Source organism: Salinisphaera shabanensis E1L3A, assembly GCF_000215955.2.
Classification (GTDB): Bacteria; Pseudomonadota; Gammaproteobacteria; order Nevskiales; family Salinisphaeraceae; genus Salinisphaera; species Salinisphaera shabanensis.
In genome coordinates this window covers 17501-73772 of record NZ_AFNV02000017.1, presented here as the reverse complement: position 1 = coordinate 73772, position 56272 = coordinate 17501, and the positions used below count along the sequence as shown (strand labels likewise).

Genomic DNA, 56272 nt, shown 5'->3' with positions numbered 1-56272 from the left:
ACGGCCTTGACCGGCAGCACGCCCACGCCCATGTCGTGGGCGATCATGCGGCAGATGCCCTCGAAGCTGCGCACCTGAATTCGCATGCGCAGCGGTGTGCCGCTCTCCCGCGCGGCCTTGGCCACCAGCCCGTACAGCGAGGCATCGTGCTGCAGGCCGATGAAATCGTAGTCCAGCGCCTCGATCAGCGATACACGTTCGCGTGCGGCGAGCGCGTGATCGTTGGGCACGACCAGCACCAGCCGGTCCTCGCGGTAGTCGAAGACTTGCAGCCCCTCGACGGTCGGCGTATTGGCGAAAATGCCGATATCCGTGAGGCCTTCGCGCACCGCGTGGATGGCCTCGGTGCTGACATGCTCTTGCAGGTCGATCTTGATTTCCGGGTGTTCGCGCGCGAACAGCGCCAGGTCCTCGGGCAGGAATTCGATGATGGCGGACGTGTTGGCATGGATACGCACATGACCGCGCACCCCGCGGCTGTACTCGCTGAGTTCGGCCTGCAGACTCTCCATGTCGGCCAGCACCGTTCGGGCATGGTGCAGCAGGGCGTCGCCGGCCGGCGTGAGCTCCACGCCGCGCGGGCGTCGGTAGAGCAACGCCGTGTCCAGCTGTGCTTCGAGATCGCGCACGCGCTTGCTCACCGCGGCCAGTGCCATGTGCTCGCGCGTTGCCGCGCCGGTGAGGCTGGCCGCGTCGGCGATGGACACGAACAGCCGCAGGCTGACCAGATCGAGACGCTTCATCGACACCGTGCGGCGCCCGAGGTTTCGTGTTTCACGAAGTCACCCTTTCAGATTGCTTGATTGTCGCCCGGCGTCGGCGCCGGTCATGCTGCGCACGCGGGGCGACGGCACAAGCATGACAGCGCGACCGATGCAACAGGTCAAGCCGCACCCGCATGGCGCGCCGCGGGCACGAGCGCGCCGTGCCGACGTCGAAGCAGGAGGAGCAACGTGAAACGCAAGTCGAAAGAGCCGGTGAAAAGCCCGCTCGTCTGGATCGTTTTCGTCGTGGTGTTTGCCGCGATCAATCCCTGGTATTTCCCGGCCGGTTCGTTCGAGCCGCTGATCTGGGGCGTGCCGTACTGGGCCTGGATCATTCTCGCCGCGTCGCTCGCGCTGTCGGTGTTCGTGACCTGGGTCGTGTGCTGCCAGTGGGACATGGGCGCCGATGACGACATCGGTGACGACCGTGGCCAATACCATGGCCAAGATCGCGGCCAAGACCATGGGGAGGGCTGATCGATGGAGTCTGTAGAACTCGCATTCGGCGGCACTTCCGGCATCGTGGTCCTGCTGGCCTACGGCGGGCTCATGCTCGCGGTCGGCCTGATCACGTTCCTGCGCAACCGCAATATCCACGAAAGCCTGGACGAGTATTATCTCGGTGGCCGCGGGTTGGGCGTGATGGTGCTGTTCTTCACCTTCTTCGCGACCCAGTATTCCGGCAATACCGTGGTCGGTTATCCGCCCACGGCGTATCGCATCGGCTATCAGTATCTGGTGTCGGTGCCGTTCTTCATCATGATCATCGCGGTGTATCTGTTCTTTGCGCCGCGGCTGTACGCCATGGGGCGGCGTTTTTCGCTGCTCACGCCGGTGGACTGGATCGATATCCGCTTCAAGTCCAAGGCGGTCACGATTCTAGCCGCCACGCTCATGCTCTATGCCCTGGGCAACTACCTGCTCGAACAGTTCGTGGCTATCGGCCAGGGTGTATCGGGGCTGACTGGCGGTACCATCCCGTATCAGGTCGGAGTCGTGTTTTTTATCGTGATCATGGTCGCCTACAGCTGGCTGGGCGGTATGCGTTCGGTGGCCTATACCGACACGATCCAGGGTATCGCCTTGTTGTTCGGCGTATTCATGCTGCTGATCGGTTCGCTGATCTATTTCGGCGGCCCGTCCGCTGCGGCCGAAGTGATGCGCAGCGAGGCACCCGAGAAACTCGGCGCGCCGGATGCCGGCGGCATCGCGAACTGGTTCAGCCTGCTGGCAATCGTGGGTATCGGTGCCGCGGTCTATCCGCATGCGGTGCAACGTATCTTCTCGGCCCGCAGCGAGGCCACGCTCAAGCGCTCATTCATTCGCATGGCCTATATGCCATTCATTACCGCGGGTGTGGTGTTTCTGGTCGGCATTATCGGTATTGCAGCCTTCCCGGGGCTGACCACGGGTGAGTCCGAACAGCTGGTTGGGCGTATCGCCAATGCGCTCGCGCTCGAACATCCGGTGTTCTACTGGGCCATGATCCTGCTGTTCGGCGGCGTGATCGCCGCGATCGTATCCACAGCGGATTCGGTGCTGCTGACGTTTTCCTCGATCGTGTCGAATGATCTGTACGGGCGCTATGTCGATCCGCAGGCCGACGAGCACCGCAAGATCCTCATCGGCAAGCTCGTGGGGCTGGTCGCTGTCGTCGTGCTGGTGATTCTTGCCTGGTATCCGCCGTCCACGCTCTATCAAATCTTCGTGCTCAAGTTCGAGCTGCTCATCCAGGCGGCACCGGCGCTGATGCTGGGTTTGTACTGGACGCGATTGAATACGCGCGCGGTGTTCATCGGCATGCTCGCCGGTACGCTGTTGGCATCGGCCATGACCTTTTCCGGCCTGCGGCCCTTTGGCGTGTTCAGCGGACTCTGGGGGCTATTGCTCAATACCGCTGTATGCGTGATCGGAAGTCTGCTCTTCGGTGTCAGCCGCGCCGAGCGCAAACACGCCGAGACAGTGATCGGCGAATATTAGTAACCCGGCGCCCTGGCCGGGTTGGTAGCCTGCTTATAGGGGTCTATCGATCCGGCCCTCGGTACTGGATTTTACCGCAACGTCTGCCAAAACGACGCGATTCCGGCCGCCTTGCTTGGCCTCGTAGAGCGCGTGATCCGAGGCTTGCATAAGCTCATTGGGAGAATGAATGCCTTGGCCCGGGAAGGTTGCGATGCCGGCTGATAGCGTCACCGTTAGCGTGTTGCCATCCTCCAGTTTGTGTTCCAGAGCCGAGATACCGTCGCAGATGCGTACCAGTATCTTTTGGGCACCGGTCGTGTCGATGCCGGGCAGCAGCAGCACGAACTCTTCACCGCCATAGCGCGCGAACAGATCGTCCGCACGCAACTGGTCATGGATCCTCTTGGCAATCGCGGCCAGGATTTTGTCGCCGATCGGGTGACCGTAGCGATCGTTGATCTCCTTGAAATGATCGAGATCGAGATAGGCCAGGCTCAACGGATAGGCTTCGGCCCTGGCCTGAGCGAAAAGCTTGCTGAAGGCTTCGTCGAAATGGCGTCGGTTGAAGATGCCGGTGAGTGCGTCCTGACGGGCGATATAGTCGAGTCGGTGGGCCTGCTGGCGAAACTCCTGTTCGCGTTCCTGTAATTCGGTGGCCGATCGCAACAACTGAAGATTGCGCGTGGCCAGCAGTTCGCGGGCCTGATCGGTCAGGCCCAGCGCCTGCGGCGGTGACAGAACGGTCATCTCGAACAGCGATTCGACCTCGGGCAGGGTTTCGGCCATGCGGGTGAGCACGTCGCTGAGCGCATCGGGACCCATATTCAAACAGGACCGTGCGGTCTGGACGGCCGCTGCGGTCGCGGATTGGGTGTCTTCGACGAGATAGATTTCGGCAATACGGCCGGATACGGCCACACAGCCGACGAAGCTTTCCAGGCCTTCAGGCACCTCGATACGGGAAAGATCGTCGCTGCCGCGCGTAGCCAGCACGAGATAATCCGGCAGCCCCCATTCCTCCATCAGCCAAGCGCCGGCTTCGCAATGATCGGTGCCCACCAGTTCGCGCTCGTAAACCGGCAACGGGTCGTGGTTGTGCACGATATGCTTGAGCTGGCCGTACGTTTCAGGCATCGCAGCGTCGAGCGCGAGCATGCCGAGATCCTGCAAGAGGCCGGCGAGGAACAGCTCTTCGGGTACATGAATATCCTGATGCTCGCCCAGAAGGCGTGCAGCCAGCGCCGACAGCAGCGCACGGCGCCAGTAGCGATCGAGATCGATGCCGTGGGCGGGCGCATCGCGTAGCCATGTACTCAGCGAGAAGCTTAGCGCCACGCTCACCGTGGCGTTCAAGCCGAGCACGGTGATTGCCTGGTGTAGATTGCGAGCCTGACGGCCGCGCATGTAGAGCGGCGAATTGGCCATGCGCAGCGTTTTGGTCGCGAGCGCCGGGTCCTTGGATAGAAGCCGCGCGACTTCGGCCAGGTCGATATCCGGATTCCGCCCGATCTGGATAATACGCAGTGCCACGCTCGAAATAGTCGGCAGCGTTGGACACAGGCGCAGCTGGTTTTCGATTGTCTTGTTCATATGCGTTTAACGCGAACCCGGTTATTCGATATCGGCGGCTCAACGAGATACTTTATTCGCCGCTCCCACGCGTAGGCGCGAGTGCGCGAACGCGTTCGACCAGTGTTCTGTTGACGGTCATATCCAGGCCAAGGCGCGTGCCTTGTTCGACCAGCCAGCCGTTGATGGCATCGATTTCGGTCACGGCGCCATGCTGCATATCGGCACGCATTGATGAGGTATTAGCGGCGGTCGCTTGGACCACTGTTTCGACCGCGGCCAGCGAGCTCGCCTTCCAGTCTTCGTCGAGCGCTGCGAGTACCTGATCGGTCTCGGCGACGATGGCGCGCATCTGTGCATACAGCTGTGCATCGTCGAGCAGGGCACCGTTGGGCACATCGTGGAGAGCGGTGAGGGCGTTGATCGCAGCGTTAGCGACGAGCTTGCGCCATTGCGCGGTCCGGATATCACGTTCCCAGACGAGGCCGGGCCAGCATCGCGCGAGTTCGTCGAACCATGCCGGCTTCGTATTGCCATCGCCCATCCAGGTCTGATTTTCGGCGACGACACGATGTACGTTTCGCGTTCCGTTGACTGCGTTCGTGGTGACCGTTTCGATCAATCGCGCGCCATCCGGTAACAAGCCGTCGAGACTTCCGATCCCGTTTTGCAGACGTAGAACCGTCGCATTGGGTCCAAGGTCGAGCCGGGTCAGCGCGGCCGGCGTGTACGGCGTCTTGCAGGCCACGATCAGGTATTCAATAGGCCTATCGCAGGTCGACGGCGTACGCACAGGCAGCGTTAAACGTCGTGTGCTGGCGTCGCTTGCGAATTGCAGCGTGGCGTCGATCGCTGCGCCGGCCTCGTTGCGCAGCACCGACACGTCATGCCCGGCGCGGGTCAGGTAGTAGGCCGCGAGGGTACCGATATGCCCGGCGCCGGTTAGAAACCAGTGGGGCATCGTTTGCGTGCTTGTCGTCACTACAAGGCGATGAGAAGAGCGATAAAACGATTGTGAAAGCGTTATGCCGTCGGATGAAAGCCACGGGCGCGTAAAACGCGACTCGACGCATATACGTGTCGCCGGGTGCAAAACACTTGTGCTGTGAATGCGATAATTGCTCGCAGGTACCTTGCAACGATACATCGGTCTGTCCCGCTTTTGCGCTGGGGGCACGGAAATTCGTTTCGTGCAGCGCTTCCAGCGGGTGCAGAACCAACTTCTTGTATCTTTTTGGGGACCCAAACATGAAAAACACCTGGCCTCGTACGGCCGGCCGTTGGTGCGGCTTGTGCGCGCTCGTATTGCTGCTTGGATTGACCGGTTGTAACGATTCTTCCGACGACGATAGCGTTACCGATTCGCCCAGCGCTGACCGCACCACGCCCGATCCCGTTTCTACCGAGGTGGCAGCCGATCCGTCCGAACCGGGCGCGTTCGAAGTCGTCGAGAACGAGTACAACTTCGGTCGCATGAACGTCATGGACTGGAAAAACGGCGATTCCTACGGCTCGGATATCCACGGCTATATTCAGTATCCGCAGGATGCGGCCGGGCCGTTTCCGGTGCTTTTGTTCCTGCACGGCCGTCACGGCACCTGCTACGACGGCTGGGGCATCGATGACGATGACTGCCAGAACCCGATTCCGAGCTTTCGTGGTTATGAATACATTTCCCGCAATCTCGCTTCCCACGGCTATGCGGTGATTTCGATCGACGCCAACGACATCAACGACAACGACTCCGGTCCCAGCAATGGTGATTCCGGCAGTCTGGCGCGTGCTCAGCTGGTGGTGCGGCATCTCGACGAGTTCCGCAATATCAATCAAATGGGCGGGCAAGGGCTATCCGATCTGATGGGCAAGCTCGACATGAGCGAAATCGGCATCATGGGCCATTCGCGCGGCGGTGAAGGCGTGAACATGACCGTGCGTTACAACCGCGAACAGCTCAATCCGCACAACATCACGGCGGTCTATCGCTCGCGCCCACCGACTACAACACCCAGGGCGTGAACAACGTCACGCTTGCCTCGGTAGCCGGCTATTGCGACGGCGACGTCGAAGACATGATGGGCAATTTTGCTTACGACACCAGTCGCTACGCCTTGGCCAGCGATCCCTATCCGAAGTTTCAGCTCATTCCGATGGGCGCGAATCACAATTACTTCAATACGGTCTGGGCCACCGACACGCGGCCGGACGACTGGACCATTATCGACCGCGCAAGCGACGACTCGTGGTGTGGTGAGAACGCCGAAGGCAACGGCCGCGATACGCCGGAACTGCAGCAGGCACACGGCCTGTTCTTCATTGCCTCGTTCTTTCGCTACTTTATCGGCCATGAACAGGAATTCGGTGCACTCTGGTCCGGCCAGGCGCCAGTGCCTTCGAGCATTTGCCCGGAGGGCGAGGAGTCCTGTGACGATCGCTACCTGCTCAGCGTCATGGCACCGGCCAGCGATCGACTGGTCATTGACGACACGCTCGATCCGGCCAGCCTGACCATCAACAACCTCGGCGGTTCGAGCTATTTCTATAACTTCTCGAGCTTCGGCAGCTGTCAGACCAATGGCCGACCCGGCGAAGGCTGTGCGGTTGCCGTGCCGACGTTCAACATCGCCGAAATGCTGTACATGTCGTGGGATATCGCCGCGACCTATCGCACCCAGCTCCTGGATACGGATGTTACCCCGTATCAGGTGGTGTCCATGCGTGTGGGCATTTCACACGGTGACGCGGACAACGAAGACGGTCAGGACTTCGATATCGTGCTCGAAGACATGGAGGGCAATCGTGCGAGTGTGACCGCCAGTGAGTACAGCGACGCGCTGTTCTACCCGCCGGGTGGCGACTTCTATGACGACACGAACCGCGGCTCGCAGAAGACCACGCTCAACGCGGTCGATATTCCGTTGACCGCCTTTGAAGGCATCGACTTCCAGCATCTCAAGGCGTTAGAGATCGATTTCAATCGGTCCCAGGCGGGCGCGATCCAGCTCACCGATCTGGTCTTTCAGCGCGTCGACGCATAGAGGGCATATCGGCCGTGACGACGGCTCCTCTTTGGAGCCCTCGTCTTTTGGGTGGCGCGAACCGCAACCCGACATCTTTTGCGACAATGCTGCGCACTGGTTTGGTGTCGCAGAACGCATTCATGAGCGATCGTTACCCGGCCCTCGTCGCTGCCTTGCTCGAACGCCACGGAACGACTTTCGCCGACGAACTCGGCGTGAATATCGAACGCAACACACCTTCGCCGTTGTTTCGGCTGCTGTGTCTGGCCATGCTGACCAGCGCCCCGGTTCAGGCTGATGTCGCCATGCGTGCCGCGCGTGCGATGGCCGACGCGGGCTGGACGACGCCGAAAAAGCTGGCTGACAGCACATGGTCGCAGCGCGTGAAGGCGCTCAACGGCGCTGGCTATGCCCGTGTCGATGAAAAGACGTCAACCCAGCTCAAGGATTTCAACGATACACTGTTATCGGAATACGGCGGGGATCTGCGCCGGCTGCGCGAGGCCGCGGACGGCGATACCGATGCAGCAATCAAAAAGCTCATGGCCTTCAAGGGTATCGGCAAGGTCGGCGCCTCGATCTTCCTACGCGAAGTACAGGCGGCCTGGCCCGAGTTCTATCCGTTCGCGGACAAGGCCACTTTGAAAGCTGCCAGTACACTTGGCCTGGGCGAGGATGCCGAATCGCTGTCCAGACAGGTGTCGCAATCAGACTTCGTGCGCCTGATCGCCGCACTTGTGCGTACTCAGCTGGCGAACGATTTCCAGGCGATTCGGGAAGCGGCCGGGCACAACTGACGCGCTTTCACATCAGCGGCACGCTTGCGGCGGGGGCTTTACAGACGTGCGAGGAGTTCCTGTTTCTTGGCCGCGAATTCGTCCTCACTCAACAATCCCTTGGACTTCAGATCGCCCAGGCGCTCGATGGCGTCAAAGATGTGGGCATCGTCAGCCGCCCCGGCTTGCGTGCTGGCTTGCGGCGCACGAGATACGTGTTCGGGAGCGGCATTGCCCGATCCAAAACGCTGAACCACCGGCAAGCTGGCCAGCGCGACCGGGCCATGCTGGCTGGTGAAGCTCAGGCTCAACAGGCTGTTGCCCTGTTGCTGTGATACCCCGGTAATACGGTGGTCGCCGGTATCGTGAATGCTGATGCGATCGCCCATGCGTATCGCCAACCGTTGCGGGGCCGCGAAATACGCATAGTGCAGATCGTTCTGTTGCCCGGTCGCGTTCGGTTGGCCCAGCGCCTCGGGCCACCATGCGCCACTGCTCGGCGATCCGGCGTATTCGAACACGTTATCGTCGCCGTCAGCGCTGGACTGGGTCTGGGACTGGCGCTGGCGCGCAAACGCGGTAGGGCTGGCGCCGGGCTTGTCCACGCATTCGCCCAGGGCATGGCACAGCGCGTCCACCCGTGCCTTGAGCTCATGATTGAACGCGTCTTCGATCATCAACAGGCCACCGCGCATCCATTGGCCGGCGCCCCCGAGTTCCGGGTGGTTGAAGCTGGCCATGTTGCCATGCCCTTGTATAACCGCCTTGTTCAGAACATGCACCGCCTCGACGCTGAAACCGTAGCGCTGCGCCAGTGCTTCAAGCCGTGGTTCGCTCGTAGAGGTTGTACTCGCCATGACATTACTCCAACCGTTGGGCAATCGAGTCTATGCCGGCACTCCCAGAGCGCCTATCCGTAGCAGCGCGTAGCCTGAAAGGCGAAGGAACTATGGTCAGGCGCCTTTCATGTCGTGGTCATTCTGACCGACGAATTCTGCAATCAATGCGGCCACCTCGCGGGGGCGCTCTTCCTGGACGAAATGTGCCGCATCGAGCGTTTCGAGGCGGATATCGTCGAATACATCGTCGAGATGGCGGGTGAACGGCTCAATGATGACCGGGTCGTGCTGACCGTAGATATAAAGCCCTGGCATGGCGAAACGCGTGCCGGCGATCTCGGCCCAGCGGGCCGTATCGGGCTTGTAGCAGCGATAGTAGGCAGCGCCGGTTGCCGGCGTATGCGCAATGGCATAACAGCGGACATATTCCTCGAACGCGGCGGCAGGAAACGCTTCACGCGTCCAGGTTTTCAGGAAATGGCCCAGCCAGACCTCCTCGTTGCCCGGGATCATGGCCTCGGGAAGATGCGGCTCGGTCTGGAAGAACTGGTACCAGAACGAGCGCCCGCCCGAGTTGCGTAACTGTGCCTGGGCCGCGGCATTGCCCCGTGCGTTGGTGATGACATGAATATTGAGAATCACCAGTCGGTGTACCCGCTCGGGCGCGGCAAGCGCCATTTCCTGGGCGACGGCGCCGCCCCAGTCGTGGCCGACCAGATTGAATGTCTCCACACCGAGCGTATCGAGCAGGCCGAGCATGTCGGCGGCGAGTGCCTGTTTGGTGTACGCCGCGTCGTCGAGCGTGCGCTCGGAATCACCGAGGCCACGTAGGTCCGGCATGATCAATCGGTAGTGGTCGGGCAGGTGTGCGGCTACGCCTTGCCAGCAATAGCTGCTTTCCGGCCAGCCGTGCACCATAACGATCACCGGGCCGGTCTCGGCGCCGGCGAGGCGTACGTTAAAACGCCCGCGCTCGGTTTTGATCATCCGGGTTTCCGTCGCTGCCATGCAGGCTCCTTCTTGTAATGATTTGCCTGCGAGCTTACGCGAAGACGATTGCGTCGTTGTTGTGTCAGTCGTAGCGTTGGCCGCGATACTCGAGCCAGCCGCCGGCATGCCGGCCTTGCGGGTCATGGTGGGTCCAGTGCACGACGCCGCCTTTGGCGTTCCATTCGTATATGCCGTTAAAGCGCACGCGATCGCCACGGTCGAGTTGCGGCAGGCGCGGCGCGATATCGATGTTGTGGGCGATCAAGATCGTTTGGCCGCTCGAAAGCCGCAGAATGAAACGCTGGTGTTGGCTGCCACGAGTATCGTCGGCAAGGATCGATTGCACCTCGCCTTCGCCGGCGACTGCGACGTTGTCGGCCTGGTTGCGAAAGGCGCGGGCGATCGCATCCGGTGCGCGGCGCGACTGTTCGATCGCAGGGCCGGGTTGCGTATCGTCTAACAGACGTTCGCCGCCCACGATCAGTACGAGCGCAATGGCGATTGGAAGCAGGAAACGTTTCATATCGACTCGTGCGGCCGTCGCGTCGGTAAAGCACTGCGCCGGCCGGTCGATAGGAACAGTCACGACGCGTTGTAGCGCAGCATCCGGATTATGCACCGCGTCGTTTTCGTTCACCATGCGATGCGTATGCCATGCAGACCGAGTCCCGTTACAACCCTCGCACGCCCGGCCTGATGCGCCTGGCCCTGAAAGCCGTGGCTGCCAGCGTGCTGTGTCTGTGCATTACCGCGGCCAGCCATGCGGCGGAATACTATGTGGCGCCGCACGGCAACAACGACAACGCCGGTAGCCAGCGGGCGCCGTGGCGAAGTATCGAGTTTGCGCTGCGCCATGCTCATGCAGGCGATACGGTCTATCTGCGCGCAGGCCGCTATCGCGAAGCGGTACGCATGCCGCGCTCGGGGTCGCGCGAAAACGGCATGATCACCTTGCGCAACTATCCGTTTGAAACGGCGGTTATCGACGGCAGCGGCCTGCGTGTGGCCCACGGCGAGCAGGGGTTGATTACCGTTGCCGATCGCAGCTATGTACGCATACAGGGGCTGCAGATCGCCAATTTTCATTCCGATGACGAATCGGTGCCGATGGGCATCTTCGTGACCGGCGCGGGCGCGCATATCGAGTTGATCGACAACCACATCAGCGCGATCGAAACGCGCAAGAGTGGCTGCGACGGCAATGCCCTGGGTATCGCGGTCTATGGCCGGCGTTCAGACGCGCCGCTGCGCGATATTCGTATCGCGGGCAATGAAGTCACCCGGCTCAAGACCGGCTGCAGCGAGTCGATTTCGATCAACGGCAACGTGACTGACTTCGAAGTCGTCGGCAACGCCGTGCACGACAACAACAATATCGGTATCGACGTGATTGGCCATGAAGGCATGGCGCGCGATCCCGCCGTCGATATCGCGCGCAATGGCGTCATCGCCGACAACACCGTCTACAACATCACCTCCAGCGCCAACAGTGCCTACCCGGACGGCGAAATGGCGGCGGGCGGCATTTATGTCGACGGCGGCCGGGATATCGTGATCGAGCGCAATCGAGTGTTCGCCAACGACATCGGTATCGAGCTGGCCAGCGAGCATGGCGGGCATGCGACACGCGACGTGGTGGTGCGCAACAACCTCATCTACAACAATCGCAGCGTCGGTTTGTCGATCGGGGGTTATGCGCCGGACGTAGGCGGGACCGTGGATTGCCGGATCGTCCACAACACCTTTTACAAGAATGACACCGCCATGAGTTGGGGTGGCGAGGTGGTCATCCAATACAACGCACGCGACAACGTGTTCGAGAACAACATCGTCTATGCCAACGCCCAGGCCGTATTCATCAACTACTACGTCGACTCCACCACGCAGCCGCTGAGCAGCGATCGCAATCTTTTCTATACCGAAGCCGGCCGTTATGCCGGCCAGTGGCAATGGCGCGCCAAGCACTACGACGACATGGGTGGGTACGCGCGTGTATCGGGTAACGATCGCGAATCGCTGTTTGGCCATCCGCGCATCGCGTCGGCGCGCTATGTGCCGGATTTCGCCCTGCGCCAACAAACAGGTCCGCTCGTCGTGCCACGCGGGCGCAACGAACGTGCCCTGCGCGATACCGGCTATAACGGCAGGCGCGCCGATACGACCGACTTCGGCGCCTACGAATATTATTGACTGAGCTTTCGCTGCCGGGCGCCGGTATGCCGCAAGTGTCGCGCAGTTGATACGGCCTACGGCCGTGCCAGTGTGGACGGGATGAGCGAGGGTTTGGGCGCTGCGCGCAGGACGCCTTCTGGAATCTTGAAGCCGTTCGTGTTGATCGCGGCACTCGATTCCAGCGAACGCTCCCAGGTGCGCAAGAAATGTTCGGCCGAGTCGAACAGGTTGCGCATCTGTTCGGCGTTACCTTCCTGGCGAACTTCTTCGACCATGCCGCTGAGCATGCCGTAGTGGGCGCTGCCGTCGATATCCAGTGACCAGGTGCGGCCGTTGCCGTCCGGTGCGCGCGTTCGTGGCTGTTCGAACACCACGCCGGCAATATTGTCGAAATCGTCGATTTCGTCGAAGACCTTGCCGGAGAAGAGGGTATAGGGGTAGCGAACTTCCCGGCCGCTTTCGATCGTCGCGCGCGGCGCAGCCTGTTTGGACAGGCCGTTGGTATCGGTACCGAAACCGAAGCCATAGAGCGGTTTGTCGCTATCGGCCATGTCGGCGGTCGCCGCGTCATAGATCACGCGCAGTTCTTCCATCTTCGCGAGCATATCCTGGCCGTTGTCCATGCTCGGGTAGATGAAGCCGCCACCGCGCAGCACGCGTTCGGCCTGATCGTTGGTGATGCCGCCGAACGTACCGTGGGTAGAGACCAGCGGATACACCGGCGTCTGTGCTTCGGCCAGCTCGAGGAGCTGGTTTTTCATTTCCAGTTCCATATGGTCGAAGTCGAAGATCATGCCCGCTCTCATGATCTGTTCGAATGCGTATTGCCCGATGGGTGTGAGCCAGCGCGCGTTGCATTGGTAGGTGTCCGGGTAGAAGGGCACCGTGCCGCCCGGGCGTCCGCCCTGACCGGTAAAACTGGCCAGCGGACCGATGCCGGGAATGGTCTGCAATATGATCCCGCCGTGATCGCTGAACAGATAGCCTTTGAAGTCGGCCGTATTGGCGTCGTCGGGACAGTCGTAGGTCGTCCAGAACTCGCCGGTCGGTCGCTCGGGCGGGTTGGAAAACAGGCCAGTGAGGTAGTCGCCCAGCGACAGGCCGCCGAAGGGCTGGAGGTTGATCACGCCGTCCTGATTGTTGCTGGTCGGGTCCTGAAGCTGGCTGATCGCGCCGCTGTTGATGAACGCGGTAATAGCGGCCAGATCGTCAGACGGCAGGCCACCCGTGTTTTCGCGGTTGCCTACGTTGAGAAGCAGGTCGTTGAACAGGCCGTTGCCGCCGAAGGCGTTGTCGAATTCGTGCACGGTGATGATCTGGCGCACCCCCAGTTCCTTGATCTGGGAAAGCTGGGTGGAAATTTCGTTGTCGGCCCCTGTGTCGGTCATCGCGCAGTCGTAGCTGTTTTCGAGCCCGCCTTCGCCGGTTTCCTCGAACGGTTCCTGGGTGCGCAGCGGGCTGTAGTTGAGCTTGCAATCGAACAGGTTGGAGATTTCGATGCCGAGCACCACCGCCAGCTTGCCGTCTTCGATCACATCGCGGGCCTGCTGCGGATCCAGCACGATCTGGAACCAGCCCTCGCCACGCCCGCCATACTGGGCATCGATATAGTCCTGCATCGCATACATGGTGTTGATCTGGCGCTTGGCGCTGATCATGGAATTGCAGTTGCGTAGCGGGTTGGCGCCGTTGAGATTGCGCAGCAGCTCGCACAGGGTCTGATTTTCCACCAGATCGTTGACCGCGATACGCAGGCCGGCTTTCCAGGCGCGTTCCAGCCATTTCCAGTAGATCGCCTCGTGCGTCAGCGCCGTGGCGGATGGCCAGTCCTTGAAGGTGGGCCAGCCGACTGTGTCGTGGCCGTCGAAGTCGCCGACATAGAACGCGCCGAGCACGTCGAGGCTGCCGTTCGGGCCGTGACGTTCGGCGCCGTCGCCCATGGCGTCGGTTACACCGAAACGGCTGAACGGGGCGCCCCATTCGGCGCCGCCCAGGAACTCGGTGGCACTGATATGGACATGCACATCTGCCATGCCGAGCACGCGCCCGTCGGCGGTGGTGCCCTTGAACGTCTCGCCGATCGTGTTCGATTGGGCTTCCGGGAATTCGGCGCAGTCGCTGGCCTCGCGTTTGGCGAACGTGAAACTCTGCGCGGGCGCCGAGGGGCTCGCGGTAGCCGTGGTCAGACGCCCGTTCGTATCGACGGCAAGATTTGTTTCGTCGCTATCGGCTGTGAGCGTGAAGGCTTCGTAGCCTGCTTGCGGGTCGTCGAACTCGCGATACTGATTGAGTTCGGCAATCGCAGGTTCGCGCCACAGCGGCGGCGTCGCGGGGTAGATGACCGTATCGCCTACGCCGAGCACGGACCAGATATTGGCGTCGGTTGGGGTGTCGAGCGTATTGGCCCCGGCCGGTGCCGCTGCCGACAATAAGCGGCTTTCGCTATCGAATAACAGATATTGGCCCAATGTGGCCGGCTTCATGAAGAACGGTTCACCGGCCTGTGCCGTAGCGGCGGTGGCGTGATAACCGCCCTCGTCGTTGCGTACGAGGTACGCCTGGCGTTCGTTGGCGCGGATAGCAAAACACTGGTTATTCAGCGCATAGCGATTACGGGTTACCGGCGCGCCAACGACTTCTTCGTCCTTTTCATCGCTGCCGTCGCCCGAATCGCCGTCCCCGTCGGGGTTGCCCGCCGAGCCGCCGCCGGCGCTTCCTGGGAGGTTGACCGTGCCATCGTCCGAGCAGCCGGTGAACCCGACCAGTGCCGCGATCAATATTGAGACGAGCACGACATTCGTTCGCATGACCTTCTCCCCGACACATGGTGGCGCGCAGCCCGAATGGGTCTGTGCAGTGTTTGAGCCGCGCATAGGCCAGGTTGCGGGCTGAATTTACCTTGTCTCGAATCTAGCGCGCCGCTCGTCAGCCAGCTACGGTAAAAATCTACTGTTTCGCATTTTCGAACGACTCGAGGGCTATCGATGCGGCGTTCCGTGATTTTTCTTGCTGTGAATGTCGTCGTACTCGGCGCCTTGGCCTGGTGGCTTGTGCCGGAACCCACCGATCGGCCTGATACCGGGGCCGATAGGGTCCGTGCCGCCTTCGAAGTGCAGGATGGCCGACGTGTGACAGGCCCGCCCGTGCTATCGGCGCGCAAGGGCGCTGTACTCGAGATACAGATCGCAAGCGATCGCGACGACGAACTGCACATGCACGGCTACGATCGAACGTGGCCGCTACGTGGCGGCGAAACCCGGACGGTGACGCTCGTGCTCGATCAGGCAGGACGTTTCTCAGCCGAGTTGCATCACGCGGGTATCGAATTGACGGCACTGGAAGTTCGCCCGCAGTGACGCCGTGGCGAAAGCATGCGATTCACGTTGCCTCGTGTATCGCTGGCCTCGGCTCGATGCTGCCGCTGCCGGCAGTCGCCCACTCCTTCGGGCAGGTCTATCGCCTGCCGGTACCGGTATGGCTTTATCTCTATGGCGCCTGTGCTGCGCTCGCCTTGTCGTTCGTGGTCATGGTGTTTTGCCTGACGGCCGATAGCGGTCGTGCGGCCGCGACGCCTGCGCCGAGCGGGCATCGGTTGCGAAGCGTCCAACCGCCACTGGCGCGGGGGGCGATCGGCTGGGGTGGCGCAGTGCTGGGAATCGGCATGCTCGGGCTGTGTATCGCGAGCGGCCTGTTTGGCGTGGCCGGGCCTTACGCGAACTTCAGCATGACCGCGTTCTGGATCGTGTTTCTGTTGGGAATGACCTATAGCGTGGCATTGGTCGGCGATATTCAAGTGGGGCTCAATCCCTGGCTGGGTCTGGCCGAGACGATCGGGCGTTTTTGGCAGGGCTTTCTGGTCGGCCGGTATCGGTATCCCGCGCGGCTGGGTTATACGCCGGCGCTCGGGTTTTATATGGCGCTCGTATGGCTGGAGCTGTTCGGGCCGGGCACGCCGTTCGCACTGGCGATCGCCTTGTCGATCTATACCGGGCTCAATCTAGTCGGCGTGTGGCTGACGGGGGCGCGTGACTGGTTTCGCTACGCCGAGCTGTTTAGCGTGATGTTTCGTCTGCTGGCGCTCATGGCGCCGCTCGCCTGGTCGCATTCCGGCCCTGCGCATCGCCTGCGCCCAAGGTTGCGGTCGCCTTTCGCGGTACTGCGCGAGATCCGTTTTCAGCGCGTCAGCCTGTTGCTTTTCATCCTGTTCATGCTCTCCTCCACGGCTTTCGACGGGTTGCACGAAACCCAGGCCTGGCGGCGGCTGTTCTGGGTTGAGCTGTATCCGAACGTGCTGTCGGGCTGGGTCGGCACGAATCCGGTGGCTGCTTTTCCGGTGCTGCTTCGCTGGTACGGTTACTGGCAGATTCTATGGTTGTTGGCGTCGCCGTTTATCTATCTTGCGGTGTACGTGGTGTTCGTGGCGCTGATGCGTGGCCTGGTCGGCGGCCGCCGTTCGGTCATGGCGTTGGCCTGTCGATTTGCGCCGGCGCTGCTGCCGATTGCGCTGGCCTATCACCTGAGCCACTACTACACGCTCATCCAGACGCAGGCGATCAAGATCGTGCCGTTGGCGTCCGATCCGTTCGGGTTTGGCTGGAACCTGTTCGGCACGGCCGACTGGTGGCAGCGCACGAATGTGCCCGAGCCGAGCACCGTCTGGCATGTGCAAGTCGGCGTGATCGTGCTGGGCCACATCGCTGGCGTATATATCAGTCACCTGATCGCGCTGGATGTCTTTACCACGCGTCGACACGCGGCCATAAGCCAGCTGCCGATGTTGGTCTTGATGCTGGCGTTTACCGTGGCGGGTTTATGGATACTGGCCCAGCCAATCGGTGCAAGCTGATCGGCTGGGCTTGTCTGCGGCTTAGTCGAGCAGTTCGAAACTCACACCGGCACGTTCGTGCAGGCGTTCGATCAGGTCATCGCCGAGTAGGGTGGCCGGCGTCCAGAAGCCACCTTCGGTTTCACCGCGCTGGCTCAGACAGATTGCCGCCTCGCAAAGCATTTTCGAGGTCGATCCGTAGCCCGGATCGCGATCGCCCACGACCTTGGCCTTGAGTTTTTCGCCGGCTGCGGTGGTGCCGAACAGGCGCATGTCGTAAAAACCTTTTTCCTGCGCGCTCGGGCTCGGGCCTTCGCCCGGCTCGGGCAGGACGAAACGTTGCAGCAGCGCACGCGTGGGCTTGACGGCCACGCCCATGAGAAAGCCGCCCAGGCCCGCGGTTAGCCCGTAGGCGTTGAGCCGGCCCTTGGTGCCGCGCCCGGTCATCATCGCTTCGTCGTATTTGAACTCGGCGCCGTAGGCCTGGCCCGACAAGGCGTTGCTGCGCTGAACCACGCGGGTATTGCAGCTCGCCATGATGAAGGGCGCGATCCAGCTGTTGGCATCGGCGTCGAACGATGCGCCCTTGGGATTGGGCTGACGTACGTCCGGGCGATAGCCCTCGGGGCAGATCGAATACGGGTTGGCCAGCTGTTTGCGCAGCGCCGGATTGGCGCGCACTTCCTTGGCGAAATTCACCAGGCTGGCGACGGTGCCGCCGGAGAAGGTGCCGCGCATCGCCTTTACGCGCATTTTCACGCGGGTACACGGCGCGCCGAAGCGTTCGCGCGCGTGTTTCTGTAGAAAGTGCACGCCCAGGTCCGACGGCAGGGAGTCGAAGCCACAGCAGTTGACGATACGCGCGCCGCTGGCCTGGGCCCGCGCTTCGTATTTTTCCAGCATGGCAGCGATCCAGTGCACTTCGCCGGTCAGGTCGCAGTAGTCGGTGCCGCTATCGGCACAGGTAGCCACCAGTGCTTCGCCATAGAGCGCGTAAGGGCCGACCGTCGAGATGACCACGCGCGTCTGCTTGCACATCGCTGCGAGCGAATCCGCGTCGTTGGCGTCGGCCACGATCATGGCGACTTCGGGGTTGCCGATCTCGCTGCGTACCTTGCCGAGTTTGGACTTCGAGCGCCCGGCCATCGCCCAGCGCACATCGCTGTCGTCGCCATAACGTTCGGCCAGATAGCGACAGGTCAGCTGACCCACGAAGCTTGTTGCGCCAAAAACCACGATATCGAAAGCAGGCGTATCCATAGATGAAAGCACCGATTGAACAGATCGGATTAATCTACTAGACAACTGGGATTACCCGTCATTGCCGGCGTTGCTTGGCCGCCTGCCGCGCCTCGCGTAAGCTTGCCCCAGCCTCAATTCAGGGTCCGCCATGGTCTCTCAAGACGACTCCTATGATCGCGCTGCGCGCAGCGCGGAAAATGCCCCGTCCGGCGACGATACGATCGATTTCGGCTACGAACGCGTCGCCCGCGGCGAAAAGCAGCGCCGCGTGGGCGCGGTGTTCGATTCCGTCGCCGACAACTACGATGTGATGAACGATCTGATGTCCATGGGTATCCATCGGGCATGGAAGCGTTTCACCCTTGAGCTGGCGGCTGTGCGCGAAGGCGAACAGGTGCTGGATCTGGCCGGCGGTACGGGTGATCTGGCCGCGGGCTTCGCGCGTCGGGTGGGCCCGAGTGGCCGCGTGCTGCTATCCGATATCAACGGCGCGATGCTCGCCAACGGTCGCGAACGCATGCTCGACCGCGGTGTGGCGGGAAATATCGATTACTGCCTGGCCAATGCCGAGAAACTGCCGTTTGCCGATAACAGCTTCGACTGCGTGTCGATCGGTTTCGGTCTGCGCAACGTCACCGACAAGCCGGCCGCACTCGCGGAAATGCAGCGGGTCACCCGCCCTGGTGGGCGCGCCATCGTGCTGGAGTTCTCCAAGCCGGCCGTGCCGGGGCTGGACAAGCTCTACGATATCTATTCGTTTTCGGTGCTGCCGTGGTTGGGCAAGACCGTCGCCAAGGATGAAGCCTCCTATCGCTATCTGGCTGAATCGATTCGTATGCATCCGGACCAGGCCACGCTCCAGTCGATGATGGAAACGGCGGGGCTTACTCGTTGCGGCTATCACAATCTCACCGGCGGTATCGTCGCCGTGCATCGCGGCTACGCGGCTTAGGGCCTGTTGATGGTTCGTATGAGCGCCGCGTTGGAGACCGCAAATCGTGTTCTGCAAGGCGCGAGTCGAAGTATCGTGGCCAGCCACGATCAAGACTTGCAACGCCGCAGAGCGCGATTTGCGGCCCAACCCTCCGGGACAAGCGCTGTTTTACGGCAATCCAGTGTTCTAGCACGCTTGCGCAGAATGACTGCGCGTCGCGTACTACGCCTCGTCTTGCCGAAAAACAGCGCTTGGCGCGGACTCTTACGAAACACCAACAGGCCCTAGGTTCGCCATGACGGATTCTTCTCTACGCAGCCTGCCCACACCGGCGCTGGGCGCAGCCGAAATTGCGCTCAATCGCTATCTGGGCAATGACCCGCGTGCACTAGCCCGCTGCGAGGATCTGGCCGGCCGTTCGCTCGAGCTGCGCTTTTCGGATCTTCAGCTACGGCTGGTGTTCATTGCCGAACGCCACGGCATGCAGCTGCGCGGCGCGTCCGACACCGAAGCGGATGTGTGTCTGACCGGCACATCGACCGCATTCGGTCGCATTCTGTTTTCCGGCGGCCGGGAAGGCATTACCGGCGGCGGCCTACGTATTGAAGGCGATGTGGGCGTGGCCCAGCGGTTTTCCGATCTGTTCGCCAGCGTCGATTTCGACCTCGTGGATATCATTGATGCGCGCCTGGGGCCGGTGCCGGCTTATTTCATTGGTCAGGGCATCAAGCAGGCGCGTGCGTTGTTTTCGCGTGCCGCCCGAGAGTTCCCGGAGCAAACCGCAGAATATCTTCGCGAGGAAACACGCGACGTGATCGGCCCTTGGGAGCACGAAAAATTCGTGACTGAAATCGAAACCCTGCGTGACGACGCCGAACGCCTGGCCGCGCGTGTTACTCGTCTCGATAGCGGGAGTCGCTGATGTTCGATCGCAGCCGGCGCATGTTGGAAATTCTGCGCACCGCGCGCCGTTACGGTCTGGGCGAAATTGCGGGTGATGCCGCACCCACCTGGTTGCTTGGCAAACCCCGGAGTTTCGACGAGCCGTTGAATGTTCGCCTGCGCCTTGCGCTCGAAGAGCTCGGCCCGGTGTTCGTCAAGTTCGGCCAGACGCTATCCACGCGGCGCGATCTATTGCCCGAGGGCATGGCCGAGGAGCTGTCGAAACTCCAGGACGAGGTGCCGCCGTTCGAGGGCGCCGAAGCACGCCGCTTGATCGAAGCGGCTTATGGGCATTCGCTCGATAAGTTCTTCGAATATTTCGAGACCGAGCCTATGGCCGCGGCCTCGATCGCCCAGGTCCATCGCGCGCGCCTGCATGCACGCGCTGGCGAAGCGCAGGGCCGCGAGGTGGTCGTCAAGGTGCTGCGCCCGGATGTGCACGAACGCATCGAGCGCGACGTAGCCGTGCTCTATCGGCTGGCCGGCCTCGCCGCGCGTTTCCATCCGGAAGCCAAGCGCCTGCGCCCGGTCGAGATCGTGGCCGAATACGACCGCATCATTACCGACGAGCTGGATCTCATGCGCGAGGGCGCCAATGCCAGTCAGCTCGGGCGCAACTGGGCCGGCTCGGATCTGATCGTGCATCCGGAAATCCATTTCGATTACAGCACCGAAACCGTGCTGGTCATGGAGCATATGTACGGCGTGCCGATCGACGATGTCGACACGCTCAAGGCCGCCGGCGTGGACTTCAAAGTGCTTGCCGAGCGCGGCGTGGAGATCTTTTTCAAGCAGGTCTTTCGCGACAACTTCTTTCATGCCGACATGCACCCGGGCAATATCCTCGTACAGCCGGAGGTGCCGCACCGGCCGCGCTATGTGGGGCTGGACTTCGGCATCGTCGGCTCGCTGACCGCAGACGATCAGCGCTATCTGGCCGAAAACTTCCTGGCGTTCTTCAACCAGGACTATCGCAAGATCGCCGAACTGCACGTCGAATCCGGCTGGATGCCGGCAGATACCAGCATCGAAGAGTTCGAAGGCGCGATTCGGACCGTGTCCGAGCCGATCATGAACAAGCCGCTGGCCGAGATTTCGTTCGGCTTGTTCCTGGTGCGGCTGTTCAAGATCGCACGCCGGTATCGCTATCAGGTACAGCCGCAGCTGGTCTTGTTGCAAAAGACCGTGCTCAACGTCGAAGGGCTGGGCCGCGACCTTTATCCGCAGCTCGATCTGTGGGCGACCGCCAAGCCGGTGCTGGAAGAATGGATGCGCCATCGTGCCAGCCCACGGGTCGCCGCCGAACGCATGCGCAATCAACTGCCGCAGATCATGGACGGGTTGCCCGGTATGGCGACCAAGCTGATGAAGCGCGTCGACGAAGGCACGAACCCCGCTGCGCGCGAACTGGAACGCGCGCTCACCGATATCACCCACGAGCTGCGCAGCGCCCGCCGGGCCATGCGCTGGACGGTGGTGGGCACGGGTATGGTCGTTTCCGGCGTATTACTGGTGATCTATCCGCCGGCGCCGATCTGGGTCGGCATCGTCGGTGGTCTGGCCGGCCTGGGCTGCTGGGTGCAGGCCTCGCGCGGCTAGCGGCGTTGCCTGGATGCGTGAGTCGGCGCTTTCTGCCGGGGCGGTCGGTGACCGACTCTGGCTACGGGTGGCCGATGCAATCGACAAACCGATTCTGTTTCGCTGGCAGGTGGATGCCTACCGCGCGCATATCGAGGCGCTGTGGGGCTGGGATGCGCGCTGGCAAGAGCGCGATTTCAACAAGCTCTTTGCCGCGCTGCCGCCGCTGGTGATCATGCAGCGTGGCGCAGACGCGGTTGGCTATATCCAGAGCCAGCGTCGCGCGCAATCCTTGCATCTGGCCAATATCGTGTTGCGTGCCGAAATGCGAGGGCAGGGGATTGGCACACGGATGCTGGGCCATCTGCAATCGCGCGCGAGCGCCGACGGGATTGCGGTCACGCTCAAGGTGTTTCGCAGCAACAAACGCGCGCTTGCGTTCTATCGTGGACTCGGGTTTGAAGAAACCAGCCGCTCGAACACCCATTTCGAGTTGCGTTGGTTGCCGGGATCGTTGGCAAAGAGGTTGTGATGGGCTGGCTGAAGACAACGAAACTGGGTGGCACGCATGTCACGCTCGAGCCGCTGCAGCACGACCACGTGGCGGCGTTGTGTGAAGCAGTGCGCGACGGCGAGGCCTGGCGACTGTGGGTTGCCGACGTACCGAGTCCGCAGCGAATGAAAGGCTATGTGGAAACGGCGCTCGCGGCGTCCGATCAACGCGCGTTTGTCGTACGAGAAAACGATTCCAATGGGTCGATCGTCGGCACGACGCGCTTTTACGGCGTGGATACCGACAACCGTCGGGCGCTGATCGGCTTTACCTGGTATGCGGCGCGCGTGCGGCGAACCGCGGTCAATAGCGAGGCCAAGTATCTGTTGTTGTCGTATCTGTTCGATGACAACAATGCCATTGCGGTCGAGTTCCGAACGCACAGCTTGAACACGGCATCTCGGCACGCGATCGAACGCCTCGGTGCGAAACAAGACGGGCTGCTGCGCAGCCACCGGATTCGCGCCGACGGCACGCTACGCGATACCGCGGTCTATTCGATCATCGCGGCCGAATGGCCGGCGATACATGCGAACCTGCAGGCCAGACTCGCCGCCTACGACTGAGCGCAGGCAGCACGACTCGCGATTCGTTAATGCGCGAGGCGCTCGGCTCAGCGATCGCGCAGGATATGAAGCCCCTTGAGCAGGTTCAGCGCTTCGTAGAGCGGATAGTCCGACTGGGCGAGATCGCCGCTGCTGGTGGCATTGTCCGACGGGCCGGGCACGCGGCCGGTGTCGGTGGTGTCGTTGGAGAGCGCACCGGCGAGATCGGCCTCGGAGAAGGGCGTTACACCGTTGGACTCGGCCGCAGTGACATTGACGTTCTGAATGCCCACGTCCGGCTCGATGCCTTCGGCCTGAATCGAACGCCCGCTCGGCGTGTAATAGCGCGCGGTGGTGAGCTTGAGCGCGGCACCATTGGCCAGCGGCACGATGGTCTGCACCGAGCCCTTGCCGAAGGTGCGCGTGCCCATGATCACCGCGCGATTGTCGTCCTGTAGTGCACCGGCCACGATTTCGGACGCCGACGCCGAGCCTTCGTTGACCAGCACCACGATCGGGGCGCCGTCGAGCATGTCGCCCGGCGTGGCCGTGAACTGTTGATCGGTATTCGGCGCTCGGCCGCGAATCGAGACAATATCGCCGCTGTTGATGAAGGTGTCGGCCACATCAACTGCGGAGCTGAGCACGCCGCCGGGGTTGTTGCGCAGGTCGAGCACGATGCCGCGCAGCGGATCTTCGGCCTCATCCTTGAGGTCGGCGAGTTCGTGTTTCAGGCTGTCGCCGGTCTGGCTGGAGAACTGGGTGATACGCACATAGCCGTAGCCGCGGTCGAGCATGCGGGATTTGACGCTTTCGACGCGGATCACGGCGCGTTTGAGCGTGACCTTGAACGGCTCGTCGCGCTCTTCACGCAGAATGGTGAGCGTGACTTCGCTGCCGGCATCGCCGCGCATGGCCTTGACCGCGTCCATCAGGCTCATGCCTTTCACGGCCGTATCGTCGATACGGATGATCAGATCGCCGGCCTGGATATTGGCCTTGCTTGCGGGGGTGTCATCGATGGGGGCCACGACTTTCACGAAGCCGTTGGCCATCTGCACTTCGATACCGAGCCCGCCGAACTTGCCGGAAGTGGAGATCGAAATCTCCTTGAACTCTTCCTTGTTCAGATAGGCCGAATGCGGGTCCAGGCCGTCGAGCATGCCGCGGATGGAATTCTCGAGTAGCGTCTGTCAGAGACATCCTCGACATAGCCTTGTTTCACCCGATTGAGGATTTCGACGAACGTGCGCAGTTCGTCGAGCGGCAGGCCATGGGCCTCGACACTGTCATCGGTATTGGCGCTGCCGCGATCGGCCAGACCGCCCTGGGCGACGCTCACGATCACGCCGATGACCACGCCCAGCGCAATCAGCAGCGAGCTGCGGGTTTTCGATCGCATGAATCCTGACTCCCCTGGGACGACCCCACCCGCACGCGCGCAACTGCGCGCTCATAATCAACGACTAATGCGGGAATAATGCAGTCGAAAAGATAGCATATCGTGCGCCTGCTTCGGTTGGCTCAGCCTGCCAGCCAGCTGTCCGGATTGATCGGCGTACGCCCGCGTCGCAGCTCGAAATAAGCGCCGTCCTGTGTATGACCACCGCTATGGCCGGCCTTGGCGACCGCCTGGCCTTGTTCCACGCGATCGCCGACTTCGACATAGGTGCTCTCGGCGTGGCCGTACAGCGTGTAGTAGTCGTTGCCGTGATCGACCACCACGATCAATCCGTAGCGGTGCATATAGCCGACATAGACTACTCGTCCGCCCGCGACTGCGCGCACCGGCGTGCCCGCATCCGCGCCGAGCCATTCGCCTTGCCATTTGAGCGGGCCACCGGCCTTGGTGCTGCCAAAGCGCGCCAGCACCGGCCCGCTGACCGGCGGCTGCATACGGCCCTTGAGCTGACCGAATGGTGTGTCGTCGGCGGGTTCGGCTGGCAGATCGGACAACTGGGTGCGCAGCCGGCCCATGAGACTGCGCAGGCGTTGTTCGTCGGCCTTCATCTCCGAAAGGGTCGCCTGCTTGTTCGAAAGCTGACTGTCGAGCGCCGTGATCGCTTGTTCGCGTTGCGTCTGGTTGGCCTTGAGGCTGGCGAGTGTGGATTCGCGCGCGCGGCGCTGGCGCGTCAGTTCCGCCTGCTCGTTTTCCAGCGCATTCTGGCGCACGGCCAGGTCGGCGAGCGCGCTGCGTAACGTTGTGACCTGTTCGGTGCGGGCGTTGGCGAAATATTCGTAGTAGACGAGCATGCGGCCGAGTTTTTCCGGGGATTGGCCCGATAGCAGCAGGCGCATCTTGTCCATCTGACCGCTGGCATGCGCTGCCCGAACCTGCTCGCGCAGCGCGTCGAGCTGGCCGCTGAGCTTTTCACGTTCGCGATCGCGGCGCTGGGTGAGATCGGTTACGCGAGTTCGGGCGTCGGCGACCTTGTCGTCGAGTCCGCGCAGGCGCTTCGACGCCGCGCTGATATCGGCTTCGGCCTGGCTCAGTCGTTGTGACAGGTCGCTGCGCTGGCTTTTGTCCTGAGCGATCTGCTGGCGCACGTTGTCGATACGGTCGCGCAATGCATCGAGCTCGGCGCGCGCGCTTTGCGAGCGCGCGTCGCCGCTTTGGGCCAGCCCGGGGCTGGCCACGCCGAAAGCGAGCAGGCAGACGCCGGCGAAAACAACGAAGCGCATGGGCGCTAGTGTATGGCTCAACGGCAAAACCGTCATGCCCGGCGTACGCTTTGCGCGCAACATCGCCGGGCCGCGTTTCTGTTCGGCCCAATGCGCGCCGTTTGGCGGCGTGTCGGTACGCGTTGTCGGCGAGTAGCCCGCGCGGTATGCAATAATCGCGGCGCGACGCGCAGTCTGCGCATCTCTCGATCGTGAATTCACCGGCCCGCTGTGGCCGATTTGGACCGTACACGCCATGAATCTGGAGCAGATACAGGACTTCATCACCAACCACCCCTATTTGTGGAGTGCGCTGGTACTGGCGCTGATCGCACTGGCGGTCAACGAAGCGCTACGGACCGTCAAGGGCCAGAAGCCGATTCCCGCCAATGAGGCAGTCCGGCTGATGAATACAGAAGATGCGATTGTGGTGGATACGCGCTCGGCCGCGGATTTCAAGAAAAGCCATATCCTCAATGCCAAGCATGTGCCCATGGCCGGCATCGAGGAACGGGCCAAGGAAATCAGCAAGAACACCGATCGCACGATCATCTGCTACTGCGGGATCGGCAATGTCGCGCCGCAGGCAGCAGCGAAGCTGCGCAAGCTTGGTTACACGCGTGCCTACGCGCTCAAGGGCGGTATCAACGCCTGGCAGGGCGACGGCATGCCGGTGACCAGCAAGTAGCGCCAATCAGCGCGACAGCAATTCAAGGCAACGAGGAGGCGAGATGGCAGACGAGAACGGCCAGGGGGCCAGCGAAAACGACCAGGCCCAGCGGCAGGTCGCGCTGCAGAAGATTTATATCCGCGATGCGTCCATCGAGGTGCCGAACGGCCCGCGCGTGTTCACCGAGCAGTACCAGCCGGAAGTCAACGTCGACCTGAACACGCGGATCGAGAATCTCAGCCGCGAAACGCATCAGGTTACTTTGACCGTGACCGTTACCGCCAAGCAGGGCGAACGCACGGCGTATATCGTCGAAGTGCAGCAGGCGGGCGTTTTCCAGATCGAAGGCTTCGATGACGACGGCGAGCGCGGGCATTTGCTCGGCGCTTACTGCCCGTCGATTCTGTTTCCCTACATCCGCGAAAGCGTGGGCGACATGGTTCAGCGCGCAGGCTTCCCGCATTTTCTGCTGCAGCCGGTGAATTTCGACCGTCTCTATGCGCAGCATCAGAGCAACGATGGCGGGCCGACCGATGTCGGCGACGCGACGCACTAGCGCATCATGAGCGCTGCGGACGAGGCGACTGATCGCTGTATTGCTGTGCTGGGGGCAGGCTCCTGGGGCACCGCGCTCGCGATTCAGCTCGCACGCAACGGCAATGCGGTGCAGCTTTGGGCGCGCGACGCGGATGCTGTCGCCGCGCTTGCGGCCGATCGCGAGAACAAACGCTATCTGCCGGGCTGCGCCCTGCCTGAGTCGCTGACGCCTGAAGCCGACATGGGCACGGCGGTCGAGGCCGCCGACGATGTGTTGGTTGTCGTACCCAGCCACGCGCTGCGCGAAACGCTGGAACGGCTGGCCCCGTTGTTGGGTGAGCACCGACGCGTGATCTGGGCGACGAAGGGTCTCGAGCCCGAATCCGCCAAGTTGCCGGATCAGGTCGCGGCCGAAACGCTCGGCGCGGATCGCGTTACGGCCGTGCTGTCGGGCCCGAGCTTCGCCGGCGAAGTCGGCCAGGGCATGCCCACCGCGGTGACTATCGCTTCGGGTGATGAGGCCTTCGCGCGCGATATGGCCGGGGCGTTTCACGATGGCGTGTTCCGTGTGTACACCACCCGCGATGTCATCGGCGTTGGCGTCGGCGGCGCGGTCAAGAATGTGCTGGCCATCGCCGTCGGCATATCCGACGGGCTCGGTTATGGCGCGAACGCGCGCGCGCTGCTGATCACGCGCGGTTTGTCGGAAATGATGCGGCTCGGCGAAAAGCTGGGCGGCGAACGCACGACCTTCACCGGCATGGCCGGTCTGGGCGACCTGCTCCTGACCTGTACCGACGATCAGTCGCGCAACCGGCGCATGGGGTTGGCGCTGGCGGCCGGCAATGATGTCGAAGGCGCACAGCGGGAAATCCAGCAGGTGGTTGAAGGTGTGCGCGTAGCCCGCGAGGTCTATCGCATCGCCCAGCACCTGGGCGTGGAGATGCCGATTGCGACCCAGGCTTTTCGTGTGCTCCACGAGGACGTCGCGCCGCGTGATGCGGTGCGTAAATTGACGGATCGACCGTTCCGTTCCGAAAAAGACTAAAATATGACAGTTGGCGGTGACTGTGTCCCCGCCGCTGCATGTTTGACGACCGCACCAAGACTCATTCAAAAGACGATCGCGCCATGGCGAACTGGGTAACTTTCGGCCGTTTCCTGCTGCTTTTCGTGCTGCTGGGAATCATCTATTCCGGCGTGCCCACATTGCAGCTGGTCAACGCGCCGCTAACCGTGCTGATCATCGCGCTCGACGGCGTCGACGGTTGGGTGGCGCGTAAATTCAACGAAGAATCGCTGTTCGGTGCGACCTTCGATATTGCCATCGATCGCATCGTCGAAACCGTGCTCTGGGTCGTGCTGGCCCATCTGGGTTTCATCGGTGTATGGATTCCGTTGCTGTTCATCATTCGCGGCAACCTTGTCGATGCCATCCGCAGCAAGGGCGCGGCGTCGGGCACCGCGGCTTTCGACATGATGCAATCGCCGATCGGGCGTTTTCTGGTCGCGGGACGCTTCATGCGGGGCTTCTATGCCGTACTCAAGGCGGTGGCGTTTGCCTGGATTCTGTTCTGGCAGCCGTTTCCGTTTCTCGCGCCCGAGTTCTGGGCTGATTACGGCTGGTTCTGTGTCGGCGTGGGTCTGGTTCTGGCCTGGGCATCGGCGGCGATCTGCATCGCCCGCGGCTTGCCGGTGATTATTGAATTCTGTGTCAATGAGCGCCCCGGCGCCGCGGCGGGTAACAGCTGATGCGATTGGTGCTTTTCGATATCGACGGCACGCTCGTACCGGGTTCGAGTTCCGAAGCGCGCTTTGCCCGCTATCTTTGGGATCGCGGTGCGCTGGGCCTACGCCAGTTGCTCGCGTTCGCATGGTTCTGCTTGCGTTACTTCCCGCGCTACGGTCGCCATGTCATGCAGAAGAACAAGGCCTATCTGAGTGGTCGTAGCAAAGCCGACATCGCGGTATTGGCGCGCGATTTTGTCGACGAACGGCTTATGCCAGCGCTGTATGCGCCGGCGGTCGAGCGTTTGCGCGCGCACCAGGCGGCGGGCGATCGTGTGGCCCTGCTGTCCGGCACACCGCAGTTCATTGCGGATGCGCTGGCGGTGGCCCTCGGCGTCGAGTACAGCCATGCATCGCTGTGTGCGAGCAAGGCGTCACGCTACACCGGCGCGCCGCCGGTACGTCATCCCTACGGGCCGACCAAGATTGACGCTGCGCAAGCGTTGGCCAAGGAAACCGATCTGCCGCTAGCGACCGCGGTCGCCTTTGGCGATTCGATCACCGACGCGTATCTGTTTCGCGTGGTCGAGGAGGCCGTCGCGGTTCAGCCCGACAAGCGTTTGAGCGAAGAGGCTCAGGGCGCCGGATGGGAAGTGCTGCTGGATCGGATGACTGGAACGAGCTCGCAGGATCGCGGCAAAACCTGATCCACATCACTTGTGCCGGCTACACGAAGCCCAGTTGGCGCCAGGCCTCGAAAGCGATCACGGCCACGCTGTTGGATAGATTGAGGCTTCGGTTCCCGGCCTGCATGGGCAGGTAGATCGCCGCCGCAGCGTTGTCCACGAGATCGCTCGGCAGGCCGCGGGTTTCACAGCCGAACAGCAGCGCATCGTCTTGCCGGTAATGGATTTCATCGTAGCGCGTCGTACCGCGTTTGGTGGCGGCGAATACCCGTGTCTGCGGGTAGGCGTCGCGCCACGCTTCGAAATCGTTCCACTCATGAATTACAGCACGCTCGCGATAGTCGAGTCCGGCCCGGCGCATATGCTTGTCGTCAAGGGAAAATCCCAGCGGATGAATTAGATGCAACGTGGCGCCGACGTTCACGCACAAGCGAATGACGTTGCCGGTATTGGGCGGGATTTCGGGTTGGTGCAGGACGATATGCATGAGCGCGGGTGTCTTCAGTCGGCGGGTTTCAGGGTTTCGCAGTTCCAGCACTGTTGAAACTGGGCATCGAGGTATTCGCCGCAAGCCGAGCACTGCCAGGGGCGGCCGTCGTTGAGCGCGCCGCGTTCGAAGTCGCGTATGAGCGCGCGCGCGGCGTCGTAATCGTCGGCCTCATCGACCCAGACGCTAGGATAGACGTTGGCCGGCAAATCGCCCATGCCACCCCATAGGTACTGATTACGCACATGGGCGCCGATGCCGTGGTTGACCAGTACATCCTTGGCGATCTCGGCATTGACCGGGTCGGCGGCGAGATAGACTTCGCGCGCGCTCATGGTGCCGCTTGTCGGACCCTGAGTGCCGGTCGCACGGCATTAATTGACTTGGGCGAGGGCTTTGCTAATGTGAGCCGACCGTATGTCATGGGGGTTAGGATCATGAGCGTTTTCTCTGCGCGCCGCGCGCTGATCGTCGTAGTGGCCGCGCTGGGTCTCGGCCTCGCCAATCCGGCTGCCGCCATCGATGATTATGCCGAGGCCGGCACACCGTCTGCAGCCGCCATGGGTGTGGATGTCCTGCTCGTGCGTCCGGTCAGCTTTGCGGCGACCGCGGTCGGTACGGGCCTGTTTGTCGTGTCGTTGCCGTTTTCCCTGCTGGGTATGAATACGGCCGATGCGGCCGACCGGCTGATCAAGGAGCCGGGCAAATATACCTTTGTGCGCCCGTTGGGCAATTTCCAGGCGAGCAGCCCGGAACGCTGATTCAGTAGCGCATGACGCCCACAGTAACAAAAGCCGGCCTTATCCAGAGGCCGGCTTTTTTGTTGGCCGGTCGACGCTGAGCCAGGCGGCGCGCCTGCTGCGCTCATTAATCGACCACGGCGGCGGTGCAGCTGGGTAATGAAAACGCCAGTCTCGCGGTGCGAGCTGGCGCTTCATTCGGCGCGCGTATCGCGCTATCGAGTCTGCGAATACGCCGCTGTCATGCGGGGCGCGACTAGTCTGGCGAGAACTCGTCGAGCAGTCCGCCCGGTGTGACGATTATCTCGACACGGCTACCGTCTGCGTCGTCGGCGCGTTCGCCGGCGCGGATCTCGATCTTGCTATCGGGCACGCCGTGTGCGGCCAGGAAATCCGAAACGCGTGCGGCCTGGGCGACCGATCCGCCGGTGTCGCGACTGTCGCTGAATGACGGGCCGTGTACGACGACGCGCTGAACCTGATCGCTGGCCAATGCCCCGGCGAGACGGCGCAGCACGCGCTGCCCTTCGCCGGTGACCTGCGGGCGCCCCTTGTCGAGCTCGACGACCTTCATGAGCTCGATGCTGCGCGGTTCGCCATCCACGGTGGGCGCTGCCGGCTCTGCCTGGGGCTGGCTTTCAAGCTCTGGCTGCGACTGTGGCTGGGTCTGTTCGGCGGGTGCGTTGTCGAAACTGCGCGACGGCGAAGTCTCGAGTTGACTGGTGGACAGACCGGACGGCGCTTTCGGCGAGGATGAGCGTGGCTGGCGAGCCGGTTGCGTTGCGGAACGCGAGGTATCGCCTTGCACCGGATTCACGCGGTAACGAATCGTGAAGGCGATGTCGTTGACCTGTTTGCCGGTCCAGTTGAGCGTGTTCTCGCGCTTTTCCCAAGTGCCGGAGCGGTTCGACTCGTAAGCCAGGATATCGATATTGCGGGGCAGTACCCACGTATAGGAGAACGAGGCGAAATCGTCGGGCGCGTTCCATTTGCCCAGGTGGCCATCGCTGCGCGTAACGCCGTCCCAGCTGTTGAAGACATAGACGTTGTTATCGTTGCGCTCGACTTCGGCATCGAACGCGCCGGTATTCATGAGCGCAAAGCTGCCGCTTTTGAAGTGCAGCCGCGTACCGCCGTCGTCCAGCGGGGTCGATTCGTAATCTGCCGGCACGATGAAGACCGCATCGTCGGGCGCTTCGTCCGGGCCCAGATAGAGCACGCGCTCGGCGAGATCGGAGCGCAACGTCTTGTAGCTGGTGAAATTCAGCCCGTTGGCGCCCATCACGATGATGTCTTCGCGTTCGACTGCGGCCAGCGCCTGCGTCGCGCAGGCCGCCAGCACCAGCATCGCGGTCAAGCGACTCCACATCAGCCTATTCATCCTTGTCCCCATCCCCCTCGGCATCATCTCCGGTCGACGTTTCGAGTGTCGTCGGATCTACGGTCTGGACTTTACCCCATCCGAGCTCCCGGATGGCGGTTTCGATTTGATTGAGGTCGCCCACCACGACCCAGGTCAATCCGTCGGTATCGATCATCGACTGGGCGGCCTTGGTGAGCGCCGGGTCGTCGAGATCGCGGATACGACGGACATACCCTTCATAATAGTCGTCGGGGAGATTGAACACGACCGAGTCGGTCAACGTCGAGGCCAACGCCGAGGTGGTCTCGTTTTCGCCCGGCAGGCTGCGGGTGAGATTGGCCTGGGCTGCCGAGAGTTCGCTGTCGCTGACCGGTCGGCCATCGCGGATGGCGATCAGTTCGTCGCGCATCTCCTGCATAGCCGGCGCGGTCTTGTCGATCTGCACTGCCGCATATGCCACGAACGGCTGCTGGGCGCGTGCATTCATGAGCAAGCTGCGGGCCCCATAGGACCAGTGCTTGTCTTCGCGCAGATTCAGGTTCAGACGTGAATTGAACATGCCGCCGAGTACCGCGTTGACCGTTTCCATGGCGACATCCTGATCGCTGGATTTCGGTGGTGCGACATTGCCGGCAATGACCGTGGCCTGATTGCTGCCGGGGCGATCGACCAGGTAAATATGCGCCTGCTCGGGCGGCGTGATTTCGGGTAGCCGTTTTTCCGGCCGTGGTTTGTCGTTGGCTGCTTGCCATTCGCCGAGATGGGCTTCGAGCATGGGCTTGAGCTCGTCCATGGTGGTATCGCCCACGACCACAAGCGTTGCGTTGTCGGGCCGTAGCCAGGTATTGGCAAAGGTGCGGACATCGCCGCCCTTCATGCGCTCGATGGCGGCAAGCGTGCCACTGCCGGTCAGCGGAATGCCGTAGGCGTGATCCTTGCCATACAGCAACGGCCCGAGCGTACGCAGGGCCAGGCTCGTGGGCTGGCGTTTCTCCTGAGCGATGCTGGCGAGGCGCTGTTTTTGGAGCCGCTCGAACTCGTTGGCCGGGAAGGCCGCATTACGGATGACATCGGCATAGATATCGAGCGAGTCGTCGAGCGTGGTGCTCAGCGTGGACAGGCTCAATGTGGCGGAATCCAGCGACGCACTGGTACCGAGGTCGGCACCGAGGCGGTCGAGATCGGCGCTGATTTCGAGCGCGTCGCGGCTATCGGTGCCTTCGTCGAGCATGGCCATCGCAAGGCTCGCGGTACCCGGCGCATCCGGCGGGTCGGCCGCATAGCCGGCATCGAAGACCATGCGCATTTCGACCGTGGGCGTGCTGTGGCGTTCGGCCAGGCGAATCTTCAGGCCGTTGGAAAGCGTCGCATGCTGTACGTCGGGCAGATCCAGGGCCGGCGTATCGCCGATTTCGGGCAGTTGCTCACGATCGACGTCTTCGCCTGTCGCCTTGCGCTCGCCGAAGGGTTCGACGGAAAGCACATAGACGCCGTCCGACAGCCAGCGTGAAGCGGCCATGCGGATATCGTCGGGGCTGGCCTTGCGCAGGATATCCAGCTCCTGCTTGTAGGCGGCCGGATCGTTTTCGTAGATCTCGCCCTGGGCGAGGATATCGGCCTTGCCGCCGATGCCGCCCACGCTTTCCACGCCGCGCACGAACGAGGCGCCAAAACGTGCCCGTGCACGGTTGACCGCATCCGCGGGTGGGCCGTCGTTGACGAATTTGCGCATCTGCGTATCGAGGACTGTCTCGATATCGTCCAGATCGACGCCGGGCCGTGCGGTTGCACTCACGATGAATTGCGAGCCGATTTCCTTGTCCCAGACGAACGCGGAGACGTCGGTGGCGATCTGTTTGTCGTAGACCAGCGTCTTGTAGAGGGGGCTGTTCTTCGAGCCGGCCAGTAGATCGGCCGCGATTTGCAGGCGTGTCGTATCGGGCGCGCCCGTCGGCGGTATGTTCCAGACCTTATAGATACGCGCCTGCGCTACGCGGTCGTGCATCACCTGGCGATGTTCACCCTGCATCGGGGCGACCCAGCGTTTCTGGTGCGATACCGGCGGGCCGGGGTTGATGCTGCCGAAGTATTTTTCGACCTTGGCCTTGGCGGCCTCCGGCTCGATATCGCCGGCGAGCACGAGCACGGCATTGGACGGGCCGTAATAAGTCTTGAACCAGTCTTTCACGTCTTCGAGCGAGGCCGCGTTGAGATCGGCCTCGGAGCCGATCGTCGACCACGAGTAAGGATGGCCGGCCGGATAGGTGTTCGGCGGGATCGAGTCGAAGACTTTGCCATACGGCTGGTTCTCGCCCTGGCGTTTTTCGTTGAGCACGACGCCGCGTTGTTCTTCGAGCAGGTTCTGGTCGATTGCGCCCAGGAAATGCCCCATGCGGTCGGATTCCATCCACAGCGCCATATCCAGCGCGGATGTCGGCACGCTCGCGAAATAGTTGGTGCGGTCGGCGTTCGTGGTGCCGTTCATATCGGTGGCGCCGGCGCGCTCGAACGGTTCGAAATATTCGCCCTGCCAGTGCTCGCTGCCCTGGAACATCAGATGTTCGAACAGATGGGCAAAGCCGTGCTGGCCCGGCCCTTCGTTCTTGGAGCCGACGTGGTACCAGATATTGACGGCAACGATCGGGGTCTTGTGATCGGTATGCACGATCAGGGTCAGGCCGTTGTCGAGCACGTATTTCTTGTAGCCGATATCGACGTCGGGGATATCGATGCTTTGTTTTTCTGCTTTTTCGGTGTCCGGGGCGGCTTTGGCTTGTGCTTTTTCTGCGTTCGGCTGTGCCGAATCTGGCGCGGCTGCAGCGTCGGCCGTTTCTATTGGGGCGGTGTCTTGACTGTCCGACGGTTCAGCGGTCGGCGGCGTCTCGTCCGACGCCGGCGCTTCGGTCACGCTTTGCTGTCCGGATGTGGCCGTGTCGGCCCCGGCCTGGGTTGGAGCAGCGGCGGTAGTCTCATCGGCGCCGGCGTATTTTTCGGCGTTGGCCGCCTTTGCCGTCGGGGCTGACGCGGGTGTATCGGAAAAGCTATTCTCGACTTGGGCCCAAGCGCGTTCAAGAAAGTTACGATCGTCGCTCGAATTGCCGGTGTTCGTATTGTCGCAGCCGGTGACGAGTACGGCGGTCGTCAACGTCAGACAAAGCAGGATTCGTATCCGCATGAAGAGTCAGTCCTTATGAAGAAAGTGCCGCGCGAGCGCACTGCGGCGAGCTTATCAGGGTGCCTGGGCGCTGGCACCCGAACGGGTGACCGAGGTGCGCCATGAGCGACGCGCGCACCGTGCCCATCCGGCAACAGTTGTCCTGGCGCGCGATTGTGCTCGGGGTGGTGTTATCCGTGGTGCTTTCGGCCGCCAACGCCTATCTGGGGCTGTTCGCCGGGCTGACGGTATCCGCCTCGATCCCGGCGGCGGTTCTGTCGCTGGGCATCCTGCGCTTTTTTGCCGATGCCAATGTGCTCGAGAACAATATTGTTCAGACCGCGGCGAGCGCCGGCGAGTCGATTGCGGCCGGTGTGATCTTTACATTGCCGGCGCTGGTGATGCTCGGTTACTGGACTGATTTTCCGTATTTCCAGACGGTGCTGATTGCCGGGGTCGGTGGCCTGTTGGGTGTGATCATGACGGTGCCGCTACGGCGCGCCCTTGTAGATGATTCTGCGCTCGCCTTTCCGGAAGGCCAGGCCACGGCGGCGGTGTTGAAAGCCGGTTACGGTGAAACGGCTGCGGTGGGGATCGGTACATTATTGGCCGGCGCCGGCCTGGGTGCAGTCGCCAAGCTGGGGGCCAGCGGTCTGCGCCTGTGGCAGGGCACCGCCGAGGCGGCGGTTTCCATCGGCCAGAACAGCAGTTTCTATATCGGCAGCTATCTCTCGCCGGCGTTGCTGGCGGTAGGCTATATCGTCGGCATCAACATCGCGCTGCCGATCCTCATCGGTGGCTTGTTCGCCTGGTGGGTCGCAATTCCTGCGGTCATGGCGTTTGGCGGCGCCGACTTGCCCAGCGGCGTTGCCGGGGCACAACAGGTCTGGAGCGAGCAGATTCGTTACCTGGGCGTGGGCGCGATGCTGGTAGGCGGCCTCGCTGCGCTGTGGACGCTGCGCGGCCAGCTGTTCGGCGCATTCAAACAGACCAGCAGCACCGTACTGCCCAGCGAGAAGGATCTGCCGCGCGCGTTGCTGATCGGTTTGCTGGTGGCGCTCGCGATTCCGATGAGCGTGCTTTACAGCGTATTGCTGGATTCGGTCGTAGGCGGTGTGCTGGTCGCGTTTGCCATGCTCGGTGCGGCATTTCTGTTTTCAGCCGTGGCGGCCTACATGGCCGGCCTGGTGGGCTCGAGCAACAATCCGGTGTCGGGTGTGACCATTGCCACCATTCTGATCACTGCGCTCGGCCTTTATCTGTTGTTCGGCGCCGAACAGGCCGGGCCGGCGAGTGCGCTGATCGTAGGCGCCGTGGTGTGTTGTGCAGCGGCCATTGGCGGCGACAACATGCAGGATCTCAAGGCCGGTGCCATTCTCGGCGCTTCGCCTGCCGCGCAGCAGATTGCCCAGATTCTGGGCGTGATCGCCGCGGTTTGTGTGCTGTCACCCATTCTGTCGCTGTTGCTCAATGCCTACGGCATGGGCGTGTCCGATGCGGCGCATCCGCATGCACTACCCGCGCCGCAGGCGAGCCTCATGGTCGCGGTGGTGCGCGGTGTCTTTCAGGGCGGGCTGCCCTGGGCATGGGTCATCGGCGGCGGCGTGCTCGCGCTGGCCACGCTCGCGCTCGATGCCGTGCTGGCACGTCGGGGCGGCAGCTTTCGTATGCCGGTGCTGGCCGTGGCGCTTGGACTGTATCTGCCGTTATCGCTGTCGGTGGCGATTGCGCTGGGCGGTCTTGTGGCCTGGCTCGGCGGTAACCGGACTGCGCCCGAGGGGCGGGGGCTGCTCGCTGCCGCCGGCATCATCACCGGCGAAGCATTGATGGGGATATTCATCGCGCTGCCGGTGGCGTTCTCCGGCAACAGTGACGTGCTGGCGCTGGATATCGGCGGCTTGCCGCTGATCTGGCCCGGGGCATTGCTCATGCTCGGACTTGGCGTATGGCTTTGGCGTCTGGCACGAGAGACCGGCAGCGACGTGTCGACGCACTCCTAGAATTCCACGGGTTTGCTGCGCTCGACGATGGCGCGACCGGGGTGTGGGGCGGGTTTAGTTGACTGCGGCCCTATGCAAAGACACGACTAGGCCAGTATTCGCGCGTTAGCAGCTCTGCGCCGTTTTCTTGTGCACGCGTCTATCTGGGATAGGTGAACCCAATTGCCGCAATGCCGGAGCCAGTCAGGCCGGGAATTCGTCGATCGGTGGCGTTTTTCAGGGCCGGCGCTTTACACGTCCAGTTGAAACGCTATAGTTGATTTTGACGCCGGTGTCTGAGAGATCGGCGACTAATGAATGAATATCTAAATTGAAGGGGGAGCAATGAAAAAATTCCTTATCGGTGCCGCGATTCTGGGGTCGAGCATGTCTGCTGGCGCAGTCGCGCCGGGCGGGCCTGGCTGTGGCTGGGGTAACCTGTTGTTCGAAGGGTCGAGCGGTCTGCCGGCGCACCTGCTGGCAACAATCGTCAACGGCACGTCGGGCAATGCCACCTTCGGTATGACCAGTGGCACCAACGGCTGCGACACCAGCGGTACGTTGACCTACAGTGGTCAGAGCCTGCTCGCCATGAACGGCGTGCTCGAAGAAGTGGCGCGCAGGACATGGCCGTCGGCCATGGGGAAGCGCTGACTGCACTGACCGTTGCGATGGAGATCGAGCCGACGGACCGTGCGCATTTCAACACCACGATGCACGATCATTTCGGCGAAATCTTCCCGCGTGAAGATGTCAGTGCAGCCGAAGTCATGCAGAGCATCAATACGGTCATGTCCCGCGACGAACGTCTGTCGCGCTACGTGTCCTGATCCCGATTGGTTGACTCGCGCCCCGTCTCTGCCGAGACGGGGCATTTTTTTGCCCGCTCGATGTCGTTCAAGCGACTGCGCGCCTGTGGTGCCGCGTTGGTGGCGGGCGTGTTCGCGCTCATGCCCTGTACAGCGCTGGCTTCGCCACCCGATTATGCCGCGCTGGCCGCTACGCCGCGCTGGCAGGCGCTGATGCATGTCAACCAGGGCGCGACGCTGCGCGGCATCGGCAGCAGTTATGTCGACGACGCGGATTTTTTCCTGGCCGCGGATGGCAAGCGTGACGCGGTGGCTGAATTGCGCGCCAGCGCGGCCGTATTGGCGCCGCCCGATAGTGCGGCGCGTTGTCGCTTTCCGGCGCGCTATCGTTTTCTTGCCGAATCGCTGGGCTGGCACGCGCATGCGCCGCTCGCACACTGCCACGAATATCAGGAATGGCGAGCGCAGATGCCCATCGGGCAGCTGGTGCTGGTGTTCCCGGCCGCCTATCTGAACAGTCCGTCGTCGATGTTCGGGCATACGCTGTTGCGTCTGGACGACCGGCCGGATCCGGATTCCGTATGGCTGTCCAAGGCGATCAACTTCGGCGCCCAGGCCGGTGCTGCCGATAACTCGTTTTTCTATATCTGGCGCGGGCTGGCGGGCGGCTACCCGGGCCAGTTTTCGGTGAGCTCCTACGCCGAAAAGATTCGCGACTATGCGTTCGTCGAAAATCGCGACATGTGGGAGTACGCGCTGAACCTGGACGTCGACGAGATGGATTGGGTCGTACGCCACCTCTGGGAACTGCGCGGTATCAACTTCGATTACTACTTCTTCGACGAGAACTGTTCCTATCGCCTGCTCGAACTGGTTAAGGTCGGCCGGCCTGAAGCGCCGCTCACCCAGGAACTGCGTTTCGCGGAGTTGCCGGTGAACACGGTACGTGCGTTCTACGACGCCGGCCTGGTCGCCGACCGGCGCTATCGGCCGTCCAAGGCACGAGAGGTCGAGGCACGCGCGGCGCGCCTGGATTCGCAGGCACGTGCGCTGGCGGTGGCGCTGCGTGACGACCCGAGCGCGGCACAGACACCTGCCTTCGAAAACCGGCCGCCCGAGCAGCGTCGTCGTATCGCCGAACTGGCCTACCGCGCGCTGCGGCTCGAGCACCGCGAAGGCGCACGCGATGCGGATGTCGCCAGCGATAGTCTTGCGCTGCTGCGCATCGTGCAACGCAATGCCGCACCGCCGAGCGCGCCCGTGCCGGCACCGCCTCCGCCCGAATCGGGTCACGACACGCAAATGGCCAGCGTGGGCGCCGGTCGCCAGGATGGGCGCGACTTTGTCTCGCTGGGCTATCGACTCACTTATCACGACTTGTTCGACCGCACGACCGGTTTCCTGCCGGGGGCCGCAATCGAGGGCCTGGATATCAACCTGCGCTTCGATGAGGTCGATGGCGTGTCGCTGGAAACCCTGGATCTGATCAATATCCGTTCGCTCGCGCCACGCGATGCCTTCACAAAACCTACTTCCTGGTTCGTGCATACCGGTCTCGAACAGGCGCCGGTGGCCGATAGCGATCGGGCCCTGGCCGGTTTCATTCAGGGCGGTCCGGGGGCGAGCTGGCGTGTCGGCGATCTGCTGCCGTATGTGTTCGGGGTGGCGCGGCTGGAAAGTGTCAGCGGCGCCGACCCGGACCTGGCAGCCGGCGTTGGCACTGAAGTCGGCCTCGCCTTCCAGGCGAACGCCGTACAATGGGGTATGCATGCACGCTGGCTCGAGTTCACTACCGGCTTTTCGCGCCTGCGTACCGGCGCGGTCGTCAACGTGCCCGTATCCCGCGACAATGCGCTGCGCGGCGACTGCGAGCGCGAAACCTGGGACGGCGACGCGGTGAACAGCTGCAGCGTATCGTTTCGTCACTTTTTCGATTAAGGCCTTGTCATGATGCGATGGGCGGCGCTTGCGCCTTTGCTGGTGTTCGTCTGTGGTTTGGTACAGGCTCAGCCTGCGACACTCGATCTCGCGGCGCTCCAGGCGCGCGCCGCCGAACAGAACCTGGCCGCCAGTGCGCAGTGGCAGGCGTTGATGCATTACGAGCCCGACTGGCACGGCAGCGGGCTGCACAGCACGGTGGTCACGGACTGGTTCTTTCTGTCGCCAGAGGGGCGCCGCGACCCGGCAGCCGAGCTTGATGCGACGCTGGCCGCCTTCGTTCAGGGGCGGCATATCGAGGATCGGGATCGTTCAGCGGCGTGCACGTTCATTGCCCGGCGTCGTTTTCTGGTCGAGCGTCTCGGCCTGGCCGACGACGCGCTCGGCGGCCAGGATTGCGAGAAATACGAGCGCTGGCGCGAAGCGCTCGCCCCGCGCCAGATCAGTCTGATCTTTCCGACCGCCTTCCCCAACAGCCCGTCGTCGATGTTCGGGCATACGCTGCTGCGTATTGATTCCTCGCGCCGCGCGCGCAATACCGAGTTGTTGTCGTACGCGGTGAACTTCGCCGCGGCGGCGGGCGATGATGCGCAGGGGCTGTCATTTGCCTGGAAAGGTCTGACCGGGGGCTATGCGGGCATCTTCGGGCTGTTTCCGTACTACGAAAAGGTCAAGCAGTACGCATGGATCGAGCATCGTGATGTCTGGGCTTACCCGCTCGAATTGAGCGATACCGAGACCGATCGCCTGGTCGATCATCTCTGGGAAATGGACGGCGTGCGCTTCGCCTATTTCTTCTTGTCGAAGAACTGTTCCTACCAGCTGCTGAGTCTGCTCGAAGTTGCGCGCCCTGAGCTCGAGCTCACCGAGCAGTACGACTGGTATGCGATTCCTGCCGATACGATTCGCACCGATCGCGGACTCCCCGGCCTGATGGGGACGCCGCGCTTTCGTCCCTCGCTGGAAACCACGCTGCGCTGGCAGGCCGATCAACTTAGTGCCGACCAGCGTGCGCTGGCGCGTGGCGTGGCCGCGGATGATGTCGCTTTCGACGATTCGCGGCTGACCGAACTCGAGCCGGACGCGCATGCCGCTGTACTCGAGGTTGCACACGACTATCTCTACTACCGCCTGCAAAGCGACCCAGCCAATGCGCCGGCCGATCAAGCGCATGCCAACGCCATTTTGCTGGCACGAAGCCGGATCGCACGACCTTCGTCGTTCGCGCCGGTGTCGACGCCGAAGACATCGCCCGACCAGGCGCATCGCACGCTACGCGTGGCGGCGTCCACGGTTTACGAGGCAGGCGACCTATCGTTCGGGCTGCGTATCCGACCGGCCTATCATGACCTGCTCGACGATCCGGGCGGCTATACCGACGGCGCGCAGATCAATTTTCTCGATCTGGGGCTGCGTACCGACCCGAGTGACGGCGAGCTGCGAATCGATGATCTGACCGTGCTCAATATCGTGTCGCTGTCGCCGCGCAACGACTTGTTCAAGCCTGTGTCTTTCCAAATCGATACCGGTCTGCGTCGGCGACCGTCCGCCAATGTCTTCGACGGTGTCGACAACAATCTCGGCTACTACCTCCAGGGCGGGCCGGGGTTGGCCTGGGGTAGCGACAAGGCACTGGCCTACGTGTTCGGGCTCGGCTCGGTGGATGCCAACAGCGCGCTGTCGCCCGGCTACGCGCTGGGCGCCGGCGCGAGTGCCGGGGTATTGGCTTATCCAACGCGTCGGCTTCAGCTCAAGGCGGAAACGGGCGCGCTTGAATACGTGGCCGGCGATGACGGTTATTACCGCTGGGCCAAGCTTACCCAGCAGTTCAATCTCACCAACGACCTGGGCCTGCGTAGCGAATTTGGGTGGGAGAACACCGCGGTCGATAGCGGGCTGCGTGCGACGATCGGCTTGCAGGCGTATTTTTAGCGTGATGCAGGGTTTATCGATCGACAACAGCTGGCTGGCGCAGGCGCGATGGCTGGTCTCGCCTAATCAGGATGCACGCCCGCCGAATGCGGCCGTCGACACGCTGGTCGTACATGGTATTACCCTGCCGCCGGGGCGTTTCGGCCGCGGCCAAGTCGATGCGCTGTTCACCAACACGCTCGATATTTCGCGCGATCCGTTCTACCGTGAGATTGCGCATCTGCGGGTGTCGGCGCACCTGCTGATCGAGCGCACGGGTGCGATCACCCAGTATGTCGGCTTCGATGCGCGCGCCTGGCACGCGGGCGAGTCGGCGTTCGACGGCCGTACGCGCGTCAACGATTTTGCGGTGGGAATCGAACTGGAAGGCACCGACGACTGCCCCTACACGCCGGCGCAATACCGAACACTTGCAGGCGCGAGTGCTGCGCTCATGGACGCTTACCCCGAACTCACGCGCGAGCGTATCGTCGGCCACAGCGATATCGCGCCGCAGCGCAAGACGGACCCGGGCCCGGCTTTCGACTGGGTGCTTTTCTTCGACCTGCTGGAGCGCGCATGCATCTGATCACGATCATCATCGCGCTGTTTGCCGAGCGCGCGCTCGGTCAGCTCAAGCGCTGGCGGGATACCGACGGCTTTGCCCGTTATATCGGACTTATCGAAAGTGTCGCGATTGGCCGGCGCTGGTTGCAGCATCCGGCAGGCGTGCTGGTGATCGTGCCGCCGGTGGTCGTGGTGGCGCTGGCTCAGTGGGCAATCGCCGAATACCTGTGGCTGGGTTTCGAACTCGCGTTCGGCGTGTTCATTCTGGTGTTGACCTTCGGCCCGCGTGATCTCTGGGAAGACGTGCATGCGCTGATTCGAGCGCGAGACGAGCGGAATTTTGCCCACGCTGAAGCCTGCGCGCTCGATCTGTGTCGTCGCGCGGACGGTCGGCTAGCGCCCGATACCCACGGCCGTACGCTCGTCGGCGCGGTGCTGGTACAAGGCCATGAACGTATTCTGGGCGTACTGCTGTGGTTCTTCGTGGCCGGGCCCGCCGGTGCGCTGTTCTATCGCAGCGTGCGTGAACTGCCGGCATTGGCTGCACGGGGTACGGCATCGCGCGCGATGCAGCGCACCGCCGAATACGTGCATGGGTTGGCGGCCTGGATTCCAGCCCGCCTGAGCGTGCTGGTGTATGCGCTGGTCGGCGCCACGCGCGCTGCGATCGGCGCCTGGCCGTCGGCGCGCGCGACCACGCATGCCAGCGCTTCGGCCAGCTGGCGCCTGCTGGCCGCGGTCGGGCGCGGCGCGCTGGGGCTGACCAGTGCGAATGCCGACACGCGCTATGGGCGCGGGCTCGACGACACGCTGCTCGAAGCGCTGGGCCTGATCTGGCGTACATTGCTCGTGGTGCTGGCGATCCTGGCGCTGCTGACCATCTTTGGGGTATTGCGTTAAAGCGCATGGCCCGTTTGCGGTACAAACAACCGCTGTCCGGTCGAGTTGGCTCGGCCGGCGCTCGTACAAGAAGCCAACATCGCCTAGCATTTGCGCCCACGCCCCGAACAAGGACGCCGTTTTGACCGATCTGCAGCCGTTTCTCGACAAGGCCGTCGAGGCCGCCCGCGCCGCCGAGGCGATTATTCGTCGCTATTACCACGGCGACTTTGAAGTCGAACACAAGGCCGATGCCAGCCCTGTGACGATCGCCGATATCGAATGTGAACGCGCGATCAAGGCGGTTCTGTCCGAGGCGTTCCCGGCGCATGGTTTTCAAGGCGAGGAACTGGGCCGCGAGCAAGCCGATGCCGATTACGTATGGCTGATCGACCCGATCGACGGCACCAAGAGCTTCGTTCGCGGCTACCCGTTCTTCTCGACGCAGATCGCGTTACGTTATCGCGGCGAACTCATCGTGGGCGTATCCAACGCGCCGTTGTTCAACGGCGGGGAAATGGCCTGTGCGGCGAAAGGATTGGGCGCTACGCTCAACGGCGAGCCGATCCAGACTTCCAATATCGATACGCTGGCCAAGACCAGCCTGTCGCTGGGCAATATCGCCTCGCTTGCTGCATCACCGGCCTGGGCGTCCGTCGGCGAACTCATCGGCGCGGTGCATCGTATTCGCGGCTATGGTGATTTCTATCACTATCACCTGCTGGCCTCGGGCCGGATCGACGCGATTCTGGAATCCGATCTGAATATCCTCGATATCGCCGCCTTGACCGTGATCCTGCGCGAGGCCGGTGGCGATATCACCGAACTGGGCGGCGACGAGATCGATCTGCCCACGCGCAGCGTGTTTGCGACCAATGGCCGGCTGCGCGACGCGATCGCGCCGTATGTGGCTAATTGGGACGAAGCGCGCGACGCGCCGAAAGACTGACGCGCGCGCGTTTGTCGGTTTGGCCAAGCCCTAGAACGGCCGGTCTTCGCCGCGCAGGCTGATGATCGGCCAGCCCGCCTCGCGTGCGGCCGCAGCGAGTGTCTCGTCCGGGTCGACCGCGATTGCGGTATCCGCCCAGCGCAGTAGCGGCAGGTCGTTGAGCGAGTCGGAATAGAAAGTCACGTGTTCGAAGCGCTGCGGCTGTTCGGCCACCCAGGCCTTCGCGCGTTCGATCTTGCCCGCCTGGAAGCAGGGTACGCCGGCGATTTCGCCGGTATAGGCGCCCCCGACGATCTCTGGATCGGTGGCAATAAGCACATCGATGTCCAGTAGCGCCGCAATCGGTTCGGTGATGAAACGATTGGTCGCGGTGATGATGGCGATCTGGTCGCCGCGCTGGCGATGCCAGTCGAGTAGAGCGCGGGTATGGCGCGCAACCAGCGGGCGAATCACCCGTTCGACATAGTCGGCTCGCAGCGCCTGCATACGCTCCAGCGAGTTCGTGAGCAACGGCGCCAGCGCGAAGCGTTGATACGCATGGATATCGAGGTTGCCGGCTTCGTACTGCGCGTGAAAACGCTCGTTCTCGCGGGCATAGAACTCGGCGTCGACCACGCCTTCGTCGACGAGGAAGCGCCCCCACAGGTAATCGCTGTCGCCGGCGAGCAGGGTGTTGTCGAGATCGAATAGCGTTAGTTGCAAAGTGAAATGCCTTTTTTCGTTTTTGAACGATTTATGAAAGAATCAATTGAGTATTTATACCGAGGGCGTCGTCGTGATCGATGCGCAGGGTTTTCGGGCCAACGTCGGCATCATCTTAAGCAATCAACGCGGCCAGGTGTTCTGGGCCAAGCGAATCGGCCAGCAGTCATGGCAGTTTCCGCAGGGCGGAATTCATGCCGGCGAAAATGCCCGTCAAGCATTGTTTCGTGAACTCGAGGAAGAAGTCGGACTCAGGCCCGAGCATGTACGCATGATCGGCTCCACCCCCCCGGGGGCGCGCTATCGGCTGCCCAAGCGCTATGTACGCCGCAATCGCCAGCCGTTATGCATCGGCCAGAAGCAGAAGTGGTTCATGCTCGAGTTGATCGCGCCCGAGTCGTGTGTACGCTTCGACGCCTGCGACAAGCCCGAGTTCGACGGTTATCGCTGGGTCGATTACTGGCAGCCGGTCAATGAGGTGGTGTTTTTCAAGCGCCAGGTTTATCGGCTCGCGCTGGATGAACTCGCTGCCTGCCTGAAAACGCAGTAGTTATCCCGGTTCAAACTCTTTCGTGGCGTTAGTGCACGCGAAAGACGCGTGCGTGTGCAATCGTGACCTTGTCAGTGTACGCTGACAATTGCATCGATTAGTGTCATGCTTTTGTGTATTGACACTCATTCTCATTCGCGTTTTACTACGCGTCGGAGGTGGCCATGTACGTTTGTGTTTGTAATGCAGTAACCGATTGCCAGATTCGCGATGCTTATGGCGAAGGCGCATGCAGCATGCGCGAATTGCGCAAGCGTCTGGGCGTGGCCGGCTGTTGCGGCCGGTGTGCACAGTGCGCTCGTGACGTTCTCAACGAATGTCATCAGCAGCAGCATCGACGTGCGGCCCCCATACGGGTTATTGCCGAAGCCGAGCCGCTGGTGGCTACCGGTTAGTTCTTTCAGGACGTATCTCGTGAGCGTTCGCTTGCCGTGCGCTGCAACCATGGATTGATTGTACGGCGTGCCGTGGTCGGCTAAGCTTGTCGACAGTTATCGGCCCAAAGTACAGGAACAGCCATGAAAGGCGACCCGAAAGTCATCGAGTATCTGCAGAAGTCGCTCAAGCTCGAGCTGACCGCGATCAACCAGTATTTCCTGCATGCCCGTATGTACGAAGACATGGGGTTCTTCGAGATCGGCAAGAAGGAATATCAGGAGTCGATCGAGGAAATGCAGCATGCGGATCGCTTCATCAAGCGCATCCTGTTCCTCAACGGCCTGCCGAACCTGCAGGATCTGGGCAAGCTGCGTATCGGCGAAAATCCCAAGGAAATGCTGGAATGCGACCTGGCGGCCGAATACGAAGGCCATGCCTACTACAAGGAAGCGATCACGCACTGTGAGCAGGTCGGCGATTACGTGACCCGTGAACTGTTCGCGGAGATACTTGCCGATGAGGAAGGGCATATCGACTTCATCGAAACCCAGCTCGACATGATCAAGCACATGGGCGAGCAGAACTATAACCAGTCGCAGATCGGCGTCGATATCAATCAGGACCCCGACGGCGGCGAATAAGCCGCGGGCCAGGGCTACTGGCGCTGCAACGGAAAAGGCCCCGTCGGATCGTGTCCGGCGGGGCCTTTTTCATGGCTGGCGAAAATGCGTCAGAACGGTTTGACGATCGCCAGAATCACGATCACCACCAGAAAGATCGAGGGCACTTCGTTCATCAGCCGAAAATAGCCGGCGCTGCCCGTATTGCGTTTCTCGCGGAATTTTTTGACCTGCACCTGGCACCAGCCGTGGTAGCCGATCAGGCCCAGCACGAACAGCAGTTTGACGTGCATCCAGCCATTCGCTGCCATCCACGCGCCGCCGTAACCGGCAAGAAGCCACACGCCGAAAGCAATAGTCAGCGCGGCGCCGATCGACATGAGGATTCCCAGGCGTTTTTCCATCGTGCAAAAACGCGCATGGCCGATCTCATCGGTGGTATCGGCGTGGTAGACGAAGATGCGCGGCAGATAGAACAGACCGGCGAACCACGTCACCATGAAGATCACGTGAAAGGCCTTGACCCATAACAGCATTCGAAGCTCCTGTAGAAAAAGAGCCGGGCTCGGCTCTGTGTTTGGACTCGAGGGATTGTAGGGTGTGTGCGACGAGCTGGATGCACGCAGCCCACGGCCCTAGGGACGATAGGTGCCGTCGATGGCCTCGCGTGTGAGTACGCCATAGGTGATGGCGTTGCTGCCCACGACATTGCGTTCCACGATCAATGCCTCAGCCTCGTTGCGATTGACCATGTCGAAGGCTTCCTGAAGGCTGGCCCGCACGTGGATCGAATAGGCATCCATACGTTTGCCCGGGATCTTGTACAGGTCGATTTCTTCGATCTGATCGTTTTCTTCCTGATTCAGGAAGCGTGCGACATCGCCTGGCCGCATCAAGCTGGCGCGGTGCTCGCGTGAGCGAATGAGCAGCCAGTCGATTTTATTTTCGAGGATTTCATCGAGCGCCGCGCGGTCGATCTTGGGCTCGACGATACGAAAGCGGCGGTTCATCGCCGACAACACGCTGGCGCGACGAAGATACTGGGAAATCGGATCGTTGCGATAATCCAGCCCGCGCCGGCGCAGCAGCAAGCGGAACAACGACTCTGATACCGAAATCCGCCGCGAAACCACCAGTGCGGCGATTACTACCAGCATGCCCGGCAGCACCAGGCCGGTCTGGCCGGAGAGTTCCAGAATAACGACCAGGGCGGATAGCGGCGCTTGCAGTACCGCGCCCATCATGGCGCCGATGCCCAGCAATGCGTACAGGCCTGCGTCCGTCGCGTCGCCCGGCAATATCAATGCGCCGGCAGTGCCCAGCGCGCTGCCCAGTGCGGAGCCGATAACGAACGTCGGCAGGATGACGCCGCCCGGAATGGCTGCGGCGGTGGCAAAGCTGGTCGCGATCAGTTTGGCCACGCCGATGCCCAGCGCCATGGTGACTGCGTATTGCCCGGCCAGCGAGCCGTTCACGGTGTCGAAGCCCAGGCCCATGATTTGCGGAAACTGAATCGCCAGCAGGCCGGTCACCAGACCAGCGAGCGCGATCCGCAGGCTGATACGGATCTTGGCAAGCAGGGGCACGAGCGCGCCGCAAAGACGCGTGAAACCTGCGCCGGCGATGCCGACCACCGCCCCTACGAACGCGAGATAAGGCAGCTCGATCGGCGAAAAGCCGGAGTATTCGGCGACCAAGCGCGGGTGTACATCGGTGAACGTGAACGTGACCAGCGAGCCCGACACGGCCGCGAGAATAATGGGCGCAAAGCCGGCAATGGTGTATTCCATCATCACCACTTCCATGGCGAAGATGACGGCAGCCAGCGGGGTATTGAACGACGCGGCGACGCCGGCCGCTGCGCCGCACCCGACCAACGTGCGAACGCTGTTGTTGGGCAGGTCCAGCCGCCGGCCCAACCAGCTGCCGGTGGTGGCACCCGTATGCGCGGCCACGCCTTCACGGCCGACCGATTGGCCTGTCGTCAACGCCAGTACCGACATGGTGAACTCAGCCACCGCCGATTTGACCGGCAGCACGCCTTGGTAATAAACCAGTCGCTCGATGATATGCACGATGCCGTACTCGGCAGACTTGAGCACCCACTCGACGATCAGTCCGAGCAGCAAAGCACCGAGCAGTGGTACGGCGACGCGAAATGCCACGCTGGTTTCGGTGAAGCCGCCGCCGCTGACGCCAAACAGCTCGAACAGCGGGTCTTGCAGCAGGTGAATGCCGGTATGCAGGGCCAGAATAACCAGACCGCAAAGCGCCCCGGTCGCAGCGCCAAGCAGACACAGCAGCGTCAGGCCAGGCGTGTTCTCGACGTCGGCCAAATGCTGGCGCATCGAGTCCATGCGCCCCTGCCACGCCTCGCGCAACATGCGGCGGCGCGAGCGTTCAGCGGCCATAAATGGAGCGTAGGCGTACGTGCAAGAGCTCGTATTCCGGGTGACGAAAACCAAAGGTTGGGTCGCGAGCGCGCAGCGCGACGGCTTGCGCGTTATTATGCGCGGTTTCGCAGCTTATTTCAGCAAACATCATGACCGAGAAACAACGCATCGGAATCGTCGGCGGAACGGGCTATGCCGGCGCCGAACTGCTGCGCCTGCTCAGTGCGCACCCGAGCGCCGAGGTCATTGCGGTGACTTCGCGTGGCGATGCGGGTACGCCGGTCGCCGAGGCCTATCCGCAGCTACGTGGTGTGATCGATCTCGATTTCGTCGAGCCGTCGACGGACAATCTCGCGGACTGCGATATCGTTTTCTTCGCCACGCCTCATGCAGCGGCCATGCACGACGTGCCGGCCCTGCTGGATGCGGGTAAACGTGTTATCGATCTGTCCGCGGATTTTCGTCTCAAGGACGCGCAGGAATGGGCGTCCTGGTACGGCGTCGAGCATGTATGCCCGACGCTCATCGAGCGCGCGGTCTATGGCATGCCGGAGCTCAATCGCGAAGAAATCGCCAAGGCGGATCTGGTCGCGGCCCCCGGTTGCTACCCGACCGCGGTCGTGCTGGGTTTCAAGCCGTTGGTCGAGGCCGGGCTGGTCGATTTCGGCCGGCTGATTGCCGATGCCAAGACGGGCGTTTCGGGCGCGGGCAAGTCGCTCAAGCCCGGATTTCTGTTTGCCGAGATGCAGGAATCGTTCAAGGCCTACGGTGTGGCCGGGCATCGCCATCTGCCGGAAATTCGTCAGTCGCTTTCCGCGATGGCGGGTACAGGCGTCGGGCTGACGTTCGTGCCGCATCTCGTGCCGATGATTCGCGGTATTCACGCCACGCTTTATGCGCAACTTCATAGCGCCGACTGCGATCTGCAGTCGCTTTATGAAAGCGCTTATGCCGATGAGCCGTTCGTGGACGTGCTGCCTGCGGGCGCCATGCCAGAAACACGCCACGTGCGCGGCGCCAATATGTGCCGTATGGCCGTGCATCGGCCGGGCGGCGGGGATACGGCTGTTGTATTGTCGGTGATCGACAATCTGGTGAAGGGCGCGGCCGGGCAGGCTGTGCAGTGCTTCAATCTCATGATCGGTGCCGACGAGGCGTGCGGCCTTGCGGTACCCGGCGCGCTGCCATAATCGGGTACATGGATTCACGCCCGAGGGGTTGAATAGCCCGAGCTTGCACCGATGTCATATGATAGGAACCATCCGGTCTACGGAATCGAACGCTTATGAGTACCGCCACACACGCTATGGAAGAAGACCAGTCCGCGCTGGTGTTTACCGATGCCGCGGCGATCAAGGTCAAGGAATTGCTTGAAGACGAGGAGAATGACGCACTTAAGTTGCGCGTATTCGTCTCCGGTGGCGGTTGCTCAGGCTTTCAATACGGCTTCACCTTCGACGAAAACGTTGAGGACGGCGATACGTTGATCGAAAAGCAGGGCGTGACCTTGCTGGTCGATCCGATGAGCGTGCTCTACCTCAGCGGTGCCGAGATCGACTTCTCCGATGGAGTCGAAGGCGCGCAGTTCGTGATCCGTAACCCCAACGCGACCACCACCTGCGGCTGCGGTAACTCTTTCGCTGTTTAAGTAGGCGCGTCTTCGCCCTCGTGAGAGGGGCACAACGCTGGCGACGAATTGGGGTGCATGAATACGCGCACGTTTTGCGTTAGCAAAACCCCCGCGCAGCGCGGCGCAGTTCGTGATTCGCCATTCCAATACGACCGCCATTGCGGCTGTGGTAACGCCTTCGCTGTTTTTAAGCTCTTGCGCCTTTGCTCGCCGTCAGTCGCGCGGTGAGTGACCGCGCTTTCGACCGCGTAAACCCTGCGACCCTGCCATGAGCGGTCGCGGAGCCAAGGGTCGGCGTTTCCCGCTCGGCGCGCGGGCTTGGCTTCGTCAGCTTTATTCTTCAGTTATCCAGCTGTGCAGCCTGGTAGATGCCACCCAGAGCCACGGGCGCGCTTGCGCCCGTTACGCCGGGCACATTGCCGCTCAACCCCTTGACGGTTCGCATGGCAAGCCAGGCAAAAGCCACGGCTTCGACCCAGTCCGAGTCCACGTCGTACTCGTCGGTTGGGGTGAGCTGGCGCGGTGCGAGCAATTGCTGAAGTCTGCGCTGGAGTTCAGCGTTGCGTACGCCGCCCCCGCAGACGAGCACCTGTTCGTTGCCGGGCCCGTATTCATCGATGGCCTGGGCGATGGTGCGGGCAGTGAACTCGCATAGCGTGGCCTGAACGTCAGCCGGTAATGGACGCGAGGCAAGGCTGTCGATCTGGGCACGCAACCAATCGAGATTGAAATACTCACGGCCGGTGCTTTTCGGCGCCGGACGGGCGAAATAGCGGTCAGCCATCATGTGTGCCAGCAGCGCCTCGTCGACACGACCACTTGCTGCCCAGTGCCCATCGGCGTCGTAATGGCGTTTGAGATGGGCGGCGGTCCACGCGTCCATCAATGCATTGCCCGGCCCGGTATCCAGGCCGGTGACCGCATGCGGGTCGTCGACCGCGTGGCGGGGCAATACGGTGAGATTGGCAATGCCGCCGATGTTGATCACGATACGATTGTGTTCGGCGTTGGCGAACACGCTGCGATGAAACGCGGGAACCAGAGGCGCGCCCTGACCGCCGATCGCGATATCGCTGTTGCGAAAATCTGCGACAACGCGACAACCGGTACGGGCTGCGATACGGCTCGCTGAGCCGAGCTGAAGGCTGAAGGGGTAGCGGGCGTCGGGTTCGTGGCGCACGGTCTGACCGTGGCTGCCGATGGCATCAATATCCTGCGCGCTTACCCCGGCCTTTTCCATGACAGCGAGCGCGGCCCGCGCAAACCATTCGCCCACACGTTGATCGAGTTCACCGAACTTGGCCAGTGAAACGCCCGCAACCTGTTGTGACAGGTGTAGCAGGTCGTCGCGTAAGCTCGTATCTGGCGCTTGTGCGTGGGTCGCCAATATCCGCGGCTGGTTGCCGGCGGCATCGAACCGTACGACGGCGGCATCTGCAGCGTCCACGCTCGTGCCCGACATCAGACCGATATAGTAAGTCGCGTCACTCATACCGAGGCGCGGCGATCGATTTGCTGGGTGGGTGCTGTCACCGGGCATCTCCTTTGCCGTCGTGGGCGGCGCGTGGGGCTGCGAGGGACGACCAGATCGGGCTATTAGTTCGCCGAGCTGCGATCGTTGTTGCGAGTCGTCCGCGCGCTGGCGACTTCAGTATCGGTCAGCGAGTCCAGCTGGGTGAGTAGCGGAGCCGAATGCTTGCGGAAGTCGGCCATGTACTTGCTGGGCAAGGGCAAAGCCTTGGGCAGGTCGACCCGTTCCGGGTCCTTCGGGTTGCCGTCGACGCGGAACTCGTAGTGCAAGTGCGGGCCAGTGGCCAGGCCACTCATGCCCACATAGCCAATGACATCGCCTTGTTTGACCTTGCTGCCAACGCCGAAATCGTTATCGAAACGTGACATATGTCCGTAGCGGGTCGACAGATGGGAGTCGTGCCGCACGACGATCATATTGCCGTATCCGCCGCGCCGACCGCGGAACACGATGCGGCCATTACCGGTGGCTTTGATCGGTGTGCCGCTGGGCGCCGCATAATCAGTGCCTTCGTGGCGGCGAATCCGGTTGAGAATCGGGTGACTACGCGACAGATTGAAGCCGGAGCTGATACGCGTGTAGTCGACCGGCGTGCGAATGAACGCTTTTTTCATCGCGCGGCCGTCGGGCGAGTAGTAAACCGTGCCTTGTTCATCGCCCGCGTCGGCATAGCGAACGGCACGCACGTCGCGCCCCCGATTGATGAATGAGGCGGCCAGAATATCGCCATTGGCGATCTTGTCGCCGTCCTTGTATAGCTCGTCGTAGACGACCACGAAACGATCGCCCGGACGCGTATCGAACGCGAAATCGATATCCCAGCCGAATATTTCGACCAATTTCATGATCTGTCGATCCGACAGCCCGGCTTCCAAGGCATCGACGTAGAAGCTGGTATCGATGATGCCGGTCGCAAACGCATTGCGATGCTCGACATCAGCCAGCGTCATCTGTCCACGAAACCCATTGTCGTTGGGGCGGACCTGCAGGGTATGCAGTGGGTCGATAGGGAAATCCAGGGCCAGCACGCTGCCATCGGCATCGGCCTTTACTTGCATGACGTCGCCTGCACGAAGCCCGCGCGTGAAACGCTTGCCGTACTCTTTCATATGCGCGATCTTGAGCGAATCGGCATAAGACAGATTATTGCGGCTGAATGCGATGGACAGCGTATCGCCTTGTCGGATCGTGACGTTGTGCCATCGCGGGCCCGAGTCGTGCGAGCGGGGGATGTCCGCGCTGCCGGCGTCGGACGCCCCCTCTAAACCGGTACTCGTTTCGACCACGTCGTTCAGGGCCGTGGATGAGTCGATAGTCGCGATTTCGCCGCGGTCGTCATTCGTGCGATTGGGGTCGATCGGTGCGACCGGCACGTCCAGAGCGTTGGCGTCGCCGTCGCTGAGCGCAAGATCCTCGTGCGAGAGCCCATTCGCGTTATCCGATTTCAGATCGGCGGAAATACGGGTACGTCCCGGGCCAACAGACGCATCCACTTCTGCCGAAGAGATCGCATCGTCCCCGGCGTTCTGAATCTCGGCGCTTTGCGAGTCGGAACCGTCCAGCAGGGTAGTCTGAGGGCTGGCAGTGAGCCAGGCCGTACCGCCGATCAGTGGTACCACAAGAATCAATGCCAGGCGGCGTAGGCGTGAACTCGATTGGGGCTGTTCGTGCAGCCACAGATAATCCGTATCGATCTTGCCCATAAAAAAAGACGCCGAGCCGTGCTGGGAAAGCGAGGAAATAGTTGCGGGCAGCCCCTTTGCCTGGCCCGCAGATATCCGGATAGAAAAGCATAAAGCTGGATGCTTGCCAAGTCCGAAACCGCTAGACTGAGTGCCCGAGCCAATCTAGGTAGCGCCAGGGAGTCGTTCGTCAATGCAGGATATATGGGCCGAAATTTGTCGGGGCTGTGATGAGATCATCCCCGAAGACGCATTTCGCTCGCGTCTCGAACAGGCTGGACGTGACGGGGAGCGGCTCGTTATCAAGGCCGGCTTCGATCCTACCGCGCCGGATTTGCATCTGGGGCATACGGTGCTGCTCAACAAGATGCGCACGTTTCAGGACCTCGGACACGATGTGGTCTTCCTGATCGGCGACTTCACCGGCCGTATTGGTGACCCGACAGGCAAGAACGTAACGCGTAAGCCCCTTGATGAGACTCAGGTAGCTGAGAACGCGGCGACCTATGAGGCACAGATTTACAAGGTATTGGATCGCGCGCGTACGCGCGTGGTCCTTAACTCGGACTGGCTGAACAAGCTCAGCAGCGCCGATATGATCAAGTTGGCCTCGACGCACACGGTCGCCCGTATGCTCGAGCGCGACGATTTCAACAAGCGCTATAAAGCCAACGAATCGATCGCAATACACGAGTTCCTGTATCCGCTTATCCAGGGTTACGACTCGGTGGCGCTCAAGGCCGACGTCGAGCTGGGCGGCACCGATCAGAAATTCAACCTGTTGATGGGGCGTCATTTGCAACAGGTGTACGGGCAAAAGCCACAGGCCGTGCTTACGATGCCTCTGCTCGAGGGTCTCGACGGCGTCAACAAGATGTCGAAGTCGCTCGACAACTATATAGGGATCGACGAATCGCCCAGCGACCAATACGGCAAGCTCATGTCGATCTCCGACGATCTGATGTGGCGCTACTTCGAACTGTTATCGTTCGAACCGGTCGCCGTCATCGAAGGCTATCGTCGCGAGGTTGAGCAGGGCGCGAATCCCCGCGATCTCAAATACCGGCTCGCGGGCGAGCTAGTCGCGCGATTCCACGGCGACGTCGCCGCACGTCGGGCTCACGAAGCATTTGTCGAACGCTTCAGCCACGGCGTGGTACCCGAAGATCTCGAACTCCAGTCCATCGTCGTACCTGAAGCAGGCCTTCAAGTGGCTGCCTTGCTGCGCGAGGCCGGACTCACCCAAAGTAACGGGGAAGGCATTCGACTGATCAAGCAGGGGGCCGTGCGTATCGACGGCGACCGCGTAAGCGACGCAGGCCTGGAATTGGTGGCCGGCAACGAGCACCTGATCCAGGTCGGCAAACGCAGAATTGCGCGTGTGGCCTTGGCGACGGGTTAGGGCGCCTGCCCGAAAAGCCTGTCATGACAACGGTCGTGAACTTTTTCAAAAAAAATTCACGAAATTCGTTGACAGTCTTCTCGATATCCCTAGAATACGCCCTCTCGCAACACGGCGAGCCGCTGAAAACGGAAACGGATTCAACGGCAAGTCGGCTCTTTAAAAATGTGTAGAGCGTTGATTGCAAAAGCAATTAACGGATCTGGCTAAGCTGCCAGATCTTGAAGATAGGCCTGGTGCCTGTAATTCAAGATATGTGCCAGCAGTTGCTCTGTTTTACGTAGAGTGCTGCAGGCATAGCCTTTTAAAGGCCTGACAATCTTTTCAAATTAATTTGAGAAAGTTGTTGACAGCCCAGCCGATCAGCGTAGAATACGCTCTCTCGCAACGGCAAGGACGCCAAACGGCATTAAGCCTAACAGCGTTCTGTTGCAGATCTTTAACAATATGCAAATGACTTGTGTGGGTGCTCCCTTGGGTTGGTGATAAGCCAAGCCCTAATAGAGCATCCAAAGCGTTTAACGCTAGGGATGACTCATTATATGACTTCGGTCATATACCAGTTGAAATATGAAGTATTAAACTGGAGAGTTTGATCCTGGCTCAGATTGAACGCTGGCGGCAGGCCTAACACATGCAAGTCGAGCGGAAACGACATCTTCGGATGGGCGTCAAGCGGCGGACGGGTGAGTAATGCCTAGGAATCTGCCCTTTTGTGGAGGATAACCCGGGGAAACTCGGGCTAATACTGCATAATCTCTACGGAGCAAAGCGGGGCTCTTCTACCCTCGCGCAAAAGGATGAGCCTAGGTCTGATTAGCTTGTTGGTGGGGTAACGGCCTACCAAGGCGACGATCAGTAGCTGGTCTGAGAGGATGATCAGCCACACCGGGACTGAGACACGGCCCGGACTCCTACGGGAGGCAGCAGTGGGGAATATTGGACAATGGGCGGAAGCCTGATCCAGCCATGCCGCGTGTGTGAAGAAGGCCTTAGGGTTGTAAAGCACTTTAAGCAGGAAAGAAAAGCGCCGGATTAATACTCCGAGCGTGTTGACGGTACCTGCAGAATAAGCACCGGCTAACTCCGTGCCAGCAGCCGCGGTAATACGGAGGGTGCAAGCGTTAATCGGAATTACTGGGCGTAAAGCGTGCGTAGGCGGTTGCGTGTGTCGGATGTGAAAGCCCCGGGCTCAACCTGGGAATTGCATTCGAAACTGCGCAACTAGAATGTGGTAGAGGAAGATGGAATTCCACGTGTAGCGGTGAAATGCGTAGATATGTGGAGGAACACCAATGGCGAAGGCAATCTTCTGGGCCAACATTGACGCTGAGGTACGAAAGCGTGGGTAGCAAACAGGATTAGATACCCTGGTAGTCCACGCCGTAAACGATGAGAACTAGACGTTGGTTGACATAGTCGATCAGTGTCGCAGCAAACGCGTTAAGTTCTCCGCCTGGGGAGTACGGCCGCAAGGTTGAAACTCAAAGGAATTGACGGGGGCCCGCACAAGCGGTGGAGCATGTGGTTTAATTCGATGCAACGCGAAGAACCTTACCTGCCCTTGACATCCTGTGAACCCTCCGGAGACGGAGGGGTGCTTTCGAGAACACAGTGA

Annotated in this window: 50 protein-coding genes, 1 rRNA gene and 2 pseudogenes (2 of these 53 cut by a window edge); 34 read left to right on the top strand and 19 right to left on the bottom strand. The window is 61.7% G+C overall.

The features are described from left to right. Positions 1–743: the 5' portion of a LysR substrate-binding domain-containing protein gene (locus SSPSH_RS11810; RefSeq protein WP_021031737.1), read on the bottom strand. The gene continues 163 nt to the left of window position 1, outside the view; the window shows 743 of its 906 coding nt (coding positions 1–743); its start codon is at positions 741–743; the stop codon falls past the left edge of the window. Positions 744–953: 210 nt separating this feature from the next. On the opposite strand from SSPSH_RS11810, the gene SSPSH_RS11805 reads away from it, so the two are divergent. Both SSPSH_RS11805 and SSPSH_RS11800 read left to right on the top strand, forming a co-directional pair. Continuing rightward, positions 954–1241, top strand: coding sequence for a hypothetical protein (locus SSPSH_RS11805; protein WP_006914897.1), 288 nt, complete (start codon positions 954–956; stop codon positions 1239–1241). Positions 1242–1244: 3 nt separating this feature from the next. Continuing rightward, positions 1245–2744, top strand: a complete 1500-nt coding sequence (locus SSPSH_RS11800) for a sodium:solute symporter family protein (RefSeq protein WP_006914898.1) — start codon at positions 1245–1247, stop codon at positions 2742–2744. A 33-nt stretch (positions 2745–2777) separates the two neighbouring features. Here SSPSH_RS11800 and SSPSH_RS11795 read toward each other — a convergent pair whose 3' ends face one another. Both SSPSH_RS11795 and SSPSH_RS11790 read right to left on the bottom strand, forming a co-directional pair. Then, complete coding sequence (locus SSPSH_RS11795) at positions 2778–4316, bottom strand: GGDEF domain-containing protein (protein WP_006914899.1); 1539 nt, start codon at positions 4314–4316, stop codon at positions 2778–2780. Positions 4317–4368: 52 nt separating this feature from the next. Then, positions 4369–5256, bottom strand: a complete 888-nt coding sequence (locus SSPSH_RS11790; RefSeq protein ID WP_006914900.1) for a ketopantoate reductase family protein — start codon at positions 5254–5256, stop codon at positions 4369–4371. Between the two features lie 287 nt (positions 5257–5543). Between SSPSH_RS11790 and SSPSH_RS19235 the strand changes: the two genes are divergently transcribed. The 3 genes from SSPSH_RS19235 (at position 5544) to SSPSH_RS11775 (ending at position 8109) form a co-directional block, all read left to right on the top strand. Further along, on the top strand, positions 5544–6311 hold the full coding sequence (locus SSPSH_RS19235) for a poly(ethylene terephthalate) hydrolase family protein (RefSeq protein ID WP_021031736.1): 768 nt from the start codon (positions 5544–5546) through the stop codon (positions 6309–6311). Next, the gene (locus SSPSH_RS19230) at positions 6308–7330 is read left to right on the top strand and encodes a hypothetical protein (protein ID WP_021031735.1); all 1023 of its coding nucleotides are present in this window, start codon (positions 6308–6310) and stop codon (positions 7328–7330) included. Before SSPSH_RS19235 ends, SSPSH_RS19230 begins: the two co-directional genes overlap by 4 nt. A 122-nt stretch (positions 7331–7452) precedes the next feature. Then, the gene (locus SSPSH_RS11775; RefSeq protein ID WP_040608071.1) at positions 7453–8109 is read left to right on the top strand and encodes a hypothetical protein; all 657 of its coding nucleotides are present in this window, start codon (positions 7453–7455) and stop codon (positions 8107–8109) included. Positions 8110–8147: 38 nt separating this feature from the next. Here SSPSH_RS11775 and SSPSH_RS11770 read toward each other — a convergent pair whose 3' ends face one another. The 3 genes from SSPSH_RS11770 to SSPSH_RS11760 form a co-directional block, all read right to left on the bottom strand. Continuing rightward, positions 8148–8945 carry an SHOCT domain-containing protein gene (locus SSPSH_RS11770; protein ID WP_006914903.1) on the bottom strand — a complete coding sequence of 266 codons (798 nt, stop codon included), beginning with the start codon at positions 8943–8945 and terminating at the stop codon, positions 8148–8150. A gap of 96 nt (positions 8946–9041) precedes the next feature. Continuing rightward, positions 9042–9935: an alpha/beta fold hydrolase gene (locus SSPSH_RS17990; RefSeq protein ID WP_006914904.1), complete on the bottom strand. Its 894-nt coding sequence runs from the start codon at positions 9933–9935 to the stop codon at positions 9042–9044. Between the two features lie 64 nt (positions 9936–9999). Continuing rightward, the gene (locus SSPSH_RS11760) at positions 10000–10440 is read right to left on the bottom strand and encodes a DUF3465 domain-containing protein (RefSeq protein WP_040608067.1); all 441 of its coding nucleotides are present in this window, start codon (positions 10438–10440) and stop codon (positions 10000–10002) included. A 131-nt stretch (positions 10441–10571) separates the two neighbouring features. Between SSPSH_RS11760 and SSPSH_RS11755 the strand changes: the two genes are divergently transcribed. Next, entirely contained in the window at positions 10572–12107 is a 1536-nt protein-coding gene (locus SSPSH_RS11755; RefSeq protein WP_021031734.1) for a right-handed parallel beta-helix repeat-containing protein, read from the top strand. Between the two features lie 56 nt (positions 12108–12163). On the opposite strand, the gene SSPSH_RS11750 is transcribed toward SSPSH_RS11755, so the two are convergent. Next, positions 12164–14896 (bottom strand): hypothetical protein, encoded by a 2733-nt coding sequence (locus SSPSH_RS11750; RefSeq protein WP_021031733.1) that lies wholly within the window; start codon positions 14894–14896, stop codon positions 12164–12166. A 189-nt stretch (positions 14897–15085) separates the two neighbouring features. Here SSPSH_RS11750 and SSPSH_RS11745 point away from each other — a divergent pair, with 189 nt between their 5' ends. Next, positions 15086–15445 (top strand): cupredoxin domain-containing protein, encoded by a 360-nt coding sequence (locus SSPSH_RS11745; RefSeq protein WP_152522803.1) that lies wholly within the window; start codon positions 15086–15088, stop codon positions 15443–15445. A 56-nt stretch (positions 15446–15501) separates the two neighbouring features. Further along, a complete protein-coding gene (locus SSPSH_RS11740) occupies positions 15502–16935 on the top strand; it encodes a hypothetical protein (protein WP_006914909.1) in 1434 nt (477 codons plus the stop codon). Positions 16936–16956: 21 nt separating this feature from the next. On the opposite strand, the gene SSPSH_RS11735 is transcribed toward SSPSH_RS11740, so the two are convergent. Then, positions 16957–18174: a saccharopine dehydrogenase family protein gene (locus SSPSH_RS11735; RefSeq protein ID WP_006914910.1), complete on the bottom strand. Its 1218-nt coding sequence runs from the start codon at positions 18172–18174 to the stop codon at positions 16957–16959. A 130-nt stretch (positions 18175–18304) separates the two neighbouring features. Here SSPSH_RS11735 and ubiE point away from each other — a divergent pair, with 130 nt between their 5' ends. The 5 genes from ubiE to SSPSH_RS11710 all read left to right on the top strand — a co-directional run bounded on the left by ubiE (position 18305) and on the right by SSPSH_RS11710 (position 22729). Continuing rightward, positions 18305–19108, top strand: coding sequence for a bifunctional demethylmenaquinone methyltransferase/2-methoxy-6-polyprenyl-1,4-benzoquinol methylase UbiE (gene ubiE, locus SSPSH_RS11730; RefSeq protein ID WP_006914911.1), 804 nt, complete (start codon positions 18305–18307; stop codon positions 19106–19108). A 277-nt stretch (positions 19109–19385) separates the two neighbouring features. Beyond that, a complete protein-coding gene (locus tag SSPSH_RS11725) occupies positions 19386–20012 on the top strand; it encodes a ubiquinone biosynthesis accessory factor UbiJ (RefSeq protein WP_006914912.1) in 627 nt (208 codons plus the stop codon). Beyond that, positions 20012–21631 carry a ubiquinone biosynthesis regulatory protein kinase UbiB gene (gene ubiB / locus SSPSH_RS11720; RefSeq protein WP_006914913.1) on the top strand — a complete coding sequence of 540 codons (1620 nt, stop codon included), beginning with the start codon at positions 20012–20014 and terminating at the stop codon, positions 21629–21631. The genes SSPSH_RS11725 and ubiB overlap by 1 nt, the downstream gene beginning before the upstream one ends. 13 nt (positions 21632–21644) lie before the next feature. Then, positions 21645–22142, top strand: a complete 498-nt coding sequence (locus SSPSH_RS11715; RefSeq protein WP_021031732.1) for a GNAT family N-acetyltransferase — start codon at positions 21645–21647, stop codon at positions 22140–22142. Then, entirely contained in the window at positions 22142–22729 is a 588-nt protein-coding gene (locus tag SSPSH_RS11710; protein ID WP_006914916.1) for a GNAT family N-acetyltransferase, read from the top strand. The genes SSPSH_RS11715 and SSPSH_RS11710 overlap by 1 nt, the downstream gene beginning before the upstream one ends. Before the next feature lie 47 nt (positions 22730–22776). On the opposite strand, the pseudogene SSPSH_RS11705 reads toward SSPSH_RS11710, so the two are convergent. Beyond that, a pseudogene (locus SSPSH_RS11705) lies at positions 22777–24110 on the bottom strand (S41 family peptidase). A gap of 122 nt (positions 24111–24232) precedes the next feature. Further along, positions 24233–25390, bottom strand: a complete 1158-nt coding sequence (locus SSPSH_RS11700; RefSeq protein WP_006914919.1) for a murein hydrolase activator EnvC family protein — start codon at positions 25388–25390, stop codon at positions 24233–24235. Here SSPSH_RS11700 and SSPSH_RS19000 point away from each other — a divergent pair. The 6 genes from SSPSH_RS19000 to SSPSH_RS11675 all read left to right on the top strand — a co-directional run bounded on the left by SSPSH_RS19000 (position 25389) and on the right by SSPSH_RS11675 (position 29011). Further along, the gene (locus SSPSH_RS19000; protein WP_006914920.1) at positions 25389–25526 is read left to right on the top strand and encodes a hypothetical protein; all 138 of its coding nucleotides are present in this window, start codon (positions 25389–25391) and stop codon (positions 25524–25526) included. The genes SSPSH_RS11700 and SSPSH_RS19000 overlap by 2 nt on opposite strands. A 99-nt stretch (positions 25527–25625) precedes the next feature. Next, positions 25626–26057 carry a rhodanese-like domain-containing protein gene (locus SSPSH_RS11695; protein ID WP_006914921.1) on the top strand — a complete coding sequence of 144 codons (432 nt, stop codon included), beginning with the start codon at positions 25626–25628 and terminating at the stop codon, positions 26055–26057. 43 nt (positions 26058–26100) lie between these two features. Further along, the gene (gene secB, locus SSPSH_RS11690; RefSeq protein WP_006914922.1) at positions 26101–26595 is read left to right on the top strand and encodes a protein-export chaperone SecB; all 495 of its coding nucleotides are present in this window, start codon (positions 26101–26103) and stop codon (positions 26593–26595) included. Between the two features lie 6 nt (positions 26596–26601). Then, positions 26602–27624, top strand: a complete 1023-nt coding sequence (locus SSPSH_RS11685; RefSeq protein ID WP_006914923.1) for an NAD(P)H-dependent glycerol-3-phosphate dehydrogenase — start codon at positions 26602–26604, stop codon at positions 27622–27624. A gap of 83 nt (positions 27625–27707) precedes the next feature. Continuing rightward, positions 27708–28328 (top strand): CDP-alcohol phosphatidyltransferase family protein, encoded by a 621-nt coding sequence (locus tag SSPSH_RS11680; protein WP_006914924.1) that lies wholly within the window; start codon positions 27708–27710, stop codon positions 28326–28328. After that, positions 28328–29011: an HAD family hydrolase gene (locus tag SSPSH_RS11675; protein ID WP_006914925.1), complete on the top strand. Its 684-nt coding sequence runs from the start codon at positions 28328–28330 to the stop codon at positions 29009–29011. The genes SSPSH_RS11680 and SSPSH_RS11675 overlap by 1 nt, the downstream gene beginning before the upstream one ends. Positions 29012–29030: 19 nt before the next feature. Here the strand turns inward: SSPSH_RS11675 and SSPSH_RS11670 are convergent, their stop codons facing one another. Together SSPSH_RS11670 and SSPSH_RS11665 are read right to left on the bottom strand one after the other, a co-directional pair. Continuing rightward, positions 29031–29477 carry a tRNA (cytidine(34)-2'-O)-methyltransferase gene (locus SSPSH_RS11670; RefSeq protein ID WP_006914926.1) on the bottom strand — a complete coding sequence of 149 codons (447 nt, stop codon included), beginning with the start codon at positions 29475–29477 and terminating at the stop codon, positions 29031–29033. A gap of 14 nt (positions 29478–29491) precedes the next feature. Beyond that, positions 29492–29812, bottom strand: a complete 321-nt coding sequence (locus SSPSH_RS11665; RefSeq protein WP_006914927.1) for a putative signal transducing protein — start codon at positions 29810–29812, stop codon at positions 29492–29494. 102 nt (positions 29813–29914) lie between these two features. On the opposite strand from SSPSH_RS11665, the gene SSPSH_RS11660 reads away from it, so the two are divergent. Continuing rightward, on the top strand, positions 29915–30238 hold the full coding sequence (locus tag SSPSH_RS11660) for a hypothetical protein (RefSeq protein WP_006914928.1): 324 nt from the start codon (positions 29915–29917) through the stop codon (positions 30236–30238). 235 nt (positions 30239–30473) lie between these two features. On the opposite strand, the gene SSPSH_RS11655 is transcribed toward SSPSH_RS11660, so the two are convergent. Together SSPSH_RS11655 and SSPSH_RS11650 are read right to left on the bottom strand one after the other, a co-directional pair. Continuing rightward, positions 30474–31586, bottom strand: a complete 1113-nt coding sequence (locus SSPSH_RS11655) for an OmpA family protein (protein WP_006914929.1) — start codon at positions 31584–31586, stop codon at positions 30474–30476. A gap of 4 nt (positions 31587–31590) precedes the next feature. Further along, a complete protein-coding gene (locus SSPSH_RS11650; protein ID WP_006914930.1) occupies positions 31591–34755 on the bottom strand; it encodes a M16 family metallopeptidase in 3165 nt (1054 codons plus the stop codon). A gap of 101 nt (positions 34756–34856) precedes the next feature. Here SSPSH_RS11650 and SSPSH_RS11645 point away from each other — a divergent pair, with 101 nt between their 5' ends. The 7 genes and pseudogenes from SSPSH_RS11645 (at position 34857) to SSPSH_RS11615 (ending at position 43766) form a co-directional block, all read left to right on the top strand. Further along, positions 34857–36734: an OPT family oligopeptide transporter gene (locus SSPSH_RS11645; RefSeq protein ID WP_006914931.1), complete on the top strand. Its 1878-nt coding sequence runs from the start codon at positions 34857–34859 to the stop codon at positions 36732–36734. A 324-nt stretch (positions 36735–37058) separates the two neighbouring features. Beyond that, positions 37059–37543 (top strand): annotated as a pseudogene (locus SSPSH_RS19920) (DUF3015 domain-containing protein). 60 nt (positions 37544–37603) lie between these two features. After that, the gene (locus SSPSH_RS11635; RefSeq protein WP_006914933.1) at positions 37604–39460 is read left to right on the top strand and encodes an Lnb N-terminal periplasmic domain-containing protein; all 1857 of its coding nucleotides are present in this window, start codon (positions 37604–37606) and stop codon (positions 39458–39460) included. A 9-nt stretch (positions 39461–39469) separates the two neighbouring features. After that, positions 39470–41392 (top strand): Lnb N-terminal periplasmic domain-containing protein, encoded by a 1923-nt coding sequence (locus tag SSPSH_RS11630; protein ID WP_021031725.1) that lies wholly within the window; start codon positions 39470–39472, stop codon positions 41390–41392. Positions 41393–41396: 4 nt separating this feature from the next. Beyond that, on the top strand, positions 41397–41960 hold the full coding sequence (gene ampD, locus SSPSH_RS11625; protein ID WP_006914935.1) for a 1,6-anhydro-N-acetylmuramyl-L-alanine amidase AmpD: 564 nt from the start codon (positions 41397–41399) through the stop codon (positions 41958–41960). Continuing rightward, positions 41951–42838, top strand: coding sequence for a regulatory signaling modulator protein AmpE (gene ampE / locus SSPSH_RS11620; protein ID WP_006914936.1), 888 nt, complete (start codon positions 41951–41953; stop codon positions 42836–42838). The genes ampD and ampE overlap by 10 nt, the downstream gene beginning before the upstream one ends. A 130-nt stretch (positions 42839–42968) precedes the next feature. Beyond that, positions 42969–43766 (top strand): inositol monophosphatase family protein, encoded by a 798-nt coding sequence (locus SSPSH_RS11615; protein WP_051339841.1) that lies wholly within the window; start codon positions 42969–42971, stop codon positions 43764–43766. 30 nt (positions 43767–43796) lie between these two features. Here SSPSH_RS11615 and SSPSH_RS11610 read toward each other — a convergent pair whose 3' ends face one another. Next, the gene (locus SSPSH_RS11610; RefSeq protein WP_006914938.1) at positions 43797–44468 is read right to left on the bottom strand and encodes a histidinol-phosphatase; all 672 of its coding nucleotides are present in this window, start codon (positions 44466–44468) and stop codon (positions 43797–43799) included. A gap of 73 nt (positions 44469–44541) precedes the next feature. On the opposite strand from SSPSH_RS11610, the gene SSPSH_RS11605 reads away from it, so the two are divergent. From SSPSH_RS11605 to bfr, 3 genes are all read left to right on the top strand, one after another. After that, positions 44542–45018 carry an RNA pyrophosphohydrolase gene (locus tag SSPSH_RS11605; protein ID WP_021031724.1) on the top strand — a complete coding sequence of 159 codons (477 nt, stop codon included), beginning with the start codon at positions 44542–44544 and terminating at the stop codon, positions 45016–45018. Positions 45019–45182: 164 nt separating this feature from the next. Beyond that, on the top strand, positions 45183–45413 hold the full coding sequence (locus tag SSPSH_RS11600; protein WP_021031723.1) for a (2Fe-2S)-binding protein: 231 nt from the start codon (positions 45183–45185) through the stop codon (positions 45411–45413). Between the two features lie 123 nt (positions 45414–45536). Next, positions 45537–46037, top strand: a complete 501-nt coding sequence (gene bfr / locus SSPSH_RS11595; RefSeq protein WP_006914942.1) for a bacterioferritin — start codon at positions 45537–45539, stop codon at positions 46035–46037. An 89-nt stretch (positions 46038–46126) separates the two neighbouring features. On the opposite strand, the gene SSPSH_RS11590 is transcribed toward bfr, so the two are convergent. Then, the gene (locus tag SSPSH_RS11590; RefSeq protein ID WP_006914943.1) at positions 46127–46552 is read right to left on the bottom strand and encodes a CopD family protein; all 426 of its coding nucleotides are present in this window, start codon (positions 46550–46552) and stop codon (positions 46127–46129) included. A gap of 99 nt (positions 46553–46651) precedes the next feature. Further along, positions 46652–48427 (bottom strand): chloride channel protein, encoded by a 1776-nt coding sequence (locus tag SSPSH_RS11585; RefSeq protein ID WP_006914944.1) that lies wholly within the window; start codon positions 48425–48427, stop codon positions 46652–46654. A 131-nt stretch (positions 48428–48558) separates the two neighbouring features. Here SSPSH_RS11585 and argC point away from each other — a divergent pair, with 131 nt between their 5' ends. Together argC and erpA are read left to right on the top strand one after the other, a co-directional pair. Beyond that, positions 48559–49599, top strand: coding sequence for an N-acetyl-gamma-glutamyl-phosphate reductase (gene argC, locus SSPSH_RS11580; protein WP_006914945.1), 1041 nt, complete (start codon positions 48559–48561; stop codon positions 49597–49599). A 95-nt stretch (positions 49600–49694) separates the two neighbouring features. Then, positions 49695–50057: an iron-sulfur cluster insertion protein ErpA gene (gene erpA / locus SSPSH_RS11575; protein ID WP_021031722.1), complete on the top strand. Its 363-nt coding sequence runs from the start codon at positions 49695–49697 to the stop codon at positions 50055–50057. Positions 50058–50379: 322 nt separating this feature from the next. On the opposite strand, the gene SSPSH_RS11570 is transcribed toward erpA, so the two are convergent. Together SSPSH_RS11570 and SSPSH_RS11565 are read right to left on the bottom strand one after the other, a co-directional pair. Continuing rightward, positions 50380–51531 (bottom strand): anhydro-N-acetylmuramic acid kinase, encoded by a 1152-nt coding sequence (locus SSPSH_RS11570; RefSeq protein WP_006914947.1) that lies wholly within the window; start codon positions 51529–51531, stop codon positions 50380–50382. A 104-nt stretch (positions 51532–51635) separates the two neighbouring features. Then, positions 51636–53273, bottom strand: a complete 1638-nt coding sequence (locus SSPSH_RS11565; protein ID WP_006914948.1) for an OapA family protein — start codon at positions 53271–53273, stop codon at positions 51636–51638. Positions 53274–53445: 172 nt separating this feature from the next. Here SSPSH_RS11565 and tyrS point away from each other — a divergent pair, with 172 nt between their 5' ends. Further along, entirely contained in the window at positions 53446–54654 is a 1209-nt protein-coding gene (tyrS, locus tag SSPSH_RS11560; protein WP_006914949.1) for a tyrosine--tRNA ligase, read from the top strand. A gap of 580 nt (positions 54655–55234) precedes the next feature. Continuing rightward, positions 55235–56272 (top strand): 16S ribosomal RNA (locus SSPSH_RS11555) (it continues 498 nt past the right edge of the window).

Excerpts from the sequence above, each read along its gene's own strand:
- SSPSH_RS11800 (WP_006914898.1), top strand. The coding sequence starts at position 1,245 with ATGGAGTCTGTAGAACTCGCATTCGGCGGCACTTCCGGCATCGTGGTC.
- SSPSH_RS11795 (WP_006914899.1), bottom strand. The coding sequence starts at position 4,316 with ATGAACAAGACAATCGAAAACCAGCTGCGCCTGTGTCCAACGCTGCCG.
- SSPSH_RS11790 (WP_006914900.1), bottom strand. The coding sequence starts at position 5,256 with ATGCCCCACTGGTTTCTAACCGGCGCCGGGCATATCGGTACCCTCGCG.
- SSPSH_RS19235 (WP_021031736.1), top strand. The coding sequence starts at position 5,544 with ATGAAAAACACCTGGCCTCGTACGGCCGGCCGTTGGTGCGGCTTGTGC.
- SSPSH_RS11775 (WP_040608071.1), top strand. The coding sequence starts at position 7,453 with ATGAGCGATCGTTACCCGGCCCTCGTCGCTGCCTTGCTCGAACGCCAC.
- SSPSH_RS11770 (WP_006914903.1), bottom strand. The coding sequence starts at position 8,945 with ATGGCGAGTACAACCTCTACGAGCGAACCACGGCTTGAAGCACTGGCG.
- SSPSH_RS17990 (WP_006914904.1), bottom strand. The coding sequence starts at position 9,935 with ATGGCAGCGACGGAAACCCGGATGATCAAAACCGAGCGCGGGCGTTTT.
- SSPSH_RS11760 (WP_040608067.1), bottom strand. The coding sequence starts at position 10,440 with ATGAAACGTTTCCTGCTTCCAATCGCCATTGCGCTCGTACTGATCGTG.
- SSPSH_RS11755 (WP_021031734.1), top strand. The coding sequence starts at position 10,572 with ATGCAGACCGAGTCCCGTTACAACCCTCGCACGCCCGGCCTGATGCGC.
- SSPSH_RS11750 (WP_021031733.1), bottom strand. The coding sequence starts at position 14,896 with ATGCGAACGAATGTCGTGCTCGTCTCAATATTGATCGCGGCACTGGTC.
- SSPSH_RS11740 (WP_006914909.1), top strand. The coding sequence starts at position 15,502 with ATGCTGCCGCTGCCGGCAGTCGCCCACTCCTTCGGGCAGGTCTATCGC.
- SSPSH_RS11735 (WP_006914910.1), bottom strand. The coding sequence starts at position 18,174 with ATGGATACGCCTGCTTTCGATATCGTGGTTTTTGGCGCAACAAGCTTC.
- ubiE (WP_006914911.1), top strand. The coding sequence starts at position 18,305 with ATGGTCTCTCAAGACGACTCCTATGATCGCGCTGCGCGCAGCGCGGAA.
- SSPSH_RS11725 (WP_006914912.1), top strand. The coding sequence starts at position 19,386 with ATGACGGATTCTTCTCTACGCAGCCTGCCCACACCGGCGCTGGGCGCA.
- ubiB (WP_006914913.1), top strand. The coding sequence starts at position 20,012 with ATGTTCGATCGCAGCCGGCGCATGTTGGAAATTCTGCGCACCGCGCGC.
- SSPSH_RS11715 (WP_021031732.1), top strand. The coding sequence starts at position 21,645 with ATGCGTGAGTCGGCGCTTTCTGCCGGGGCGGTCGGTGACCGACTCTGG.
- SSPSH_RS11710 (WP_006914916.1), top strand. The coding sequence starts at position 22,142 with ATGGGCTGGCTGAAGACAACGAAACTGGGTGGCACGCATGTCACGCTC.
- SSPSH_RS19000 (WP_006914920.1), top strand. The coding sequence starts at position 25,389 with ATGGGCGCTAGTGTATGGCTCAACGGCAAAACCGTCATGCCCGGCGTA.
- SSPSH_RS11700 (WP_006914919.1), bottom strand. The coding sequence starts at position 25,390 with ATGCGCTTCGTTGTTTTCGCCGGCGTCTGCCTGCTCGCTTTCGGCGTG.
- SSPSH_RS11695 (WP_006914921.1), top strand. The coding sequence starts at position 25,626 with ATGAATCTGGAGCAGATACAGGACTTCATCACCAACCACCCCTATTTG.
- secB (WP_006914922.1), top strand. The coding sequence starts at position 26,101 with ATGGCAGACGAGAACGGCCAGGGGGCCAGCGAAAACGACCAGGCCCAG.
- SSPSH_RS11685 (WP_006914923.1), top strand. The coding sequence starts at position 26,602 with ATGAGCGCTGCGGACGAGGCGACTGATCGCTGTATTGCTGTGCTGGGG.
- SSPSH_RS11680 (WP_006914924.1), top strand. The coding sequence starts at position 27,708 with ATGGCGAACTGGGTAACTTTCGGCCGTTTCCTGCTGCTTTTCGTGCTG.
- SSPSH_RS11675 (WP_006914925.1), top strand. The coding sequence starts at position 28,328 with ATGCGATTGGTGCTTTTCGATATCGACGGCACGCTCGTACCGGGTTCG.
- SSPSH_RS11670 (WP_006914926.1), bottom strand. The coding sequence starts at position 29,477 with ATGCATATCGTCCTGCACCAACCCGAAATCCCGCCCAATACCGGCAAC.
- SSPSH_RS11665 (WP_006914927.1), bottom strand. The coding sequence starts at position 29,812 with ATGAGCGCGCGCGAAGTCTATCTCGCCGCCGACCCGGTCAATGCCGAG.
- SSPSH_RS11660 (WP_006914928.1), top strand. The coding sequence starts at position 29,915 with ATGAGCGTTTTCTCTGCGCGCCGCGCGCTGATCGTCGTAGTGGCCGCG.
- SSPSH_RS11655 (WP_006914929.1), bottom strand. The coding sequence starts at position 31,586 with ATGTGGAGTCGCTTGACCGCGATGCTGGTGCTGGCGGCCTGCGCGACG.
- SSPSH_RS11650 (WP_006914930.1), bottom strand. The coding sequence starts at position 34,755 with ATGCGGATACGAATCCTGCTTTGTCTGACGTTGACGACCGCCGTACTC.
- SSPSH_RS11645 (WP_006914931.1), top strand. The coding sequence starts at position 34,857 with ATGAGCGACGCGCGCACCGTGCCCATCCGGCAACAGTTGTCCTGGCGC.
- SSPSH_RS11635 (WP_006914933.1), top strand. The coding sequence starts at position 37,604 with ATGTCGTTCAAGCGACTGCGCGCCTGTGGTGCCGCGTTGGTGGCGGGC.
- SSPSH_RS11630 (WP_021031725.1), top strand. The coding sequence starts at position 39,470 with ATGATGCGATGGGCGGCGCTTGCGCCTTTGCTGGTGTTCGTCTGTGGT.
- ampD (WP_006914935.1), top strand. The coding sequence starts at position 41,397 with ATGCAGGGTTTATCGATCGACAACAGCTGGCTGGCGCAGGCGCGATGG.
- ampE (WP_006914936.1), top strand. The coding sequence starts at position 41,951 with ATGCATCTGATCACGATCATCATCGCGCTGTTTGCCGAGCGCGCGCTC.
- SSPSH_RS11600 (WP_021031723.1), top strand. The coding sequence starts at position 45,183 with ATGTACGTTTGTGTTTGTAATGCAGTAACCGATTGCCAGATTCGCGAT.
- bfr (WP_006914942.1), top strand. The coding sequence starts at position 45,537 with ATGAAAGGCGACCCGAAAGTCATCGAGTATCTGCAGAAGTCGCTCAAG.
- SSPSH_RS11590 (WP_006914943.1), bottom strand. The coding sequence starts at position 46,552 with ATGCTGTTATGGGTCAAGGCCTTTCACGTGATCTTCATGGTGACGTGG.
- SSPSH_RS11585 (WP_006914944.1), bottom strand. The coding sequence starts at position 48,427 with ATGGCCGCTGAACGCTCGCGCCGCCGCATGTTGCGCGAGGCGTGGCAG.
- argC (WP_006914945.1), top strand. The coding sequence starts at position 48,559 with ATGACCGAGAAACAACGCATCGGAATCGTCGGCGGAACGGGCTATGCC.
- erpA (WP_021031722.1), top strand. The coding sequence starts at position 49,695 with ATGAGTACCGCCACACACGCTATGGAAGAAGACCAGTCCGCGCTGGTG.
- SSPSH_RS11570 (WP_006914947.1), bottom strand. The coding sequence starts at position 51,531 with ATGAGTGACGCGACTTACTATATCGGTCTGATGTCGGGCACGAGCGTG.
- SSPSH_RS11565 (WP_006914948.1), bottom strand. The coding sequence starts at position 53,273 with ATGGGCAAGATCGATACGGATTATCTGTGGCTGCACGAACAGCCCCAA.
- tyrS (WP_006914949.1), top strand. The coding sequence starts at position 53,446 with ATGCAGGATATATGGGCCGAAATTTGTCGGGGCTGTGATGAGATCATC.